Genomic DNA, 57,671 nt, shown 5'->3' on the forward strand with positions numbered 1-57,671 from the left:
TTGTATGTCTCTTAATCTTATAGTCTGAAAGTCATTCACCGCAGTACTTTCAGGCTATCTTGCCCCTGGTGACAGCTTCGCTATATTTACCCCATGTAGGTTGGTTTGTCAATCAAATTGCCCGACTCATCAAATAGTTTTTGAACGTTGCTAAAGTTGAGATCGTAGAAAATAGTCATTAGCCCCAACTCCCGCATCACAGGTAAAAGGTTTTGGATTACCCTTGTACCACCAAAGGGGCCTGCGGAAACGCCGCACAGTCCAACGGCTTTATGAATGTATTCTTTGAGGCAGGTGTCAAGTATGTGCTTGAGTAAACCCGGATAACCGTGGTTATACTCTGGTGCAACGATAATTAATCCATCTGCCCGTTCCATTGTTGCAGAAAATTGAGGGTCTTTGAGTGGTTCACCTGCATCATCATTAGCGATCGCTATATTTCTAATATCGATCAGTTCAGTTTCTAAGCGATCGCGTAGTGCAACCTGCTCAACGATAAATTTAGCAACGTGTTCACTCTGGCGACCTTGGCGAGAAGTACCAAGGATAACTGGAATAAATAGAGATGAGTTTGGCATAGTTTTTTCTCCCTACTGTTCTTGATAGTTCCAAAGTAACCCGCCATCCACAAAGAAAGTGCGTCTCCGGCTCCGCTCCTGTACGCGAAATAGCGGGGCGTTTAGCCCATTCTGACTCCTTTTCATTGACTCAAACTAGCAGCGCCAAAAGTAGCATTAAACTTGCGACACCAGATAGCGGCAGATTTATAATCTGCTAAATTAATGTTTTGAGGAATGGAATACGTTTGAGCGCCACTATATTTTTGTAACGGAGCTAGGATAAAATAATCTCCGTTTTTTAAAGGATATGATGGTGGCTTAGTTGAATTAATTACGTTATCTGAACGATGCAAAATTACTACTAAATCTGGCCCTGATTCAGAAGTCTTAAATGACTCATCAAGCTCTAGAAATGATTTGCCCTCTTTATTAGTAATACGGACTGTTCCTTTAGTTGTATGTTCTCCAGAAACAAAACTGCCTGACTTCATAACAGTTGAATCTGGAGATTGTGCTGATGACTTGGTTTGAGTTGAAGACACGGGAACAGATGCATTTACTGCCGCAGGACTTTGAAGAGACTGCTGATTTGATACTTCTCCGACACAGCTAACTATGACAAGAGAAGACAAACTCAGAAGTAGTAAATATCTTATTTTCATGATTTTAATCCTTCAATTCATTAATTATTTATAGAACTTTTGACTTGAACTTTAAACTTATCTTACTTGAGTAATTAGGCTAATAATTATGGATATCTAAGGATTAATAGCTAGAAGGATGATATTTTGTTGAGATAGTTCTTATAGAATTCTCAGCAAATTTTAAAGTTTATGTTTGTAAGTAATTAAGTGTAAATAGAATACATCGGTTTGTCAGATAATCAAGATATACCTTGAGGTGGCCAAGTGTGTTGTTGAAAGGATAAAGTAGCCGCCCTGGAAAAGCACTCAGTGCTTATTTTACCATTACTATACTTCCCTAGCGATCGCATTCAAATTTCTCAAGCAAGTAAATTTATTTATTTTTATTATATTTTATATTTTTATATGATATTAGTTGGAGCATTAGCATTATTTATGATATTATCTATCGTCATTAAATTATTCAATATTTTCAAATAATGAACTATGGTAAAACACAGAAATAAAAAACATTTATTTATTTTTCATAGGTTTATTTTCATAGTGGTAATGTTATTTATACTCATCACCACTATGACAGTTAGTTACTCTCAAGAAAAAAATCCTCCTGTTAATCAGACTCCAGAAGCTATTAATAAAGAAGCTATTAATAAGATAGATGGCGCTCCTGTAGTTTTAGGAGATCAAACATTATTTGTCATTAAAGCAAGTGTTGGGTCGTTTTCAGCCGAAGATCGATCGCAGGCGGTGACAAACAGAATTGAAATAATGGCTAAAGACCTAACAATTCCAGTTAATTCTTTAAAAATTGCCGACGAGCCAAGTACAACAAATATTTTATCTGGTGATAAAATCATATTTACAATTACAGATGGTGATGCCAAAGCAGCAGGTAAAACAACACAAGAACTTGCTAATCAATATATTCAAGAAATTAGCAATAATATCACTAAATATAGACAAGATCGTAGTTTAACAAATATTCTATTTGGAGTTCTTTACACAGTTATTGCTACCGTTGTCCTCTTGATAGTTTTCAAGGTTTCAAATCAAATATTTAATAAGATATTTAATTGGGTTAGTAATTGGCAAGGAAGAAGCATACCTGCTGTACGCATTCAAAATGTTGAGATTTTACCTGCATCACGAATCACCTATATTTTAAATAATATTATTAAGGCAATTCGCCTGGTGTTAGTGTTGGGAATCCTCTCTATCTATGTTCCATTAGTATTGAGTTTCTTCCCTCAGACTAGAAAAATTAGTACAAATTTGTTGAATTATTTATTCTTATCTTTAGAAGCTGGGATAGAGGGATCAGTTGCTTATTTACCTAAACTTATTTACTTAACAATAATTATTTTTTGTGCGTATTATCTGATTAAATTTATTCGACCCATTTTTAGAGAATTAGGTAACGGGAATTTATCGTTACCTGGATTTTATCCAGAATGGGCAGAACCAACTTTTAAACTAGCGTTATTTTTAATCATTGCTTTGGCATTAGTAGTGGCTTTGCCTTTTTTACCTGGATTTGGTTCGCCAGCATTTCAGGGAATTTCGGTTTTCTTGGGTGTTCTATTGTCACTTGGTTCATCGGCAGCTGTAGCTAACATTGTTGCCGGAGTTATTCTCATTTATACTCGCGCTTTTCGGATTGGCGATCGCATCAAGATTAATGATGCAACTGGTGATATTGTCGAAAAAACCTTGTTTGTCACACGGCTTCGCACTGTCAAAAATGTAATCATTACTATCCCGAACGGGACGGTGCTAACCAGCCAAATTATTAACTATAGCGCTCTTGCAGAAGACCCCAACTATTATTTAGTCCTACATACTACCGTAACTCTTGGCTATGATGTACCGTGGCGAAAAGTTCATCAGGTGCTAACTGATGCAGCGTTAGCAACACCACGTATTCTCAAAGAACCTACCCCATTTATCTTACAAACAAGTTTGGATGATTTTTATGTGAGTTATGAAATCAACGCCTATACAAATCAGTCTAGCTTAATGGCGAGAATTTACTCAGAACTGCATCAAAATATCCAGGATAAATGCAACGAAGCAGATATTGAAATTCTTTCTCCTCATTATTCAGCAATTCGAGATGGAAATCAAATCACCATTCCCGAAAATTACTTACCCAAAGACTACAAAGCACCGGGATTTCGCCTTTCTTCCCTCGATCATCCATCAAATGGCAAAGACTCTTCGGATCAGTAATAATACTAATTTAAGGGATGGAGATATATCATGCGAATATTGACTTTGCTAGCATTATTGATTGCGATCGCAGCTGTGACTTTCGCACTGCAAAACTCAGCCCCAGTAGCAGTACAATTTTTAGGGTGGCGATCGCTAGATGCCTCAATGGCGCTCATACTTCTGATTACCTTTAGTTTCGGCGTATTATTTGGCTTTGTCGTCTCATTATTTCCAGCCATCAAGGGTATGAGAAAGAGGTCTGAACTGACGCGGAAAATCGAACAACAAACCTCCGATATTGAAGACCTCAATCGTCAACTAACAGAAGCAACCCATCAACTCCAGATGTTGCAATCTGCACAACCACAACATTATTTACCTGAAGACGCATCGTTAAATAATCCTTCAGATGCCTATATTGAATGATATTCATTATACCAATTCTATATGAGGGTGCATAGAACTATAGAATAATGTGATACTAAAAATCAAACGTGGGCTATGTTCTGTGAGTATCTAGCTTGAAAATCAAAAATATCCTAATAGCCTCATAATAACTACATAGTCAATGTCTTACTTAAATGTCTGTGCTGAATCAGCATTTTTACACAACCTTCATATTATTCAATCAATGTATATACAAATACTGAGCTTTGTATATTCTTCATATCCTTCTAGTTTTTAATGTTTACCGAGGACTACATCTACACGATAATCTTATCTGTGCAATAATTACGATCGCTGACTAAAACGACTTCCATTGAGCAATGGGAATGCAAGATGCTAAAAATAGCACCTCGCAAACCGCACCTCTTGGCGATCAAAGAGCGCTAATTCCGATTAAACAACCACAAAATTGTTGTTGCTTAGTGACAATCCAGCAGATAGTTGGGCAAATTTTACCTGAGTAAACCCAGCCGCACTGCCATCTCGGTCAAAGTACAGTCCACCTGTAGCGCTATTATAAATAAATCGCTCTTCATTAGTGATTGCAGATGTTCCGATGGTAAATTGACTATTTTGAAGTGAACCTATTAATAACCCGCCACCAAAACCAGTCTTTGATACTTGAATAAGTTCATTAGTGGCATTGAAGTCATAAAGACTATCGACACCTTCATTGTAACTATTGAAAGCAAAGGTATCAGTACCATTACCTCCATAAAGGCTATCATTACCTTTGCCACCTGTGAGGATATCAGTACCATTACCTCCATAAAGGGTGTTATTACCAGAGGCGCTAGAGGCAGAGATATAATCATTGCCATCACCTCCAGCGAGGAAGTTATCGCCTGTTGAACTGTTAGCACTCAAGGTATCGTTACCTGCACCTCCATCAAGGGTGTTATTCCCTAATGCAATGACGGCGGAGAGCAAATCATTGCCATCACCCCCAAAAAGCAGATTATTACCTGCTGAATACTCAATATGTAAGGTATCGTTACCTGCACCTCCATCAAGGATGTTATTCCCTAATGCACTGACGGCGGAGAACAAATCATTGCCATCACCCCCAAAAAGCAGATTATTACCTGCTGAATACTCAATATATAAGGAATCGTTACCAGCGCCACCGTTGAGGGTGTTATTGCCAGAGGGAATATTAAAGCTGGACTCGTCCTGTGTGCCAGAGGCAGAGAGATAATCATTGCCATTGTCCCCATTCAGTAGGTTATCGCCTGTTGAATAGTCAACATTCAGAGAATCGTTACCAGCACCACCTTTGAGGGTATTATTGCCAGACGAAGGATAAAAAACCGTTCCTGTGTCAAGGTCCCAGTAGCCAGAGGCGGAGAGAACATCATTGCCATCGTCCCCATTGAGTAGGTTATCGCCTGTTGAAAAGTTAGCACGCAAGGTATCGTTCCCAGCGCCACCGTTGAGAGTGTTATTGCCTGATGCATAGCCAGAGAAATTGAATGGTGTGACGTAGCTTCCGAATAATATGCCAGAGGTGGAGAGAATATCATTGCCATCGCCCCCAAAGAGCAAATTATTGCCTGTTAAATCGGAATTAGAATCATCCAATAGAACATCGTCACCAGTACCACCAATGAGAGTATCATTGCCCGCACCACCCCTCAAAAGATCGTTGCCACTCAAGCCATCAATGATATCATTACCCCCCTGACCATTAATTACATCATCTGAGTTTTCAAAGCCGTTAATATTATTGTTCAGGTCGTTAAGAAAGGTGACTGTATTTTTGTTGAAAATAGTGTTTTGGGTGGAGTTAGCATTGAAGACATCAAAGCTGTCGGTGATGCTAGTTTGCCCATAAAATAGGATATTGCCAACCTGGGCTAAATTGTCCAGGTTTTCCAAGGCAAAGTTTTGCAGAACAACTTTGGAACCAAACTCCCCGTCAAAGCTGATTTCTAAGTTGTTAGCATTTTGAGTTAATTGCAAATTCCTCGCAGTTAATTGCTCATCTCTTGTAAATTGCAAGGTATCCACTGAGGCAATCGCCCCTGCTGATGGGTTTGAGCCTTTACCAATGCCATCGAAATCGGTGATTGTAATGATACCATTAGTAATCTCGTAAACAAATTTATCCTTACCGCCGCCACCAGTTGCCAAGGCATCAGCATCATCATTATTATAATTATTAGTGTATGAGAAGAAGGTATCATCACCAGCGCCACCGTTGAGAGTGTCGTAGCCTCCGTTACCATATAGTTTATCGTCACCTGCTAAACCATTAATCAGGTCATTCTCGGTTGTTCCATTGAGGGTATCATTACCATTAGTGCCGTTGATAATTGCCATAATTTTCTACCTACCTAAATCGATTTTTTTAGTAACTTTACAGTTGTCAATTTCCAGTTAGTGCTGTTTTAAGGCACAAATAACTCGTTAAAGTTGAACATTTTCAGCATGTTTTTATCTGATTTAATTTTTTGAGGTCTGCGATCGCCGACACGTGGGTTAGATATAGCTGCGGTTCTGATTTGAGATCGAGCGATCGCAAGGCAATATCTTAAGTATCTGTGCAGTGATGGCGATCGCTTCCCAAAATCAAGAACGCAGACATGAACTAAGTGAGCCAATAATACTTGTAAACCATCCAGCGAGGTGCTCAAAAAAGTACCTCGCCAACCGTACTTAGAATGATAAAACAGTGCTAATAAACGAGTACAAAATTGTTTTCGGTTAATGATAATCCCGCAGATAGTTGGGCAAATTTTACCTGAGTCGAACCACTTGCACTGCCATCTTGGTCAAAGAACAGTCCACCTGTGGTGGAGTCATAGATAAATCGTTGAGCGCTAGTGGTTGCAGATGATCCGATAGTAAACTGACTTTTCAGAAGTGAAAATGTTGCGTCATAAAAATTACCTGATACCTGAATAAATTCATTAGCAACGTTGAAGTCATCAACACGAGTAAGTCCTTCACCGTAAATATTGAAAGCAAAGGTATCATTACCGTCCCCACCTGTCAGGATGTCATTGCCACCAGTGCCCCCGGAGAGCGTATCGTTGCCATTGTTGCCTACAATGTTGTCATCGTAGGCTGTACCTGAGATATTTAATCGCTCGATATTCTGGTAACTAACCTGATTCGTACCTGCGGTAATTGAGCCAATGTTAGTAATGGCATTGAAAGTTGTTGTGATTCCTGCGGTAGCATCCCTAAAATCTACGGAGAGCAAATCGTCACCTATTCCCCCATCGATCGTATCATTGCCACTAGCGCCCCCAGAGAGCGTATCATTGCTACTGTTCCCAGCAATGTTGTCATCGTAGGCTGTACCTAAGATATTTAATCGTTCGATATTCTTGTAGCTAACCTGATTCGTGCCTGCGGTAATTGAACCAATGTTAGTAGTAGGATTGAATGTCGAAGTGATTCCTGCGGTAGCATCACTAAAATCTACAGACAACAAATCGTCACCTATTCCTCCATCGATTGTATCATTGCCGCCATTGCCTGTAGAGAGCGTATCATTGCCACTGTTGCCTACAATGTTGTCATTGTAGGCTGTACCTGTGATATTGAATCGTTCGATATTCTTGTAGCTAACCTGATTCGTGCCCGCCGTAATTAAGCCAATATTAGTAGCAGCATTGAAAGTTGTTGTGATTCCTCCTGTAGCATTCCTGTAATCGACGGACAAGAAATCGTCACCTGTACCCCCATCTACCGTTTGATTCACGGGGAAACTAAATGTAGGATCGTATGGGGAGGGGGGGGGACTGCCTATATAGAAGGAATCATTGCCATCGCCGCCATAGAGTAAGTTATCGCCTGTTGTATAGGCCGTATTCAAAATATCGTTACCAGCGCCACCATTGAGAGTGTTATCGCCTGACGCACTATAGTAACCCTCATCATAGTAGGAGTCAGAGATGGAAAGATAATCATTGCCATCGCCACCATCTAGGAGATTATTGCCTGTTGCAAAGCGAGCAGTCAAGGAATCATCACCGGTGCCACCATACAGGGTGTTATCGCCTGAGCCAAAGCCGTAGTATTCACCAGAGCCATTCAAGCTATCGTTGCCATCGCCACCAAAGAGCAAATTATCGGCTGATGAATCGAAAACACTCAATAAATCGTTACCGGTGTCACCATAAAGAGTGCTATCGCCTCCGCCAGCACTTAAGATATCGTTACCTGCACCGCCGATAATCGTATCATTGCCGCCGCTGCCGGATAATGTATCATCGCGATAGGTTCCTACTAGATAGTCATTGTATGCTGTACCTGTGATATTTAATCCTTCGATATTCTTGAAGCTAACCTGATTCGTGCCAGCCGTAATCGAGCCAATGTTAGTGGTGGCATTAAAAGTAAAAGTGACTGCTCCGTTAGCATTGCCGTAATTGACGGACAGTAAATCGTCACCTGCTCCCCCATCTACCGTTTCAGCTGTTAAGTTAGAGGAGGAATACCTTGCGACGCTCAAAAAGAACGAGTCATTTCCATCTCCTCCATCGAAGATGTTTGTACCTTGGATTCCATCGGCATAAAAGGAATCAGCCCCATCTCCGCCTGAAAGCGTATTGTTGCCAGTAGAGTAGCTAATATAAAGGGCATCATTCCCTTCATCCCCACTAAGGTTGTTATTCCCAGTAGAATAATAGAGGTTAAGAGTATCAGATCCACTTCCGCCATTGAAAACATTGTTTCCGGTAGAATATACACCATCAAGCTGATCGTTACCAAGACCACCATCTAGAGTGTTGTTGCCTTCGTTCCCATATAGTTGATCGTTACCAGCACCACCAAGCAGAATATCATTGCCTGTACCACCCCGCAGTAAGTCGTTGCCACTTTTGCCATCAATGATGTCATCACCCCCCTGACCATTGATAACATCATTTGAGTTGTCAAAGCCGTTGACATTATTGTTTAGGTCGTTAAGAAAGGTGACTGTATTCTTATTGAAGATAGTGCTTTGGGTGGAGTTGGCATTGAAAACATCAAAGCTATCTGTGATGTTAGTTTGCCCATAAAATAGGATATTGCCGACCTGGGCTAAATTGTCCAGATTTTCCAGGTCAAAATTCTGCAAGACCACTTTGAAACCATATCTCTCGTTAAAAGTGATTTCTGTGTTATCACCATTTTGAGCTAATAGCAGATTTCTCGCAGTTAATTGATCGAAACCTGTAAATTGCAAGGTATCCACTTCGGCAATCACTGCCGATGATGGGTTTGAGCCTTTACCAATGCCACCAAAATCGGCGATCGCAATGGTAGTATTACCACCGAAATTTTCAGGTGCTTGATAAACAAATTTATCCCTGCCGCCGCCGCCAATTATCAGTATGTCATCATTATTAGCAACATTGCTATAGATTGTATCGTCACCAGCGCCACCATTGAGGGTGCTATTACCAAATACGCCGGCAAAAAGAGTATCATTGCCATCGCCTCCAGAAAGCAGGTTATTGCTTGTTGGATCGCCATAACCGTAGTTGTTTATTGAATCAGCACTCAAGTAATCGTCACCAGCGCCACCGTTGAGGATGTTATTCCCTGAATCACCAATGAGAGTGTCATTTCCTGCACCACCAATGAGAGTATCATTGCCCGCACCACCTCTGAGTATGTCGTTGCCACTTTTGCCGTCAATGATGTCATCACCGCCTTGACCATTAATTACATCATCTGAGTTGTCAAAGCCGTTAACATTATTGTTCAGGTCGTTAAGGAAGGTGACTGTATTTTTGTTAAAGATAGTGTTTTGGGTGGAGTTGGCATTGAAAACATCAAAGCTATCTGTGATGTGAGTTTGCCCATTAAACAGGATATTGCCAACCTGGGCTAAATTGTCTAGGTTTTCCAGGGCAAAGTTCTGCAAGACTACTCTGTAATAAGGCGCTCCTTCAAAGCTGATTCCTAAGTCGTTACCATATTGAGTTAATTGCAGATTTTTTGCAGCTAATTGCTCAGAACCTTTGAATTGCAAGGTATCCACTTCGGTAATCGCCGCCGATGATGGGTTTGAGCCTTTACCAATTCCACCGAAATCTGTGATGATGGTATTAGTACCATAACCATTCTCGTTGAGAGTGTAAACAAATTTATCCTTGCCCCCACCACCTGCGATCAAGATATCACCATAAGTATATGAGTCAATATAGAATGTATCGTCACCAGTGCCACCATCTAGGGTGTCGTAGCCTTTGTTACCATTTATAGTATCGTCACCTGCTAAACCATTAATCAGGTCATCATCAGTTGTCCCATTGAGGACATCATTACCATTAGTGCCATTGATAATTGCCATAATTTTCTACCTGCCTAAATCGATTTTTTTAGTAACTTTCAGTTGTCAATTTGCCGTTAGTGCTGTTTTAATGCGAAGATAACCAGATAAGTTTAAACATTTTTGGCATATTTTTATCTCACTCTTGAGGGATAGGAATTTCTTTCAAGCTTCATCCTGTGTACCAATTTGCAAGTAGCACTTATCTAGGTATCTAAGACAATCTCAGTCACGATCGTCCCAATCTTGCTTGCTTTGGCAAACATAGTTAGTTGTTATTGCATTGGTTTCAGCCTTGTGTAGGGTAGGAAGCTTAAAAATGAAAAACACCTAAATAACCTGACAGTAACTATATATAGAATATTTACTTAGATGTCTACAGTTAAAGAAGCATCTTTGCATAATCTTCATATTATTTGCCAATCAATGTATACGTAAATACGTCACTTTGTAAAGTCTTTACATTTTTCTAGGAATTTAATTTGCAAATAACAGCAGACAAAAAGTTGTTATCATCCTATTCTTTTGGAGAAGCAAGCTACGCCCAGTAACGATCGCAAAATTAGACAAGCTTCTAGGGAAGACAACTTCAAAGCTCCTCAAAAGAGTGATAAAAAATACATGTTTGATTTTTTGAGGTCTGCGATCGCCGACACGTGGGTTGGATGTAGCTGCGGTTCTGATTTGAGATCGAGCGATCGCAAGGCAATATCTTAAGTATCTGTGCAATGATGGCGATAGCTTAAATGTGAGGTGCTAAAAATAGCACCTCACATTCTCTGTCTAAAGTGATGGTAGAGCCTTAATTAAGATTAAGCAACCACAAAATTGTTGTTGGTGAGTGATAATCCAACAGATAGTTGGGCAAATTTTACCTGAGTAAAACCACCTGCACTGCCATCTTGGTCAAAGAACAATCCTCCTGTGGTGGAGTCATAGATAAAACGTTGAGCGCTAGTGGTTGCAGATGTGCCGATGGTAAACTGACTATTTTGAAGTGAACCTATTAATAACCCACCACCAAAACCAGCAGCCGATACCTGAATTAGTTCGTTAGTGGCATTAAAGTCATAAAGACGATCGACACCTTCGTTGTAACTCTTAAAAGCAAAGGTATCAGCACCATTCCCTCCATAAAGGCTATCATTACCTTTCCCACCTATGAGGATATCATTGCCATTGCCACCATAAAGAGTGTTATTGCCCAATGCATTACATGCAGAGAGAGTATCATTGCCATTACCCCCAAAGAGGAAATTATTGCCTGTTGAATAATCAACAATCAAATTATCGTCACCAGCGCCACCGTTAAGGGTGTTATTGCCTGACGCTTTGCGATAGATTCCTTCGCCATAGTCGGCGGACTCGTCGTACTCGTAGCCAGAGGCGGAAAGATAATCATTGCCATTGTCTCCATTCAGCAAATTATCGCCTGATGAATAGTCAACATTCAAATTATCGTCACCAGCACCACCGTTAAGGGTGTTATTTCCAGTAGTGTTATAAAAAGATCCTCCGAAGCCGTAACCGTAGCTAGAACCAGAGAGAGAATCATTGCCATCGCCACCAGAGAGTAGATTAGCGCCTCGTGAATCGTTAACATTCAAGTAATCGTTACCAGCGCCACCATTGAGGGTATTATGACCTGATGTGTTATCAAACCTGTAGCCCTCGAAATCAGAGGCAAAAAGAGAATCATTGCCATCGCCACCAGAGAGCAGATTATTGCCTGTTGAAATGTTAGCGCTCAAGTAATCGTCACCAGTACCACCCTTGAGAGTATTATTACCATCAGCAAGATTAACAGAGAGGCGATCGTTGCCATCGCCACCAGAAAGTAAGTTATCGCCTTTTGAAAAGACAGCACTCAAGGTATCGTTACCAGCACCGCCCTTGAGGACGTTATTACCAGACACATCAGGGCCGTAGTAGTCACCAGAGACGGAGAGATAATCATTGCCATTACCACCATCCAGTAGGTTATCGCCTGGTGAACCGTCAGCACTCAAGGTATCGTTACCAGCACCACCCTTGAGAGTGTTATTACCAGAAACCGCATTGCCCTCGTAGTCACCTAATGCTGAGAGAGTATCATTACCATCGCCACCAGAAAGCAGGTTATTGCCTGGTGAAGAGTCAACATTCAAGTAATCGTCACCAGTACCACCGTTGAGGGTATCATTGCCCGCACCACCGCGCAGCCAGTCATTACCAGTGCCACCGTCGAGGGAGTCATTGCCCGTATCCCCAATCAGGGTATCATTACCAGCACCACCAATAAGAGTATCATTACCACTACCACCTCGCAGTAAGTCATTACCACTCTTGCCGTCGATGCGGTCATTACCCCCCTGACCATTAACGACATCATCTGAGTTATCTAAACCCGTAATGTTGTTGGAGAGGTTATTGAGAAAGGTGACTGTATTTTTGATGCCCAGAATGGTTTCAGTAGAGTTGGCATCTAAGACGTTAAAACTGTCGGTGATACTAGTTTGCCCATCAAACAGGATATTGCCAACGGCAGGTCTTGTTTTAGAGGCTTTCAGGTTCTCCAGGTTTTCTAATTTGAAGTTTTTTAGGATCGTTTTAGTATCAGCTACTCCATCAAAGGTGATTTCTAGATTGTTGCCATTCTGGGTAAGCAACAGATTTCGAGCAGTGAAACCAGCACCCTGGAATTTAAGCGTATCAACTTTGGCAATGATTGCTGCTGTGGGGTTTGTTCCTTTACCTACGCCACCAAAATCAGTGATAGTATCAGTGCCATCACCTAAGTTGTAAATAAATTTATCTTTGCCGCCACCACCAGTCAGAATGTCGTTACCCTTTTTAGCTGTAATGATATCGTTGCCTGCTTTACCATTAATCGTATCAGCGTCGTTACTGCCCAGTAGAATATCATTACCGTTGGTTCCAATGATATTTGTCATAATATTTACCTTCCTTAATCAAATTTTTCAGTAACTTTAAAGTTATCTACCCTAAGCTAGTACTGTTTTAGAACACAAGAACTCGCCGAAAGTTGACACTTTCGGCATATTTTTATGTCACCCTTGAGGGACAGTAATTTTATCGAAAATACAAGTAGCACGCACCTATCTAAGTATCACGCACTATACAAATTAATGACTGTGTGGATTGACTGAAATAGTTAAATTTCAGACTTTTGACAATCGTCCTTGATTAAATAGCGTAGGTGCAGCCCAACCTAGTAATCACTAAAAAAGCATCACAAAACCAAGCTGAAATGCCCGAAAAACATACCTCATACTTTAATTTTTTGTCAATGCGTAAATCCTAGCGTCTTGAGAATAGGGAACAGTTAACTCTTGATAGAGAAGGTAATTTTCATGCCCTTGTTGTGGGCTATTGCCTGTGGGTGTCTAGCTTAAAAATAGGGGACATTTAAATAACCTGATATTAACTTAATACTGAATATTTACTTAGATGTCTATAGTTAAAAACTATCTTTGCATACTCTTTACATTATATGCCGAAATATGTAGGTAAGCCACGGAAAAAAAGCAAAGTATGTAAAGATAAATAAATCGGAACAATGCATCTATCGAGATAACTAAAATACAGGTGCTTGTTTAAGGGGTTTTTTGACTCGCCATTAGGATAAAACTCTATCAAACCTAACAAGTGCGAATGCACCACAGAAAGTCAAGTTACAAATAAGTTTGAGTGGAGGCTTTGGAAACAGGAAGGACTAAAAAAAATCGGCGCTTACCAAAATTACCAATGCAGACATGATCCGACTTAGCCAAGAACACTTGCAGACCATCCGCACACATGCCGAAAGCACCTATCCAGATGAGTGTTGCGGTATAATTTTGGGCTATCTGGCTAGTGAGAGTAAAATTGTGGTCGAAGTCATGCCAATAGAAAATGCCTGGAATACAGAAGGTGCGGCTAAGTTTCTAGGGGAAAGCACAGCAGAAAGTAAAAGACATCGCTTATATGCTTGGCAAGGATACTCGTATATAATAGTTACCGTCCAAAACCGTAAAGCTGGAGAACTCCGAAACTGGAGCCTTGACGATCGTCATCAGTTCCAAGCAGAGGCAATTGAAAATATAAAATCTGACTTAGTTTAAAGACAGTCACTCGTAGCGGTTTTCACCGCTACCACCCATGAAAATTCATATTCCCGACTTCTTAATCTCTATATGAGATCCAGTTTTTCGATAGGATTAATATTCCGCTCTCCCAGATCGTAACTGCTATGCTCAACCCTAATCTGGACGAAATCCAGTTAACCAAAGATGATTACGAACGCTACTCTCGACACCTGATTTTGCCGGAAGTAGGACTAGAAGGACAGAAGCGCCTGAAAGCTGCCAGTGTCCAGTGTATAGGTACAGGTGGACTAGGTTCACCACTACTTTTATATTTGGCGGCGGCGGGTATTGGACGCATCGGGATTGTCGATTTCGATATTGTCGATACTTCCAATCTGCAACGCCAAGTCATCCACGGGACATCTTGGGTGGGTAAACCCAAAATTGAATCGGCAAAAAACCGCATTCACGAGATTAACCCCTATTGTCAGGTTGATTTATACGAAACTCGCCTGACTTCCGAAAACGCCCTAGAAATCCTGCAACCTTACGATATTGTGGTAGATGGTACTGATAACTTCCCCACTAGATATCTAGTTAACGACGCTTGCGTATTGCTGAATAAACCCAACGTCTACGGTTCTATTTTACGCTTTGAAGGGCAAGCTACTGTATTTAACTACCAAGGTGGGCCAAATTATCGGGACCTTTTCCCAGAACCACCACCACCAGGAATGGTTCCCTCTTGTGCAGAAGGTGGCGTATTAGGGATTTTGCCAGGAATTATTGGTTTAATCCAAGCAACGGAAACAGTCAAAATTATTCTGGGACAAGGTAATACCCTAAGTGGACGATTGCTGTTATACAACGCCTTAGATATGAAATTTCGGGAGTTGAAACTGCGTCCTAACCCGATTCGCCCAGTGATTGAAAAACTGATAGACTACGAAGAATTCTGCGGAATTCCACAAGCTAAGGCAGAGGAGGCAAAACAGCAGATGGAAAGTCAAGAAATGACTGTTAAGGATTTGAAAGAGTTGCTGGATAGCGGTGCGAAGGATTTTGTCCTGCTGGATGTCCGCAACCCCAATGAGTACGACATTGCCAAGATTCCTGGTTCGGTGTTGGTACCCTTACCAGACATTGAAAATGGCAATGGCGTTGCGAAGGTGAAGGAAATATTAAACGGCCACCGCTTAATTGCTCATTGTAAAATGGGCGGGCGATCGGCAAAAGCCCTTGCCATTCTCAAGGAAGCCGGAATTGTTGGGACAAATGTCAAAGGCGGAATTACCGCTTGGAGTCGAGAAATCGATCCTTCAGTTCCAGAGTATTAAAAACTTGCGACTTTCCTGATAGCGGTTCTCGGTTAAGTAGGTACTGAACCCCACCCCTAACCCCCCTCCCCGCAAGCGAGGAGGGGGCTATGATGTACCTTGGATGATTAGGAAACGCGATAACTCTCTTTAAAGAAACCGTATTTGTTTTGGGTTGAGGAAGAAACAACCAATGCCCAATTCCCCATTTTTTATGACTACCTCAAAATCTCATTTCAATATTTTATGGGTGCAAGTTTGGGTGTTGGCAGTAGTGCAGGGAGCAATTACTCTCACCTGGTTAATTTATAATATATATTTGCCACAACTTTTGACTCAGTTTGGTTTTCCTGCGTCACTAGCAGTTGGCTTGGTGATACTCGAAAATGCCTTGGGTGCGGTGCTGGAACCCTTGATGGGTGGACTTTCAGATCGAGCTAGACGCTGGGTAGGGACTCGGTTTCCCTTTCTGTCAGTAGGTATGATTCTGGCATCGGCTTTGTTCATTGCCATACCATGCGTTGTGAGCTTAATTCCGCCTACTACCGTGATGCGATCGCTCTTACCTATAGTATTGGTAGCCTGGGCATTAGCAATGACAGTATTTCGTTCTCCAGCGATGTGCCTTTTGGGAATGTATTCTACACCAGCCCAGTTACCTTTAGCAGTAAGTGTTGTCACTTTAGCAGGTGGTGTGATTGGAGCTTTTAAACCAATAAGCTATAAGTTTATTCTGAGCTTAGGGCCAGTTTATACCTTTGCGATCGGTTCTTTCGTTATGCTGGGGGCGGCGGCTGTGTTGCGGTTAGTCAATCCTCCAGAAGCAGTAGTGGATAGACACCAAGCAGAAATTGTAAAGTTACCTTTACAGAAATTGGCTTTGATTTTAGGAACTGGTTTTGGTGTAGCGTGGGGTATCCGATTTCTGATGGATGTTTTGGGGAAAGTACTAAAAACCCAACTGAATACTGATAATATTGATGTGCTTATGGTGTGGATCGGATTAGCGATCGCAATTGCAAGTATCCCTGCTGGGATCTTCGCCGTCAAAATTGGTAATCGTCAAGCAATGCTTTGTGGTATCGGTGCGATCGTTCCCTCATTACTGATAATGATATCTGTGGGCGTACAAATTCCGATAATTCTATTAATCGTTGCTGGCTTTAGTTTAATTGTCAACGGGGCAATTCCTTTTGCTTTAGGATTAGTACCCCAGCAGTGGGCGGGATTAGGAATTGGGACGTATTTTGGTGGGTTTGCTTTAGCAATGAGTTTGTTTGGTATTATATTTACCCAACCGCAAGCAATAACACCTTTTATCGGTGCGATTGGGGGTGCATTGGCGTTTTTGTTCGCTGGTGTTTGCATTGTCGTGAGTGACTTTTTTGAAACGGATAAGCGGCTTCGCCTTCCCGAAGAGTAGGAAGTTGAGATTAGATTTTTTATGCGCCTATTCACAGCAACTTGTCTGGTGTAATTGGTAGGTCACGAATCCGTTTACCTGTAGCATGATAAACTGCATTAGATATAGCTGCTGCTACCCCAACAATTGGAAGTTCCCCTAGGCTTTTCGTCCCTAGAGCATTTACATAAGGATCGGGTTCCTCAACAAATTCCACTTCCATATTTGGGATATCTGCATGAACCGGAATCAGGTAATCGGAAAGGTTAGCACCAACTATTCTTCCCTGATTTGTATCCATTACAGTTTTCTCCAGCAACGCCATACTGATTCCCCATGTAATCCCACCCAAAACCTGACTCCGTGCTGTCTTGAAGTTGAGAATTCGCCCTGCATCATAAACGCCTACACAACGTCTGACTTTGATTTCCCCCAACAATTCATCGACAGCTACTTCCACAAAGATTGCACCAAATGAGTGTTTGGCGTATTGTTTACTCTCTGGGCTAGGTGAGGTTTCTTCTGTGACTTGTAAACTCTCTAATTGGTTACGGTGCAGAATCTCGGTGTAACTGTCTTGTTTGGAAGGATCGTGTTTTAAAAATATTTGCCCTGACTCGACGGTAATATCTTCTGCTTGAGATCCATAAAGTAGAGAATTTGGATCTCCGATCGCAATTTGGATTATTTTATCGCGGATTGCGATCGCTGCTTTTTGCACCGCCGGGGAAACACTAGCAACTGTAATTGAATTACCCGTAATCGGCGCTTTGGGAAAATTGCTATCACCTAGTTCAAACTGCACTGGTAAACCTAATACCTCAGAGGCTACCTGCGACATCACTGTATAAGTACCTGTACCGATATCTTGGGTTCCACTTTGCACCCGCACGTCTCCACTGGCAAAAATTTCTACCTTGACTGATGCAGTTCCAATGTTGGTGGGAAATGTCGCACTAGCCATTCCCCAACCAATCAGGAAATAACCATCCCGCATAGAACGGGGAACTGGGTTGCGTTGTAACCAAGAAAAAACTTCTGCCCCTTTCTGGTAACATTCTTTTAGATATTTACTTGACCAAGGTAATCCTTTGTGGGGATCGATATCTGCATGATTTTTTAATCTTAGTTCAATCGGGTCAATATTTAAGGCATCCGCTAGTTCATCCATTGCTGACTCTAGGGCAAACATTCCCGTGGCTTCTCCTGGGCCACGCATAAAGGTTGGGGTGCCGGCATTGATGCGGGCTAAACGATATTTAATTTCCAGATTTGGACAGGCGTACATCATTGTTGTTGCTGTCCCAACTGGTTCTACAAAGTCATCAAATAGCGATGTTAAGGATGTGCCAATGTGATTAATAACGGTTAGTTTACCTTCCTTGGTTGCACCTAGCGTTAGCTGCTGCTGAGTTGGGGATCGGTAGCCGCAAGCAGTGTACATTTGCGATCGCGTTAGCACAACTTTCACTGGGCGTTTTACTTGACGAGATCCGATCGCAGCTAAAATAGTGTGCGATCGCAACAACGCCTTACAACCAAATCCTCCGCCTAAATATTTGGAAATGACGCGGACATTTTCTTGAGGAATATTCAGAACAGATGCGATCGCTTTTTGGGTTGCTGAAATGCCTTGAGTAGTTTCATACAGCGTCAAATTATCCCCTTCCCAGATGGCGATCGTTGCAGAAGGTTCAAGGGGATTATGATGTTCCATTGGCGTGGTATAAATTTGCTCTACCAGAACATCTGCTTGAGCTTTCCCAGATTCAAGATTCCCTCTGGTGATTTTACCTGGCATCATGCCAAAAAATATTGATTCGGGTTCAAATATCTCGGCGTGTGCCACTGTGACTGTCGCCGGGGTTTCTTCGTAGATAATTTTAACTAGGGAGGCGGCAGTTTCGGCTTGTTCTAAAGTTTGAGCTATTACAATCCCTAGATGTTGACCATCGTAGTAAATATTATCGTCTTTTTCGGTTGGCTGAGGTTGTGGAGGCGAAAAGAAGGGGATTTTTACCAGAGATGGAGTTTGTTGGTAAGTAATGATATCTACCACACCAGAAACGGCGGCGGCGGCGGATGTGTCTATTTGGATAATTTTACCGCTTGCGATCGCGCTTTGAAAAATCACTCCATAAGTTAAATTCTCTATGGGAACATCGGCTGTATAGGGTGCTTCTCCGGTAACTTTGAGTTTGCCATCAACGCGATCGAGTGGTTTACCGATAATTTTATTCATAATTTTTCTGTCACAACTGAAAGCGCACGTAACAAAGCGCGTTTGACTAATTCAATTTTGAATTCATTGTGGGTTTGCGGTTTCGCTTCTTTAACGGCTGCTTCTCCTGCGGCTGTAAACGTAGCTTGGTTAATTACTTTGCCTTTGAGAAATTCCTCAGCATCCCTTGCCCGCCAAGGTTTTGGTGCTACCCCACCAAAAGCGATGCGTGCTGATTTAATCGTGTCTTGTTCTACCTCTACGGCAACAGCGATAGAAACGAGAGCAAATTCGTAGGAAGCCCGATCCCTAACTTTTAAATAATAGGACTTATATGCAGAATTTGGAATTTCAATGGCAACAATTAACTCTCCGGGCTGTAATAGAGTTTCTTTTTCTGGTGTCTCACCTGGTAAGAGATAAAAATCGTGAATTGAAATGCGACGGGCTTTTTCTACACCTTGGATGCAAATCATCGCATCTAATGCCGTCAGCGCCACAGCTAAATCGGAAGGATGAACGGCAATACAATGTTCGCTCGCCCCGAAAATAGCGTGCATTCGGTTGTAGCCTGTAATTGCGGCACAACCTAAACCGGGAGTGCGTTTATTACAAGGAAAAACCGGATCGCGAAAGTAGCCACAACGGACTCTTTGTAGTAAATTACCGCCCACTGTTGCCATATTTCGCAGTTGGGGTGAAGCACTTTGTAACAAAGCTTGGCTAATTACTGGATAGCACTCCTGAATTTTGGGATGAAAAGCCACATCACTCATTCGAGAGATTGCACCAATGCGGATTCCATGAGTTTGAGATTCAATATCTGCTAGGGGCAAACTATTAATATCAATTAATATATTCGCTGCTTGAACCCCATCCTTCATCAATCCTAGTAAATCTGTACCCCCAGCGATAAATGCAGCCGTTTTGTCTTGTTCAACTGTTGCGATCGCTGCATCTTGGGAAGTAACTTTAGCATAACTAAATGGCTGCATCTTCCATTTCCTCTAGTACATCTCGAATCGCCGCAATAATATTTGGGTATGCTCCACAACGGCAAAGGTTTCCACTCATCTTTTCTCGAATTTCTGCCTCAGATTTTGGCAATTCTTCTAATATCATCCCTACGGCTGATACAATTTGTCCCGATGTACAGTACCCACATTGAAAAGCATCATGGGTAATAAAGGCTGTTTGCATGGGGTGGAGTTTTCCATCTTGGGCTAATCCCTCAATTGTGGTAATTTCAGCATTGATGTGCATTACTGCTAAAGTCATACAGGAGTTAATTCGCCGACCATTAACTAGAATAGTACATGCACCACATTCACCGCGATCGCAAGCTTTTTTAGTGCCCATCAAACCCAGCTTTTCCCGGAGTGCATCGAGTAAAGTGACACGAGGCTCTAGCTTTAGCGAATAGGAGATATTATTGATATTCAGCGATAAGTCTACTTCCTCTGAACCGAATATTTTCAATTCTTGGCTAAGAGAGTTTGAAGTTATTGGAGCTAAGGAATTTTCTTTCATATTTAGTGAACAGACTAATATTTATGTTTATTATAGAAATCATAATTTGATTATTGAAAAAATATAAGTATATGAATACAAACCCAACTCAGAAATTATCCAAACCCATAGTGGAAAAAGTTGCAATTATCGGTGCTGGCCCAGGTGGATTGGCTACTGCTATAGCACTGAGAAGCCAAGGCATAGACGTTCAAGTGTACGAAAAAGCCCAAGAATTTCGTCCGGCTGGAACTGGACTAGGACTAGCTCCAAATGGCTTGAGTTCTCTAGATGCGATCGCACCGGGAATTGTCGAAACCCTCAAAGGTTCAGGCTGTGAGGTTCACCACACAGTTTTAAAGAATATTCAGGGAGAAACAATCCGGGCTAACGCAACCAAATACTTAGAGCAATATGGACAGCCATTATTGACTATTTGGTGGTATCGTCTACAGCAAGTCTTAGCGTCTAGATTGCCATCTGACATCATTCACCTCAATCATCATTGTATCGGCTTTGAGCAAGATAAAAACAGTGTGGAAATTCATTTTGATGGTGAAAAATCGATAAATGCAGATTTGCTGATTGGCGCTGATGGCGTTAACTCTGTAATTAGAGAAACTTTATTTGGTGAGGGTAAGCCTAATTATATTGGTAGTATGTGTTGGCGTGCCGTCATCAAGTATCACCACGAGCTATTTAATGACTATGAATTAGTTTTTGTCAAAGGCAATCAACAGTTTATGTACCTTCTGAATGTGGGCGGCGGCTATACCAGTTGGATTAGTCGGAAGTTCTCGCCTGAGTACTCTCTTTCCCACAGCGCCGATGAAGTTAAATCTCGCATTCTCCATGAATTAGCTGATTGGGATGAATCTTTTCAGGTGGTGGTACAAGCGACACCAGCCGAGCAAATTTGGGAAGGGCCGATTTGCGATCGCCCACCGTTAACTCACTGGAGTCAAGGTAGAGTTACACTCTTAGGCGATGCTGCTCATCCAATGGCACCTGCTATGGGACAGGGAGCCAATACCACTTTTGAAGATGCTTATGAACTGCAAGAGTGTTTTTCTCAATCAGCTAATTTTCAAGAAGCTTTAACTAGCTACGAACAGCGTCGCATTGAACGCACAAAAATTATCCAAGCTCGTAGTGCTTTGGGTGAGATGCGCTACTTCGATGCCAACACCGTAGCATCTAATGGGCAACAGGAGCGGCAAGTGAGCCTTAATGATGATTTTCATAAATGGTTGTATGATTACAAGCCATCTGTAATAAGATAATCGGCTTAGTATCTATTTAATTTCCTGAAAACTTTCAATTGTCAGAAAGATTTCTTCATCAGCTATTTGACTGTCGTAATCGATATCAATTTTGGTTGGATAGCCGAGCTTAGGACTATATCCTAGATTCAGGCTGAATGCATTCCGGTTGATAGCATCTTGAATCACATTAAAAAGCTTAGGAATTGTTTTATATTTTTCAAAATATTGCGGATTCACTGGTTGACCTGTAGCTACAGAAGTGATTGAAGTGGTTTGACCATTACGGACTTCAATCACAACTGGCCCTCTAGCATCTGGTATACAAAAGCAACCGTTACTAAATGTATAGCGATAGTTAGAGATTTTTGCCTGATTCCATAAATGCCGATTAAATTTTGATCGTCTTAAATTCAAGTTATTATTCGCTGGAGATTTTACTGTCTCTACGGAAGTTTGAGAGATTGCTGGGAAATTCAGACCTACAGATAGCAACAGTGCTGCACTGATAATGATAGGTAGACGCATATTAATCTATTTGTAAAAGCCCTATTGCAATAATTATATTTATTTTTCCAGAAAAGTCCAGACTCCTTCATCCCAATCTGACTCTGTTGGAGGTGATTGTAACCAATGCTGACAACGCAACAGATGCAACATAGCAGCTTTGTCCTGGTTGTCTGCTGCTAAAACTAGGGCAAATTCAGCCCTAGCACGGTTAAAATCGCGTTTGAGGTAATACTCACGCCCTTTGTGATAATGCTCAATGACTTGCAATTTTTCGCTTTCAATCGGGTTGGAACGCAAACCCAGTAATTCATATATGGCTACTGGCTCATTTCTGCCTTTGACACGAATGTAATCTAGTTCCCTAGCCCAAATATTATCTTGACATGGTTTAAAAGTGTTATGGCTAATAATGATGTCGCAACCATATTGTTTGCTGACACTTTCTAATCGAGAGCCAAGATTAACGCCATCGCCAATGGCGGTAAATTCCATCCGCTTACTAGAGCCGATATTCCCACTAATCACGGTATCAGAATTAATGCCAATGCCGATCTTGATTCCAGGTTTATTTTCTGCATAGCGATGTTGATTAAATTCATGTAGGCGAACGCGCATCTCTAAGGATGTTTGCACTGCCATCCAAGCGTGTTCTTGTAATGGTAGGGGAGAACCAAACACAGCCATGATGGCATCGCCAATGTATTTGTCAAGAGTGCCTTTATGTTTAAAGACTGCCTCCACCATTGATTCAAAATATTCATTGAGCATACTCACCACTTCTTCTGCTTCCAAGCTTTCTGTCAAAGTGGTGTAGCCGCGAATATCGGAAAATAAAATCGAAACTTCTTTGCGATCGCCTCCAAGTTTAGCATCATCTAATTTCAGCAATTCTTCGGCTAATTCCTGGGTCATGTAGCGGTACATCGTACTCTTGAGCCGCTTTTCATCACTGATGTCTTCCATGACCACCAGCGCCCCCCGGACTTGCTCGTGGTCGCTGGCATCAGCAATTGTGTTAATAGATAAATTAATACTATGTTGTTGTGTACCAGTTGTTATAAGTGTGCGATCGGGGTAATACTGCTGGCGGCCTTTTAAGTCAACTGCATGTAAAGCATCTTGATACCACTTGCTAAAGTCGCCTTCTTTGATGCCGATCGCATCAGTAACTAATTTTCCTTCTAAACGATCTTCTAGCTCCATTCCTAGCATCCGCTTGGCGCTTTCATTGGCGGCGATAATTAAACCGGTTTTATCAGTGGAAACCACTCCATTGGAAAGACTACGCAGAATATCCCGTTGCATTTGTTCTTGTTGCTTGACTGTGGCAAACAACTGGGCATTATGCAGCGCTACTCCCGCTTGAATATTAAAAGCTTCCATGAACTCTTCATCATTGCGGTCAAAGCTAGCTTGGAAGCAGTCGGGAGCTTTGGGCCAATCAACTGGATTATAAGGGGGAAAATCACCAGATTTCTTTTTATTTACAAGCTGGGTAACGCCAATTAGTTGTTCATCACCGTTAAATACTGGCATACAAAGCAAGCTACAGGTGCGATAGCCATTTTCCTCGTCGAATTTTTTGGATGTCTCCGAGTCAGGATGATCGTGCAAGTCAAAGGCTATATTCAGTTTTTTGCCAGAAGCCGCGACTAGACCAGCGAAACCTATACCTACGGGGACTCGCAACTCTTTTGTTGAACCATCATCCTGAGTGATTTTCGTCCACAATTCATGGCGATCGCGGTCTATTAACCATAGGGTACTGCGATCGGCATTCATCAGTTCCTTGGCTTCATCCATCACCCGCTTCAGGGTATCTTCTAAGTCGAGACTGCTTTGAGAGAGGGACTTGATCGCCTTCATTAGCGCCGCCACTGCTCTTTGTTTTTGGGTGGCGACATAAAAAGAGCGCGAAGATTCTAAAATCAGGCGAATCGAAGGGGCAAATTCTTGAAATAATTGTTCGTCAGCAGAGAGAAAACCTTTGGTATCAATGCGCTCTGCAAGTGGAGCATCGTGATTATTCCCAGATTTTAATTTATTCAGTAATTGTACTACTGCAACTAATTGCCCATGTTCATTTAAAAGTGGCAAAGCCAGCATGGTATAAGTGCGGTAGCCAGTTCTTTTCTCTTGTTCTTGGGCAAAACGCGATCGCGGATCGTTATAAAAATCAAAGGGAATATTGATAACTTGTTTGAAAGTAGCGACTTCCCCACCAATGCCTTTATCGGCGGGGATGCGAATTTCTAAAGACCGATTGCCCTCTGCCGCCGCGACAATTGACCAGAGTTCTTGTTTCTCTTCATCTAACAAAAATATTGTCGTCCGGTCTGCCCCCAGTAATTCTCCAGTTTTTAAGGTAATCGAATGCAACATTTCTTGCAGAATGGTTTCAAATCCCTGAGAATCCAGCATTGACAGGGTTTGATGGACAATCTGTAATTTTTGCTCGACATCCTGAACAACCTGCTTAAAAGTATCCTGAGTTAGGGGAGCAAGAAAGGTAGAAAAAGTTCCTTTTCTTGTGACAAGAGCGCCCACAGGAGGAGAATTTGCTTGTAATTCGAGGTTTTCTTGGTTGTGAACACCAATAATCAAATCGGTGGTTTCCCCATAACTTTCTTGATACACTGACATAACTGGTATTTTATATAGCAGGATGAGATCTTAGATTTAAGAATGAGATGAAATTTATGTTAGTTGTGCTAAAAGCAACAATAGCTTTGATATTATCCATAGTTTAATCGCTTGTTTAGCTAGCGTCATCCTGTGAATAAGGGTGGGAGTTGATTACCAACAACCATGTCTTGACGAAAACCCGTTTATACTGACGGATATAGATGATGAATAGAGGGTCAGACCCCTTCTCCTGCAAAGACGCTGCGCGAAGGGGGAATTCAAAATTCAAAATGACGCTCTCTACGAGACACTAAAAGCGAACGCAGACTCGCTAACAAAATTACAATCCCCATAAATAAATTTAGGGGCTTGTATCCTTTGAGTTTTCGGTCAACAGCCTAGATGGAGCCGCTGACTAAAAACTTTTAATTAACGATCCGATCGCTTTTAGCAATTCTTCTAGATCTATAGGTTGGGAAATATGCTGTTGAAATCCGACTGCGATCGCTTGCTGATAATCCATATCTCCAGCATAAGCAGTTAAAGCTTTCATGGCTGAGGCTACAGCTGTCAGAATGGAGGGTTAGATGAAAGGTAAAATTTCTCGCATATCTGCATCATCATCGACCACGAGAATATTTAAGCCAGACAAGGCTTCCGAGATAATCCGAGCTTACTTGTATTTTAGATACATTTCTTTGAGCGGATGAAATTTAGATAATATCAGATTCGGATAATCACTTCTGCTGACTCACAAACCAAAAATAAGCTAAAATTCAAGCAGAGTAAGCATTTCCCGCTCATAAATCCCTCATGCTTGATAACCTGCAAACCCAAATTTACCAACTAGAACAATTTGCCAACAGCCTTGTTTCTAACCAACTGACACACCTTAGCGTGGTGAGCGTTGGTATCATCTTTGCGGCTGGTTTGCTCACCAGTCTTACACCCTGTATGCTTTCCATGCTGCCAATTACTATTGGTTATATCGGCGGTTATGAAGCTAAAAACCGCCTCCAAGCAGCTGCCCAATCAACTTGGTTTGCTTTAGGATTAGCAACTACATTAGCAGGATTAGGTATTTTAGCAGGGTTGGTAGGAAAAGTCTATGGTCAAGTGGGAATCGGTTTGCCGATTATCGTCAGCATTATCGCCATTCTCATGGGGCTGAACTTACTAGAAGCATTACCTCTGCAATTTCCATCTTTGGGCGAAACTAATTGGATTTCGCCAGATTTGCCAGCAGGATTGCGTTCTTATTTGCTGGGTCTGACTTTTGGCTTAGTCGCATCCCCTTGTAGCACGCCTGTTTTAGCTAGCTTGCTGAGTTGGATTGCCAGTACACAAGACTTAATTTTAGGCGCTATTTTGCTACTTTCTTACACAGCTGGTTATGTAGCACCATTAATTTTAGCGGGTACTTTTACAGCTTCAATTAAAAAATTACTAGAATTGCGTCGCTGGTCTGGTTGGATTAACCCAGTTAGCGGGGCGCTGTTGGTAGGATTCGGTGTATTTTCCTTAATTTCTCGGATTCCCCTCGGCAGTTTTTAAGATCAATAATTTGTTAGCTTTTACACCTAATGACTATAGAAAATTCAGCGTCCAAAGAATTAAAATGGTGGGCAATACCAGGCAAGTTCTTACGGCAAGAGCTTTTGCCCGTACTGACTAACTTACGATTAGCGATCGCACTCCTGCTATTGATTGCAATCTTTAGCTCCACTGGTACTGTAATTGAGCAAGGTCAGTCACCTGCATTTTACCAAAGCAATTACCCAGAACATCCCGCTTTATTTGGTTTCCTAACTTGGAAGGTAATTCAGGTAGTTGGGTTAGACCATGTATATCGTACCTGGTGGTTTCTGGCATTACTCATCTTATTTGGCACGAGTTTAACTGCTTGTTCATTTACCCGTCAGTTACCAGCCTTAAAAGCTGCCCAGCGCTGGAAATATTACGAAGAACCACGACAATTTCAAAAATTAGCTTTAAGTGCCGAACTAGATAATGGTTCGCTGAATTCTCTCAGCGAAATATTACAGAAACGCCGCTATAAAATTTTTCCAGATCCAGAAAAAGAAAATCTCCTCTATGCCCGCAAGGGAATAGTCGGACGCATCGGGCCAATTATTGTTCATATTGGCATCGTCGCTATTCTGCTAGGGGGAATTTGGGGGGCGATGACTGGGTTTCTGGCACAGGAAATGGTTGCTAGTGGCGATACATTTCAAGTGACAAATATTGTAGATGCTGGGCCTTTAGCTGCCCAAGTCTCAAAAGATTGGTCTGTGCGAGTAAATCGTTTTTGGATTGACTACACTCCATCTGGCGGCATCGATCAATTTTATTCCGATATGTCTGTCTTAAATAAGCAGGGAGAGGAAATCGATCGCAAGAAGATTTTTGTCAACGAGCCTCTGCGCTATCATGGCATAACTTTCTACCAAACTGATTGGGGAATCGCAGGTGTTCGCGTCCAATTTAACAACAGCCCGATTTTTCAGCTACCGATGGCGCTATTGAACACCAAGGGACAAGGGCGGATTTGGGGAACATGGGTTCCGACTAAACCGGATTTGAGTGAGGGTGTCTCTTTGTTAGCCAAAGACTTGCAAGGGATGGTATTAATTTACGATCCTACTGGTAAACTCGTTGATACTGTCCGCGCCGGAATGTCAACCGAAGTCAATGGTGTGAAGTTGAAAATTCTGGATGTCATTGGTAGCACTGGCTTACAAATTAAAGCCGATCCAGGCATACCAATTGTTTACACAGGGTTTGGCTTACTCATGCTGGGTGTGGTGATGAGTTATTTTTCTCATTCACAAATATGGGCATTGCAAAAAGGCGATCGCTTGTATGTGGGTGGCAAAACTAATCGCGCCCAAGTTGCTTTTGAACAAGAGGTTTTAGAGGTTTTAGATCGGCTGAGTTCACAGCCAAAAGTTGAGGATAAAGAGGCGGCGATTGAAGTTTAAATGTATAAGTGCTTCCCCTTCCCGCAGGGTGGGGGCACATACATGATAACTTTGCCTATGCATTTCAAAGTTATTTTCCTCGTTTTACATAATGATTATGCCCACACGGGTACAGATGGGAAAATTATTAAACATTGGAACTAAAGATTTATATATCTGCTCAACTTCAATCTAAACGGCAGGTTTGCCTTCTACCCGCGATCGCTATCTTGTTGAGTATTGCTTCTTGCACTGCTGGGAATAAAAACATCAAGCATGTTTCCCTGGTTGGTGCTGGAGCAAGTTTTCCTGCACCTTTGTACGAACGCTGGCTTGCAGATTACAACCAGCAAAATCCTAATGTGCAAATTAACTATCAAGCTATAGGAAGTAGCGCTGGGGTGCAACAGCTTATTGAAGGGACTGTGGACTTTGCAGCTAGTGATGTGGGAATTACAAATGAACAAGCAGCTAAGATAAAAAAGGGAGTGATTGCTTTACCCATGACTGCTGGTTCCATAGTACTGGCTTACAACCTCGCGCCCACCTCCCAGCCACCTCAAGTCAATTTGCCAAATGGTTTAAAGCTATCACGCCAAGTTTACGTAGATATCTTTCTCGGAAAAATTACGAATTGGAATAATCCGAGAATAGCTGTAGCTAATCCAGGGGTAAATTTGCCTAATCTACCGATTCAGGTTGTACACCGTACTGATGGTAGTGGGACAACAAGTGTATTGACGCAACATTTTAGTGCTATAAGTCCAGAATGGAAAAGCCAGGTTGCAGCCGGTAAAGCTGTAGCATGGCCAGTGGGAATTGGTGGAAAGGGTAACGAAGGTGTTACCGCCTTAATTCAACAGATACCAGGAGCTATTGGCTATGTAGAATACATTTACGCCAAACAAAATAAACTCCCTATGGCTGCTTTGGAAAATAAATTTGGTAATTATATTACGCCGACACCAGAATCTGTAGCTCAAACCTTGGAGTCAGTGAAATTACCCGCCGATAACTTGATTGCTTTTATCAACGATCCTACAGGTTCCCAGTCTTATCCCATCGTCACTTACAGCTGGCTTTTGACTTATCAGCAGTATCCAAACCGAGTCAAAGGTAAAGCGCTAAAAAAATTTATTGATTGGGCTTTGATTGAGGGGCAAAAATCCAGTTTGGAACTCGGATATATTCCTTTATCTCAAAAAGTTGTGCTTCAAGTGCAATCTGCTGCAAATAAAATTGCAGAATAACTAAGTAAAAAACCTTCGTAGAGAGGACTAAAGTCCTCACTACAAAACCTAAGTTTTCATTATGGGTACTTATGATGACGCACTTCAACCACAGTATGTACATTGCCACGAGGTGTAAAATCTGCTTTCACAGTAGCTTCTAAGGGGTCACAAGCAGCCACAAAATCATCCAAAATTTGATTGGCAGATTCTTCGTGAGAAATATAGCGATCGCGGTAACTGTTAATGTAAAGCTTAAGCGCCTTCAATTCCACTACCCGTTCATCAGGTATATATGTAAGGTAAATTGTCGCAAAGTCAGGATAGCCGGAAAACGGACATTTACAAGTAAATTCTGGCAAAGTAATGTTAATGTCATATCGCCTCCCCACACGCGGATTAGGAAAGGTAATTAGTTTACCTTCCGCAATATCGCGTTCGCCATACTTCATTTCTTGGCTTGCCTGGGATAAACTTTCAGAGAATTTATCAGTTGTCATTTGTCATTGGTTATTTTACTTATTTTTACGTCCTTTTAGGAATTTTGTAGCTTCCTAACTCCTAACTCCCTTTCAATACTCTTCCTTCTCCCAATCTGGACAATTCTCATCTTCACAACCGTTGGGATGCATGGCACAAACTAACAAATTACCACCATAAACTTGACCGTGATAGTGAGTACAACCAATACAGGCAGGATTTTTTTCGGCTGTAGGTTCAACTGAATAAGGAAAACCTGGATCTACATCTGCTACCATGTCTTCCAATTCCCAGTAAGCCTCCAACATGGGTTCAGCTAAATCCTGTAAATACTGATCGACTTCAGTAACAATGTTAGGGACTTGCTCAGTGATTTCTTCCGTTAGCTCAAAAAAAGCGTCTACCATTTCACTCATTCCCAGGAAGAAACGCTCTACTTCATCAGCCACTGTTTCAACGATTTCTGTTAAATCCTTTTGCCACTGTTCCATACACTTGACACCTTTGCAGGCTATAAACAGGACGGTTTGTGTTATCTGAGTGGAAGCACTAGAATACACACTAGGCAATGTATCTTATCAATTTTCTATATAAAGTGCCATCTAAAAGTGCCACTTATTACCGACCGTCTCGATCAAGGAATAATTTCTATTGATCGCGTTGCAATCGTTTTAACTCGTTTTGCAGGTCTAGAACTTCTTGGCGCAATTTATCCACATTCTGATCGCTCGATCCCTCTTTCACCGTTGGTTCTTCATCTTCCTCTAAAATTTCAATCCGGCGAGGTTCAGAAGGGGGTGTTTTCTCGGAGGTTTCACCAGATGGTTGGGCCTGTTGAGCTTGCTTCATCATTTCTTCAACGAAGCGGCGGGCTTCTTCTGTGTTCATTTCGCCCTTTGCAACCATTTCATCTGCCAGTTTTTGGACTTGCGATCGCACTTGGGCTAATTTTCCCCCTGCTTTCTCACCTGCGTAAGAAGCTAATCCAACACCGAGGTAAAAAGCTTTTTGAACAATATCTCCAAAACCAGCCATTGTTGCTGACCGCTCCTAAAAATAGGGCGACCCGGAGACTACGCCTATCACAAGCCTCCCGTGTTGCTGCTACCTTCCGGTTCTGACAAGATTTGGGTGTTGCGATCGCATAGATCCAGGTCTTCTAAAAGCATAACATGAAAAATCAGTAAGTGTGTGTTATTCCAAAACAATTCGCCATTCGTAAAGCTGATAGTTGACGCAGCCGTGTTTTACTAACGGGTCATCAGCTACAATTGCTTCTGCTTCCTCCTTTGAGGCTGCCTCAAACAACAACATCCCGCCTCTTTGCTCTACCCAATAGCCTGTTTGCGCTTTGTGTCCTTTCGCAATCAAGTCTTGAATGTAGGCTTTGTGGGCAGGTACATATTGGTCAAAGGTAGGTTTATCGACTTTGCCTTCTTCAATTTTGACAAACCACGGCATCAGCTTCTTAACTCCATTTGCAGTAGACATTCTGCTTTAGTTATGACTGTTTTTGAGTAGCATTTGAGTAGCAATTTAATCAAAAATCTGGGCGCTCTGCCTCAACTACGTTCGGGTGGCGGTAAACTACGCGAATTCTCAACCTGACACTGATGGGGGCTGCGGTATTAACACTGATTTGGCGACAAATACCGTCGGTAGGTGAACTAACCCTTGCTTCAAAACAAGCTCCCAAAACCAACCAGTATTACTGATGTGGCAGAGGATGAAGATTATGACGATCTAGTTTGTTTTGAGTATGAAGTTCGCCGTTCTTCTGAGATAACGCATCAGATACTAGAGGGGTAACGGCTTGATAATTTTGACCAACAAGAAAATCTGGTCGAGGATTTATAACCGATAAAGGAATATTCTCAATGCTGTTATAAGTAATAATCACAGTAGAACGCCCAAAAGGTGAGATATTATTTGTTGAGGCATGAACAATATTACTATCAAAAAATAGAACTGAACCTGCCGCAGCTTTTACAGAAGTAATTCCATACTTTGATACTAAACTAGTAATTGTTTTCTGATTCAAAGAATACTTTAAATTAACACTAAAGCTGGATATCCATGTAGGACTCTCACCAGAATTATGAGAAGTTGTGCTTTCTCCTATAGGATTATGCTCCAAAACATCGATCATCTCTTCTTTATGTGAACCAGGAATAATAAATAGCGGCCCATTAAATTCATTCATATCATCTAATAAGCACATAGCATTGACCACTTGTGGTCTTGGCATCCCATCCTCCTTACGCCAATAAATATAGTCTTGATGCCATTTCCAAAGGTCGCCGCTAAATGCTGCTTTAAGATTAATTTTGAACTGATATATATATACTTGACTCCCAACTATTTGCATAGCTGGTTCAACGATAAATGGATGACGTGTTAGAGAATGAAAAACATCATTATTAGTATGGGAGCCGTGAAGCGATCGCACAGTCTTACCATCTTTCTCAAGGATTTTTTTGGGTGAATCCTCCACAGACAAAGCGGATAATTCTGCTTTCATAATTCCAACTTCGGCGCGAGAAAAGTATTCTGGTAATAAAATAAATCCTTGACTTTTATAGATTATTAATTGCTCTGTTGTTAAATACATACTAAAATCTTGTCTCTATGAATAATTAAAATCTAAACCTTTTAAAGCATAGAGTCATTGCAAAAAACACTTAAAAAACAATATTTTATTGATGAGTTAGACTACTCCATATTTGTGGAATTATTCATGACTAATTTAAGTATTTCTAGTTAGGATGTAGCGCAACTATTTAGTAAATTTATCTGCTATATAGGAATCATATTTGATTTTTGAACAAAACTAGGTATTGTAGGGTGTGTTAGCGACAGCGTAACGCACGATCATCAAGGGTCTGGTGCGTTACGCTGTCGCTAACACACCCTTGTATCTTTTCATAAATTAAATACTAGTCCTATAGCCCTCCTACTGAGTTTGTGAATATCGCAAACGCAAAACTAAGTGCCTAAAATCACAGCCAGATGCTTGTTCATTCAACCTCTAAGGATTCGCTATATACTCTTTATTTTCAAAAATCCATTACTTAGAAAGTAAGCTAAATATTTACTGAGTAATTCAATATCCATTGATGGACAGGAAAGGGAAATATCAGCAATTGCCTCTAGTGTATTGCGACAATCTAAATCAGGGGTATTTTGGTATAGTTGCCATGCAGTCAGCCCTTGATGCACTTGTTCAGTTAACATCGGGATAAGAGGAAACAAAGAATTTTCCTGAGAGGATCGAGCTTGATTGATTAACTCATCTGTCCATTGAGGATAAGGTACTTTTTTAACTGGATATCCACAAGCTGATATCAACTCAAATAATCTAGTTAAATCGATATTTTGCGAAGCTAAAGGCACTAAATGAAATGCTTTACCCAGAGATTGCTTATTTTTAGATATTTGAACAATAGTTTTACTAGCATAATCTACTGTAATTAAATCTTGTTTTTGATTGACTAAATCTGGAAAACTACCTACTTGTATACAACCCTCGATCAATCTAGACATGTAATCATCTGTATTAGTTACGCCAGTATCTGAATGACCCATTAAAAATCCCGATCTAATGACTGTTACAGGGATACCTCTTGATTTAGCAATCCAAACAAGTTTTTCAGCTACCCATTTACTTTGAATATAACCAATGTCTTGATAAAGATAAGTTTCACTAGGATCGATCTCATCGTCCTCATAAAGGACATTCAACCCATTAAAACAAGCAATTGTGCTAAAAACAGCAATTGTTGAGATGTAATGTACTGGCTTGAGTTGAGCATGACATGCCAATCTCAGAACTTCTTGAGTGCCTAAAACATTTGCCGCCTTCATTAGAGAATATGGTTTAGCAAAGCCAACTTCAGCACCACTGTGATAAATGACATCAATCTGCTCTGCTAGCCTTCCAAATTGCTCTAAAGACAGTCCTAGACGAGGCCGATCTAAATTTCCTGGGATGGCAATAATTCTTGAGCTTTGACTTGCGTCCCATATTAAATATTTTTCTAGGTTTTTCTGTAACCTTCTAAAACCTTCACTTTCGTTATTAGCACGCACAAGGCAATATATCTTAGCCTCAGTTTGCTGCAACAATTCATGTAGTAAGAAAGCACCCAGAAAGCCCGTAGCACCTGTTAAGAAAATATGCTTTGGCTGACTGATGTCCTTAACAAGCACTCCTTGAGGATAGATGTTTGGATCGAGTCCGGCTTCAGCTTTGAAACTAATAACAGTATTGAGAGCAGCATTTCCTCCGTGATGTAATTTCTCAACTATCTGGCACAGTCCTTCTATAGTCTGTTGCTCAAAAATACATCTTACAGGCATCTGGACTTGAAAAGTTTCTCGCACATATATCATTAACTGTGCTGCTAATAGAGAATTACCGCCAAGTTCAAAGAAGTTATCTTGAATACCCACCCGATCAATGCCAAGTATCTTAATCCAGATACCGACCATTTTTTGCTCAGTAATAGTCCGAGGTGTAATTAATGCAAATTCTATAATTGTTCTGGATCGATCGGGAGCAGGTAATGCTCGACGATCTAGTTTGCCACTGGGTGTTAGTGGCAACTTCTCTAAGGAAACAAAAGCTGTAGGTATCATATATTCTGGTAGCTTTTGTTTGAGAAAGTGGTGGAGTTCTAATGTAAGTTGGCTATCATTCTCATATTGTTGAGTTTGCACCACATAAGCTACTAAACGCTTTTGTCCAGGTACATCTTCCCGATCTATGACAACACTTGTCTTGACGGATGGATGTTGTGCTAGTAAAGCTTCAATTTCTCCTAACTCGATTCGGAAGCCGCGAATCTTCACTTGATGATCGATACGACTGAGATACTCAATATTGCCATCTGGTAGATAACGTGCCAAATCCCCTGTTTTATATAATTTTGAATTATTAAAGGGGTTGGGAATAAACCGAGCATCTGTAAGATCCAAGCGGTTGAGATAACCACGTGCTATACCAATACCGCCAATGTAAAGTTCTCCAGGTACACCTACAGGAACAGGTTGTAACTGAGAGTCTAATAGATAAATTTGACTGTTAGCAATGGGTCGTCCAATGGGTGGCAAAACTGACCAATTTATGGGTGAATTGGCGAGGGTAAACGCAGTTACAACATGAGTTTCAGATGGCCCATAGTGGTTGTGGAGAGTGCAGTTAGGCAATTTGTGAAATAAATGTGCGATCGCATCTGTAATGCGTAACTGTTCCCCAGCCGTAATCACTTCGCGTAAACTCCAGGGTACTATGCCTTCTATCCTTGCTATTTCGGCTAATTGTTGCAAAGCGACATAGGGTAGAAACAATCGCTCAATCCCTACTTGATTTAGAAATTGCAGTAGGTGTGTGGGTTCACGACGCATTGATTCCGAAATCAATACCAATGTCCCGCCTATAGTCAGGGTGGCAAAGATTTCTTGGAAGGAAACATCAAAGCTAATCGGTGTATATTGCAGTGTTTTGCTGCCAAAGCCAACTGTAGAAGTTTGCGATTGCCAATAAATTAAGTTGACTAAGGGACGGTGCGGCATCGCTACACCTTTTGGTTTACCAGTAGAACCGGAGGTGTAGATGACATAAGCTAAATTGTCAGGATGGATATTAATATCCAGGTTATCTTGGGCTTGGGTAGCAATATTCTCCCAGTCTCTATCCAAACAGACAATACTAGCTTGATGTTCGGGAAGCTGCTCTAACAAATGTTGCTGGGTTAATAGCACTGTTACTTGAGAGTCTGTCAGCATTAAGGATAAACGCTGCTGTGGATAGGCGGTATCTAGAGGTACATAAGCTCCACCAGCTTTGAGAATCGCTAATAAAGCTACGATCGTTTCTAGCGATCGCTCTACACAAATCCCTACCAATACATCTGACTGTACACCTAAAGTTTGTAAATAACGCGCCAATTGATTGGCTCTGGCATTCAAGTCGTGATAAGTTATTTGTTGGTCTGCAAAAATTGCTGCTACAGAGTCAGGCTCACGCTTTACTTGCGCTTCAAATAGTTGGTGAATGCAACTTTGTTCCGGGTAATCTGCTTGAGTTTGATTCCATTCCACTAACAATTGTTGGCGCTCAGTAGCTGTTATTAGGGGTAAATCTGCAACTTTCCGATCGGGATGAGCAACAATACCTGCCACTAAAGTCTGAAAATGTTCTCCGATGCGAGAGATGGTAGCAGCGTCAAATAAATCGGTGCTGTACTCAAACCAACCACTAATCCCATCTGGTGTCTCAAATAGTTCTAGGAACAGATCGAACTTGGCTGTGCCATTGTGTTCTAAACGATGGTTAACGATCAAACCAGAAAGTTCTATAGCTGGTATGGGGACATTTTGCAGAGCAAAGCCGATTTGGAACAGGGGATGGCGGCTTAAATCCCGTTCTGGTTCTAGTTCTTCTACCAGTTTCTCAAAAGGTAGGTCTTGATGAGCATAAGCTTCTAAGGTCACTTCTCGCACTTGCTTGAGCAACTGGCGGAACGTGGGAGAGTCCGAAAAATCACTGCGTAGTACTAAGGTGTTAACAAAGAATCCAATTAAATCCTCAATTTCATGATAGTGACGGTTAGCAATTACGGAACCAACTTGGATATCTTCGCTACTCGTGTAACGGAATAGCAATGTTTGGAACGCTGCTAAGAGGGTCATAAATAAAGTTACTCCCTCCTCTTGGCTGAAGCGAGTTAATGTCTCGCTGAGAGATTTCGAGAGTGCTAAGGGTTGGCGCGTCCCGCGATAAGTTTGGCTTGCTGGTCGGGGGCGATCGCTTGGTAACTGTAAAATGGGTAGATTGGCTAACTGCTGCTTCCAATAGTCTAGTTGCTCTGATAATACTTTTCCTTGCAACCATTGCCGTTGCCAAAGAGCAAAGTCTGCATACTGAATCGTTTGCTCAGTTAGAGGAGAAGTTTGACCGTTGGCGAAGGCTTGATATAGCAGTCTCAGTTCTCGGAAAAATGTCCCGACAGACCAACCATCAAAAACAATATGGTGAATGTTCAACAGCAGTACATATTCTTCTGCACCTAACTGCAACATGGTGGTTCGTACTAACGGCCCGCGATCGAGGTTAAAGGGTCGTTGGCACTCTGCGATCGTTAATTGCTGGATTTCTGTATCTTTTTGGGAGTCGGACAGCAAACCCAAATCTACTAGATGCAAAGGTACTGTTAGGGTAGGAGCAATAATTTGTACTGGCTGCCCATCTAAGAAAGTAAAGGTGGTGCGTAAAACTTGATGGCGGCGAATAATTTCGTTGATGCTCTGTTCTAAGGCATTCAGATTTAGCTGACCAACCAGGTGAAAAGTTTGCGGTAAGTTGTATAAGGGATTGTTAGGTAAAAACTGTTCCAGAAACCATAATCGCTGCTGGGCAAAGGAAAGGGGCAAGTTTTGGTTACGTGTTACAGGTACAATTGCTTGAGTGTGCCATTGTAGATTTTCCTTGAGTTGTGCCTCGATACTTTCCCCTAAAGTGGCAACAGTAGGTGCATCAAATAACCGCCGTAATGGCAAATCTAACTGATAGGTATCCCGAATCCGAGAAATTACCTGAGTGGCTAGCAGTGAGTGTCCCCCAATCTCAAAAAAGTTATCGTGGACACCGATCTGCTCTAATCTCAAAACTTGCAGCCAAATTTTTGCTAGTACTTCTTCAACAGGGGTACGAGGTGAAACAAAATCTTGCTCCAGATTCCGTCCGGTGCGATCGGGTGCTGGTAATGCCCGACGATCTAATTTGCCATTTGGTGTTAATGGCAATTTATTTAACATCACAAAACTGGAAGGCACCATGTAATCTGGCAGCTTCTCCTTCAGAAATTTACGGAGATTGCCACTGATTGTGCGCTGCAAAATTTTCCATAGATGTTGGGTTTCTAAGATATGCTCTATGCTTTGGTGAAACAGGGCCTTTTCAGTAGGCGTTAGAACCAAGTTAATACCAGCGCGTTTACCCTGATTCCAAGTAACACAGCCATTTAACCATAATTCTTCCGATGTCACTGGCAAGCGTAGGCAAAGACGGACGCGCTTACCTGTTGCCCAACTAAATGACACCCCTGCCAAACAAACACCGCTATTGGAAATATCCTCTGTTTGTAGTTCTACTATCTGGTTGTCATCAGTTTCGACTCGAGAAACACTTTGATAAGGTACTCGCTCTGGAATTAGGTTGGAAACAATATAACCAACTAGGCGTTTGTCCCCTGGCACATCTTCCCGCGCCATGACTGCGGCTTCGCGCACATCAGGATGCTGTAACAGCATTGCTTCGATTTCCCCTAACTCAATGCGGAAGCCGCGAATCTTCACCTGCTGGTCAATCCGACCAAGGTATTCAATATTCCCGTCTGGTAAATAGCAAGCTAAATCACCTGTTTTATACAAGCGATCCGATTTTGCATAAGGATTGGAAATAAAACGTTCGGCAGTCAGATCGGGTCGATTGAGATAACCTCTAGCTAAACTATCGCCACCAATGTATAATTCTCCTGCAACACCGATAGGAACTAGCTTTAACTCTGCATCAAGTAAGTAAAGTTGGGTGTTAGCGATCGCACGACCTATTGAGGGGTAAGTTGGCCATAAATCAGGATTTTTCTCTAATGTCAAAGCCGTTACTACATGGGTTTCTGATGGCCCGTAGTGATTGTGAAATGAGCAGTGTGGCAGCGATTTGAATAATTTGACAATGGCTGGGGTAATTTGCAGTTGTTCCCCTGTGGTGGTAACTTCTTTTAAGCTCGTAAATAATTCCAACTGAGATGCTGCTAGTTCTGCCATTTGTTGTAGGACTACAACAGGCAAGATAACTTTTTCAATCTCTTGGTTGTGAATAAAGTCAGCTAAAGCTGTAGTGTCCCGTCGCAAGTTTTCTGAGATCAGAAACAAAGTGCCTCCCGAACACCAAGCAGCAAACATTTCATGAAAGCTAGCATCGAAGCTTAAAGAGGCAAATTGCAGGGTACGTACACCTGTTAATAGCGAGTTTAGATGCCATTGCAGTAAATTCACTAAAGGACGGTGAGCTAAACAGATACCTTTCGGTTTGCCTGTAGAACCAGAAGTGTAGATGATATAAGCTAAATTTTCGGCTGTGACTTTACTATCAGGATTTTTATGACTGTATTGGCTAATCTTGTCCCAGTCGGTATCTAGACAGATAGCCTGTGAATTATGTGCAGGAAGCTTTGTTAATAGTTGTTGCTGAGTGAGTAATATTGATACTTGAGTATCCTCAATCATGAAAGCTAAACGTTCCTGGGGATAGGCTGGATCTATTGGTACGTAAGCACAACCAGTTTTGAGAACTGCCAAAACTGCGATCGCCATGTCCAGCGTTCTCTCTACACAGATTCCTATCGGCATATCTGGTTTCATGCCTAGCGATTGCAGATAATGCGCTAGCTGATTTGCACGTTGATTTAGCTCTCGGTAGGTGAGTGAAGATTGTTCGTGCTTTTGCGCCTCTTTAAAGACTAATGCGATGGACTCTGGCGATCGCTCTACCTGTGCTTCAAATAATTGATGAACGCATTTATCTAATGCGTAATCTGTACTGGTATCATTCCAAGTTTCTACTAATTCTTGACGCTCATTTTCTAGTAATATATTTAGCTGTTGAAAATACTCGATTCCTTGACTAACTTGATTAGCTATAAACAGTAATCTTTCTAAAGAGTTTAGATAAACAAAATATTTTTCATTGTAAAATAGCTCTATTTCTAAATTATCATTAAAGTCATTAACAATGAGATGTATTTCGTTTTCCGCAAATGAATTATGGATAATTAATTTAGAAGCTTCTTTATGTGTAGGTATGTCAATAATGCTAAAATTATAGAAATTATAAAAAAACTTCAATTTTTCATCTTTTAAATAATTTCTTTGGAATAGAACAGAAATGTTTTGTAACCGATCTAGATTTTTTCGATAATTCTTGATCCAAGAAATATAATTTATAATATTTGAGCTTTTATCTATCCTCTTTTGGGATACAACAACAGGAACTACTTGGTAAAGACAACCTAGAACATTCAGTAACGGCTCATCTCTTTTACCAATAATGTCATAGAATACAAAATCTGCTGGTGTTTGTAAATATTTACTCAAATAAATGCCATAAATAGCTCTAAAAAATGTCGAAACCCTACAATTAATTAATTGGCAATATTTTCTAATTTGTGCTAATTCATCTCCAGTAATTTGTATTTTTCTTGATTTAGCTCTATTTTTTCTCTCTATTGTGGTATAAGGTGCAATAGGAATAACATTACTGAGAGTTTTCAACCAGTACTGCTGAATATCTGGCGTATCAAATCGGATAGCATAATCATCAATAAAATCATGAAAAAAATTACCTTCAAATACTTGAGGATTATTGCCTGTTTTTAAAGCTTGGTAGACTTTTCCTACCCTTTCAAAGAAAATTTTCCCAGAATATCCATCAAAAAGGATATGAGGGGCAGCTAAAATAGCAGTATACTTACCTTGTCGATCTTTGACTAAAATATTTTTAAATAAATTATTTTTTTGCAACTCTAACTTAGTTTTAATTTTTTCTTCGATAACTTGCTCTAAACTCTTAAAATGATGATTCTTTGGATCGATAAATTCAAAATTGATGTCAGCATTTTTGTCTACAAATTGAAAGACTTCGCCTTTATAAAAAACAAATCTAGTTTTCGTAACATCATCTTTTTGACATACTATTTGTATTGCCTGTTCCCAAACAAATCTGTCTACATTTTGTGATAGCTTGACCGACATCCCTAAAGTAAATACATTACTATCAGGATAAAGTATATTATCCAGATATAAATCTCTTTGTGTGGTTGTTAGTCGTGATATTTTTCCAATACTTGAAGGCTCAAAATGCTCATTTAGTATAGTTCCTGTTACCAGAGCCATTAAAACTTCTGAAATTGAGATAGGAGAAACATCTGGAGTTTGATAATTGTTAATCATGATGAATTAATTGAGTAATTTAGAATTATTTTGATGGACTGGGAGTTCAATTAATAATTCAGTTCCTTCTCCTAGTACTGACTGGCAACTTATTTTACCTTCATGCTTTTCCACAATAATTGTGTAGCTAATAGATAATCCTAATCCAGTGCCTTTTCCAATAGGTTTGGTAGTAAAGAAAGGATTAAATATCTGAGAAATTACATCTGATTTCATACCAGAACCGTTGTCAGCAATGCGAATAGCTATTAGGTTATTATCTAATAACTCAGTAGTTATTTTGATATAACTTGAATTAAGTTCAGCCTCCTCCAATGAAGATTGAGCTTTATATTCTTCCAAAGCATCAACAGCATTAGCTAATAAATTCATAAATACTTGATTAAGCTGACTCGGATAACAATCTACTAATGGTAAAGATCCATAGCTTTTAATAATTTGAATCTTAGATTTTAATGATTCAGGTTTGAGTCGATGCTGTAAGATTAACAAAGTACTGTCAATACCTTCATGGATATTGACTTGCTTCATTTCTGCTTCATCCAAACGGGAGAAGTTACGTAAGCTCAGAACTATCTGACGGATGCGATCGGCTCCAACCTTCATTGAAGATAGTAATTTAGGTAAGTCTTGAAGCAAAAAATCTAAATCTATGTCCTCTTGTTCAGCCAGCATTTGAGGAGTCATATTCGGCGCTCCTTGCTGATACATTTTAATGAGATATAATATATCTTCAATGTATTCACTAGCATGAGAAATATTGCCATAAATAAAATTAATTGGGTTATTAATCTCATGAGCTATACCAGCAACTAGTTGACCCAATGCAGACATTTTTTCTCTTTGAATCATCTGCAATTGTGTAGTTTGTAGTTGCTTGAGTGTAAGTTCTAAGCGTTGTGCTTGTTCTTCCAAACGGAAATTTTTATCATGTAATTCCTGTGTTCTCTCTTCAACTTTTAGCTCCAGAGCTTTGCTATAAATCTCTAAGTCCTGTTTAGCCTCTTGCAAATTCTCATTTAGTTTAGATAGATTAGAATATAGCTTGGCATTCTCAATAGAAATAGCTGCTTGAGAGGCAAGAATTTTTAAAACTTCTAACCGTTCAGTAGTAAATGCATTGGTTGTTAAATTATTTTCTAAATACAAAATCCCGATGAGTTTACTTTGATGAATTATTGGCGTGCATAAAATTGATTTACATTTATCTTTAATAATATAAGAATCGTTAACAAATCTTCCTTCACTACTAGCATCACCAATAACGACACTTTCTTTAGTTCTAATAACATAATTTAGTATAGAAATTGGTACATATAGACTGTTTTCTAGAGGCATAGAAGTTTCCAAAAGTATCTTGTTATTATTAACTCCCACGAATGCTTCTATTACCATTTGACCGTTTTTCTCTAAAAGCAAGCAACTGGTTTGTGCTCCAGCATTTTCCATCACAATTTTCATTAACTTGGCTAGCAAATCATCTAGCATAATTTCACTAGAAATAGCTTGCGAAGCTTTAAAAACTGTAGACAAATCAAAAGATGCTAAATTATTTATTTTGCTTGAAGTAGTTACTAAGTTAGCTTTCCAACTAGATGATTCCTGATTTACTACTAATGGGCAATAATTAGGGTATTTTGACTCTAAATCACTTACTTTTGCAATGGCTCCCCAACGCACATAAGCATGATAAGATTCTCTCAGATAGAAGCTCGCCTGCTGATCTCTATCACGGGAAAAGTAAAATTCTGCTGTTAACTCGTTGGCTAGTGCTTCTTCTTGAAAATATCCCTGTTCTTTTGCTCCTTGAATAGCTAGCTCATAATACTCCATCGCTATAAAGGGCTGCCCTAAAATCCGGGCTTTTTCTGCTTCCACTAAATTATATTTATGCTGATAATTGGCAGGAGCATGACCAGCCCATATCCGCATTTTTTCTTGATTGGAATTGATGGAATTTATATATTCTTGTTGAGTGTTAGGTTCAACATTGGGATATAACCTAAGCATAGCTAAAGAATAATAAAAGTTGTGGATGCTAACTGTCACCATCCCCATCACGCTACTTATATACCCCGAAGCTAATTTGGCATTATCAATTGCTTGAGTATAATCTCTAAATAAGTAAAGGAGAATCAATTTAGCAACATGAACAGCAAATAAAGAAGTAACATTATTAGTAGCTTGTAGATATGGCAGCATTGCTACTTCATTAAAACTATCGCCAACTAAATGATATTTATCTGGTGATTTGCCCTGCAAGTTTAATGTCAATTGATGCCAAATTTTAATGTAGTTTATCGGAAAATCTAGTTTAAATTTTTGTAGTAAGTCAATATACGATCCTTGCTGTTGAGCTACTGATTCGAGTTGTTCTCCTGTAAAAAATATATGACCGCAATAGTGGATAGAGCAATAGCCAACATATTCTATATCTCCAATTTCCAACGCGCTCTGAATCCCCTCCTGTAAAGGAGTAATACTTTCCCTAATATGCTCTTTCCAATGAAAGGTGAAACCATAAAATGGCGCATATACTTTACTTTTGAGTTCCTTGGCTTGAAACTGCTCTAATATCTGCCAAGCTATTTGACCAGAGTGATATCCAGCATCAATATTTTCTATATAGCTACACAACACCATACCATAACAAGAATATCCAGCAGCAGCCAAAGCTGAATGACCATGTTCAATGCAGAGATTGACAACAGTCAAGATTATCTGGGGAAAAGTTGTACCTGTTGTGTCAGTAATAAAAGCAGCACCACCAACAGTAACAAGCATTTTTAAAGCCGCCAGTATATAAGGGTCTTTTACAACTGGAAAATTTTCTAAATCTTGAAGCTGAGGTAAATTAGCTACAGTGCTTTGCTGATTTGGTGCTGGTGATAGAGATATACCCAATTTTGCGATCGCTTCTAGTCCAGTATCAATGGCTTTAAGCATCTGATTTTGAGCCATATAAAACTGGACTTGTAATTGATAAGCCTTGACTCGATCGAGCAGATTGCTAGCTTTATCTAGAATAGTTTTAGTGAGAATGGCTGCTCGGTTAAAATTAGTATTTAAATACTCTAATTCTACGCTTTCTAGATGAAGTGCTAGCATCAGGTCGTAATGACTTTCCCAACTTGATGGTGTCAGTAATTCTAGTCCGACTGTTGAATAACTAAGAGCCGCTTCGTATGCTGATGATGCTTTTGCTTTTTGGCTAGTTATCAAATTTAATTGAGCTACCCGATCTTTTTGAGATTGCTCGTGGATAAATTCAGTCCCCAGATTGAGATGATTAACAATATCAAAAATATTCTCTTCAATTTCTTTTGTTTGAAGTGATTCTAGTAACAATTGCCCAATTTTCAGGTGGGTTTGTTTTCTTTGCGATTCTGGAATCAGGGAATAAGCTGCTTGCTGGACGCGATCGTGCAAAAACTTATATGAGACTTTTAATTCCTGAGATTTTAAGGGTGTAGATGTGTTTTCGTCAAAAAGCAGTGCAGCTTTATAGTTATCACTCAGTGGCAGAATTAGGCTTGCTTGAAGTGCTTCCCATAATTCTGATGCGGTTTCTGACTGAGACTTTTCATTGACAATCGCTAGAATATTTATATTAAAACGATTGCCAATACAAGCAGCTAGTTTTAATATTTTTTGTGTATTATGAGGTAACTTTTTAATATTTCTAGCAATTAATTCTAAAGGATCGTAATCTGTAAAACTAATAGTTTTAATTTGGTTAATTTCCCATTCCCATACCCCACTATTAAAATCAAAATTCAATAGCTTCTCTTGGTACATTGTTTGCAGTAGCTGAGTTAAGAAAAAAGGATTACCCTGAGTTTTATTAAAAACAAATTCAGCTAGTATTTTTGTTTTGTCTGTTGTGCTATGAAGTGTATCAAATATTAAATTAGAAACATTACTAATATTTAGAGGACGTAATATAATATTACTTATAGTTGCTCCTGACTTTTGGATTTCATTTAAGCTTTGATTAAAATAATGAGTTGATATGACTTCATTATCTCGATATGCTCCAATCATCAAAAAATATTGGCTATCATCACCCATCAGTATCTCAATCAGTTTGAGAGAGGCTATATCTGCCCATTGTAAATCATCGAAAAATACAACAAGAGGATGTTCTTTCTGAGCAAATACCTGAATAAATTTTTTAAATACTCGATTGAAGCGATTTTGTGATTCAGTTGTACCTAATTGTGCTATAGGTGACTGTTGACCTACAATTTTTTCAATGTCAGGAATAACATCAATAATAACTTGACCATTTTCATCAAATGCTTCTAAAAGCTGCTGTTTCCAAATAACTATTTTTTCGTAGCTCTCTGTTAATAGCTGTTGGGTCAACTCTTGAAATGATTCAATTAGAGCCGCATAAGGAATATTGCGCTTAAACTGATCGAATTTACCAGAAATAAAATATCCCCTTTTTTGGAGGATCGGTTTATGAATTTCATTAACTAAACAAGATTTACCAATACCTGCATAGCCTGAAACTAGTATCATCTCACTTCTTCCAATGCTCACTCGCTCAAAAGCTGACAATAGAGATGTTACTTCTTCCTCGCGTCCATAGAGTTTTTGAGGTATGGTAAATTGGCTAAATTTATCTAATTTGCCAGGAATAAAATTTTCGTTTTTTCGATTATTTAATAATTGTTTTAAACAAAATTCTATATCTGCTTTTAGCCCTAAACCACTTTGATATCTTTCTTCAGGAGTTTTCAATAATAGCTTCATCACTATATTAGATACTGCCTCTGGAATTTCTGAGTTGATATGATGAGGAGGTAGAGGCTGTTTTGCAATGTGAGAGTGAACTATTTCTAAGGGATCGTTACAATTAAATGGTAACTGAGAAGTCAACATTTCATAAAAAGTTATGCCCAAAGAGTAAAAGTCTGTGCGATAGTCAATCGACCTATTCATCCGACCTGTTTGCTCTGGAGACATATAAGCCAGTGTTCCCTTAAGTAAATTAGGATTACTGAGCATTACATTTTCTTTTGATAGGCGTGATGCAATACTGAAGTCAGTAATTTTTACCTGCTTTGACTTAGGGTTAATAATGATGTTTTGTGGCTTAATATCTTTATGAATAATATGTTGAGAATGCAAATCTATAATAATATCTATAAGCTGAATAGCTATTTTTAAACAATCTATTATATTTAATCTATTGTCATCAATAAATTGTTTGAGATTTTGCCCTCCGATATCCTCCAAAACTAAAGCAATACTATTTTGATAATTCTCTAATCCATAAACTTTGATAACCCCTGGTAAATTTAATGATTTAGAAATGTCATATTCGTGTTTGAACTCTGTTACATATTCAAGATTATAATATTCATGTTTAAGACTTTTTAGGATAACCATTCTTTCATTTGCAAATTCCAGCGCTCGATAAACTACAGTATCTAGGCCATCCGAAATCTTTTCTATAATTTTGTATCTGGAGTTAGTAAGCATTGGTTATGATTGTGAAATACTTTTTAGGAGACGATTAACTACAAAAGCCAAGCCCAAGACTGCATTGGCGTGAAGATCGCCAAAACCACCACGACTCAACGGAGCAAAAATATTTTAGCTATACAACTGTATCTTTGGCGCTTACGGTATAGGAGACTTTCATCAGAGGCAGGGCATTTTATTGCTGGTCAGTAGCAACGAACAACATACATTTTTTCCATGCTACTACTACTAAAGCTGCATTGTAACCCGCTAATCTACTATTATTCTTAGGTATGCTTAACTAGCAGGTATGTAATTGCCGCAATAACTATTTTAGTGAGATCCTTCAGCAATTATTGGTGTATTCAGCTAAGGACACAATTTGACAGATGGAGCGAGTTTTTGATTTATCTCTACAACTGTATTAGCTACCGCTCAAAATGCTATTCTGATTGGATATCAACTTAGTTATTATTAAGATATATAAGCTAATCGCCATTTATCTTTCCAGAATGATTAGCTTGTAGTAAGACAATAAATATGCAAGACTGAAGTCGATTATTTTAACTTGTTTACTTTCGCAAATAATTGAAACATAAGTAAGTTTAATCTATATTGGATTTCTTTGGTAAAAGTGATTTATTGAATTACCTAGCGAATATGTCCCTGACTCAATCGAATCAGGAAGAGTAAGCGATCGCAATTACTAAGCACTTCTCAAAGCTACAATGGGGTCAAGTTGAGCCGCACGACGGGCAGGAACAACGCCAAAGAATAAACCAATACCCCCAGAAACACCAACTGCCATAGTAATTGCTACCGGAGAAAGACTCGCTTCTAAAGGAGTCAAAGCTCCCACTAATAGAATGCCACTAACACCAACCGCAGTGCCAACTAAGCCGCCAGCTGCCGAAACTATCACTGCCTCAATGATGAACTGGAGCAAAATATCTTGCTCAGTTGCCCCGATCGCTTTTCTCAATCCGATTTCTTGGGTGCGCTCGGTGACGGAGACGAGCATGATATTCATAATCCCAATGCCGCCGACGAACAATGATATGCCGGCGATCGCTGCTAACATAATTGTCAATGCACCTGTAATTTGACCAACAGTTTGCAAGGCATCCTTTTGAGAGCGAAGAGTAAAGTCATCTTCACCATTAATTTTGTGCCGTAGGCGCAGCAAATTAGTAATTTGAAACTCTGCTGCATCCACACTCTCGGAATCACGAGCGGCTGCAACGAGATAATCTAAAGAAATACCATAGGGAGAATTCTTTCCTACAAGTCGGTTTGCCGAGGTGGTGATTGGTATTAAAGCAGCATTATCATAATCTGCTCCCACGCTGGAACCTTTGGCTGTTAACGTCCCAATCACTTGAAAGCTGGTATTTCCAACTCGCAATTGCTGACCGATCGCATTACTATTACCGAATAGTTTTTCTGCCAAGTCTCCACCTAGCACAACGACTTGATTGTTTCGCTTGATGTCTACCTCAGAGAAAAACCTGCCTTTAGAAGTTTCAAAATCCCGCACCGATAGAAAGCTGGGAGTTGTGCCAATGATATTGACATCGGTGTTTCTGTTGCGGAATATAACTACCTGTCTGGTGTTTAACTCTGGTGAAACTCCCACTACTGTTGGCACTTGAGAAGCGATCGCTTCCGCATCTTGTAACACTAGAGTTTTTGGTACTTCAAAGGAGATCCTCTGAGTTTCTCGATTCCCTGGCAGTACAAATAGCACATTTGGCCCTAATGACTCCAACTGTTTATTAACGTATTTTTGCCCACCTTCGCCAATACCAATCATGGCAATTACTGAGGCATTGCCAATAACTATACCTAACATAGTGAGGGCGCTACGTAGCTTATTTGAAAGCAGGGTTTTCCCCGCCATTTGGACGCTTTCTAAAAAATTCATGTCTTAATAATTACGAATTATTCTGTTTTTCTTTGGCCTTTTCGATTTTGTAGTCTTTGGGTGGATTAACAAAAATGCGATCGCCTTCTTTAACTCCCTCTAAAATTTGAGTTTGGTCTTTGATTTGTGCGCCAACGGTAATTTCGCGGAACTGGGGTTTATTTTTTGCATCTGGTACAAGTACGCCAGTCTTGCCCTTTTCGGTGACAATTGACACCGTTGGTAACACTAAGGCATTATTAACGCGATCGCCTAAAAAAGTCAGATCCACATTTAAGCCAGAACGCAGTTTATCTATGCCAGTATCAAGAGCAACCCGCACCTGAAAGGATGTCACACCTTGTTCCACAACTGCTTCTGGAGCAATCAGGCGCACGTGACCTTTAAAAATGCGATCGGGATAGGCATCAGCGACAATATCCACTTGCTGCCTTTGTTTAATTCTGCCAATATCGGCTTCAGGAACTTGAGCTAATACTTCTAAACCGCGTGCTACAGCGACAATTGAACTGGAAGTTGCCGACGCACTCGCAGAAGCAGAAGTTGTCGGTGTCACAAAGGCTCCTGGTTCGGCATACTTTTGTGTGACAATTCCCGAAAGGGGAGCGCGAATAATTGTATCTTCCAACTGCACTTGCACACCTTTCAATTGAGCTTCAGCGCTGGCAACAGCAGCTTGGCGCTGAACAATTTCCTCAGTTCGAGTGCCATCTTGTAACAGAATAAATGCCGCCCGTGCTTCATTCACAGCAGCTTGACGTTGGTCGATTTCCTCAGTTCGAGTGCCACTTTTAACTAACGACAATCGTTTTTTAATTTCTTCTAAACTGGCTTTAGCACTTTTGTCTTCGCTGATAGCTTGATCGAGTAATTGTTTTTTCTCTGCTCCCTCTTGGTATAAGTATTGGTAACGCTTTACTTGTTCGCTGGTATAGTTTACCTTTGCTTGAGCCGCATCTACTTGAGATTGAGATTGAGCAATCTCTTGAGGACGATTACCAGCCTTAGCAGCCGCTAGCTGCGCTTGAGCTTGTGCTAACCGCGCCTTTCCTTGAGCGATTTCTTGAGGACGGCTACCAGCAAGGGCTTCGGCTAATTGTGCTTGACTTTGGACTAAGTTAGCCCGATACTGACTCCTTTGGGCTTCAACGCTGGCACTATCCATGCGAGCGAGGATTTGCCCTTGTTGAATGCGATCGCCTTGTTCTACGTATAATTGCGATAAAACTCCGGGGTTCTTCGGACTAATATTTACGCTCTGAATCGGCACGACTTTGCCACTAGCTGTAATCAGCAAAGTCACGTTTTGGGCTGTAACTGGCACAGTTAACTGGTCAATATCTTCTTTACTTGTTCCTTGATTCACCAGGGTGTAAGTTGTCACAGTACCCACAACCAAAGCACCGCCTGCTATCACCCCAATTAGCCAGCGTAATGGATACTTGAGTTTGCCAATAACTGGAATTTCTATGTGAGTAGCCATATTATATAGAAGCCTGTAAATACTTTTGTGTAGTAGTACCTTTTAGTTAAAGGGCAAGTGCAGAATACGGAGTTGATACTTTGGGATTAAATTTTTATTACTAAACTAACAACTAGACGCATAATTAGGCTTCATAGTTGCTTAATATTCCTTCATACTAGGCATTAGTATTTGTGTATGTCTTCACCTGAATGGGTGACTTTTGCCACTCACGGGTAAGATAGTTTCGTTTGCTGTCTACCAAAAAACAAAGATCCCCGACTTCTCAAAGAAGTCGGGGATCTTTCATATCGATCGCGAATAATTCAGGATTTAGGAGATGGGGAAAAATATCTACTTGTGTAAAACTACTAAATCAGTGCAAAAATTTTCCGCCACATCTTTCTGTACTTGATTCCTAATCATGGAAACAAATTTGTCAAGATCGAATGGTTTAAGTAAATATTCTTCAAACTCTACATCTGGAATTTGATCGTGAGTACCTGTGGTAGATGTTGAAGTCACAATGATTGGGATATGATTTCCATTGTCTGCTTCCATCGTAGTCAATTTGTTTACTAATGTATAAATACTTTCACCTAAGAACCTGATTTCACAGATGATGATGCTGGGTCTGAACCAACTTAAGATTTCTAAAGCTTCTTTTACTGAACCAGCAGTAATCACATTTGCGCTCAGACCTTGAAGAAAAATGGCGTACAAATCCCTACTATCGCGATCGTTCTCTACAACGAGTACTTGTACACCTTCGAGTATCCTATCTGTCAAGCAAAAGCCATTGATTAAATTCATAACAAGACCTGCGATTAGGACTTTCAGTGCAAAGCAATCTGAAAAATCTGTAGTTTTTAAAGAGGTGAGACAACCAGATAGGTCAAATATAAATTAGCCGGGAACCATTTAATGGTTAAAATTACTAGGTTCTTTTCTTGTACTATGGGCGGGTGTTGTTTGATTTCCTAAATGAGTTGATTAACTACGACACAGTTTAACTGGTTGTAGTCATCCATATAAAATCCTGATAGTGAAAATCCAAATTTTTGAGAGTAGGTTATCAGGTTCGCCTTAGCTCAACTTTATCCAAAATTAAGAATTCATTTTTCTTTATCCGGCAAAACCCCTGGCTTTTTAGCAAATACTGTTTCTCTGTCACAGATTCTCGATGAAGTTGCAAAGGTAAAACTAATATCCTACAAAGGTTTTAGTTTGTGTGTTTGTAGAACCACTCCGCAGGAGTATCACATTGCAAAGTGGATAAAGTCTACCTTAGATATAGTTAATTTCAAAGGCGCTAAATAACCAATCACTTAAATGGTTCTGCTGAGATACTATGAACTTGGCGATGTTTGATTTTGTGAATGAGTTGATTAACTACGATATAAAATGTAATCAAAATCATTTTTGCAATCCAAACCTTTTTTAGGAATTAAGCAAGAGAGCTATTGCCATTCCCTATCTTCAAGTTCCTTTTGAGGTAATAATAAGGTGGCTTCAATTTCCTGCCTGATAGCAGCCGTCACTTCACAATTGCTATGCAAACAATCGAGTAGTAACTGATTGGCATCGTAGTATCGTTGCAGTACTTGCTCTTGTTCGGGGCTAAAGTGCCACTGGTGGTTAATGTTGCGATAATTAATGACCGTCACCTTTAACTGTTCAGCCCAAGCTGAATAGTTTGTCTGCCCCCATAGTTTAAATCGTTCTTGACTTTGACGAGAATTTGGGAATTGGTCAGAGAGTTGTTGCAAGGATTTATAGAGTCCAACATCCAGAACAATGCCCATAATGTTGCTTAGAGAATCTCCACAGGCGTGGATGTGGGCAAAGTCCTGGCTCCCATCAATTGCACACTCCACTAGCAGGTCATCTAATGCCGCATCCAGAAACATTCCCTGGTCGAGGCTGCTAGCTAGAGCAAAGTGAGAAGCTATGTGAGGAGTCCGACTCAAGGCAAGGTAAAATGCTCTAGTTGTCGCCTCTTTTGGTTGGTTTGGAATAGTGCGGGATTTTTGGCTCGCCCAGGTCAAAAACTCTTGTAAATGAGAGTCTTGAGCAACGAGTGCATCAATTTGTTGTTTCATCAACTGTACCAGAGAGTCTGCGCTTCGGAGCATGGTAGCTGTTAACAAGAAAATTTCGTTCCAGTGCGGGTCTGTAATGTGACTAACTAATCCTTCTAGAGCTTGCCCAAACGCCTCTAGGTTATAACTGGCAACGATTTTTCTGGCCGTGAAGTATTCTTGAAACGCCAGATAGGAGAAGGAAAAAATTCCCCGCGCCCGTTCTGCTAGTAGCCCATGTTGAGCCTCGATCGCTTTCAGGGCCGCTTCACTTTCTATTTGCAGTTCTTCAGCATCCATCGGCACCTTAGTCAAATTCTGAATATAGTCACTAATGTATTGCTCAACGGTGCGTTGCTCAAAAAAGTACTGACCTTGCTCAAATGTTGCTGCTGCAATCTGACTCAATAATTTGAGCTTTTGTGGTAATAAAAACCCTCGGTAAACTTGATCCCGTTCAATGCCTCTGGCTTCATCCCATTTGCCCAATAGTAGGTCTAAACCTTGCTTATAAAAGTCAGTTCGCTTAGTCGGAAATTTTTCTTGACCGTGAAATACCCAACAAGCAAGATGCAGAAATAGGGGTGTAACTACAAGTTGGCGAAATTGCCAGTTTTCATCTAAGTCTAACTTCTGAATAAACTTAACCGACTCCGCCTCACCATCTGGAATGTTGGTCTTGGTAAATGTCACAAACCATTTTTGAGCGAAGCTTCGGATTTGTTCTGAGGTAAATGGGGCAATCTCAACATCGGTAAAACCTCGGAGTCTGAGTTTTTGAGATGCTGTTCGACAGGTGGCCACAAATTGATTTTTGTGATATTTATCTGAAAATCTGCGAATTTCGCTTAAGACGGCATTGCTTTGTTGGTTCAGAATTTCATCCATGCCATCAAGCAACACTAACACTCTGCCTGCACTCAGTAAAGTTTCAATTACTGAGGGATCAGAAATTCCCGATGTAAGGAACTCTTGGCTGATGTATTTTAATAGACTGAACTCGTTGGTTACTTTAGATTCTTCAGTAAAATTTCTCAGGGTAATGAAGATTGGCACCTGATTGGCCGCAAATTCACCTTGGTTACATTGAATGGCGAGATGTTGCAAAAAGGTAGTTTTACCTACTCCTGGTTTGCCTAGTACCCTGAGCTTGGAGTATGTTTTAACTGCCTGTGTACCAGGTATTTGTTTTTGGTCAACTTCACCTAAACCGAAACGGTTAAATTCTTTTGGATCGAGGTTTTGCAGTTCAGTAATTTCTAACGACTGAAGACTGGCAATTTCCTCCAAAATATTCACATCAATATATATGTCATCGATCGCAACAGGACGGCTAATATCCAATAACTGCAAAATCCCACACTGGTCTTGAATTTTGTCGAAGCGTTGCGATCGCACTTTTGCGACTAATGTATCAATATCCAGCCCACTGATCTGGCTGTATTCTTCTAGTTCCATGAATTCTGCCGGCGGATTAGTTGCAATCTCCCGCCAATTCAGTGACAACACCGAACAAATTTCCATAAAGGTATTACGCTCAACCGGACGGCCGCTGAAAAACCGCCAAATCGGTTGTCTAGTCTTGAGGTTTACTTCCCCTGCTAGATTGTCTTGAGTCCACCCTTTGAGAGCAAATGCTCTTTTCGCTTCTTGAATCCCGATGAGTGTTGCTTGGAGCGATCGCTTGGCCATAGGACAAAAACCCTGCTCCTCAAATCATGGACTTTAACTTTTATTAATATCTGCAATCTTATAGCTTTCGCTGTGATTCTAGCATTTTATGCGCTTAAAGTTATACAAAATCCCAAAGTCTACTCTCGTCTTTTTATCCTTTTGTGTCGAAATCAAACATTATATATTCATCTTATACATTTCAACCTTTTAGGAAAACATGAATTCAAACATTTGTCTGTAATGCTTAAATACAGTTTGAATGCTTAGTTAGTGGTTACTTGCTATAGGACAACTTTACAATTGCCTTGCGTGAGCATTGCTTTAGTTTTATATATCTTTATATTTATAAAAATATCGGCATAGAAATGACTGATTAATCTCTATTTATTAACTTGTAGTTATTGACTCCATAAGCAATCTAAAAATATGAGTTTCTTATCAATCAACAAAATAGATAACGTTATTGAAATTGCTGAATTAGTTTATGGAAAAATGGAATCTGGGATAACAAATAAACCAGAAATATTCATAGATAAATTATCTAACTACTTAGAGGATTTCAACATTACAGGAAGGTCTTCAGTAAATATATTACACAAATATATTGACGAATTTTCCCAGGAAGAAAAAGCAGAGCTAATAGCTCTGATGTGGCTAGGTCGAGGTATAGCAGATGGACAGTTAGAAGACTTCTTAAATTTGGTTAAACAAGTAGTAGAGCTTATCCCTCAAAATTATGCAACCACTTATATTATCGAAAGACCCCTTTTAGCAAAATATCTGCGGAACGGGCTTCAAAAACTAGATACATGGACTTCTTCTTTCTCATGAAAAATCGTCAGGACATCAGGCTGACACTGCTTGACTAGTGCAATGATGTCTCTGGCTTCTTCTTGATATAAGTCTTTGACATAACTACTTCTAGAAAGTTGTGCTTCTTTTTCACTATCAAAAGGGCCGAAGTAATAAGTACAGCGCGGAACATCTGTGTTAATCTCTACCCACCAAGCAAACTCTGATTGATTAGATTGAAATAAATTCATGAGGGATACCAATAATTAATTGAACTTGATTAAAGACATTTTTGCTAAACTGGCATTTCTTGATAGCAGTGGCTACAACGCCAGTAAGCTACCCCTGAACTCACGTGACGGAGTAAAGTATTTGAACAGCAAAGACAAATATACTTTCCCTTCATAGATTGACTGATTTCTGTAGATATATGATTCTGGCTGAAACCAGTAATCAAATTATTTTGACTCGTAAATAAATGTTTCATTTTCAAAGCCTCAATTGTTAGAAGACTTGTGTGTAAACTTTAGCCTCTTAGGAGAGAGGTTTGATATTTGATGAAAGTTGAGTTCCTTAAAATATATCTAGACAGTAATGAGGTAGAAACTATCTATAGTTACTACCCCAAAGATGTTACTCGCTATCTATATATTTACTGAGGAATCAATAATGATGTGGATGACACGGTTATCATCAGCAGCATGGGGTCTTGAGGCTGTTGATTATAATCTGTATTAATACTATTGAAAGGATCAATTTTAAAACTTGAACCTTCAATCGGCTTTATGGGTATTACCTTACCGGAAACAACGTGATACGTCAGGAGTTCCTGGATTTTATTAATATTGTTGAGCAACGTCTCTACAGTACCAGATGGAAGCTTTGCAAACGCTTGGCTTGTAGATGCAGAGGCGATGAACGAGTCAACGCCTTTGAGAGTATCTATCAGATTGGCAGCCTTGATTGCATCAACTAGGGTGCTAAAAGAATCAGCGTTAACGGCAGTATCAGTAATATTAGCCATTTATTTCACTTGCTTATGTGTAATTTGCTAATTATTTTCAGCATGACATCCTAGTGTTAGAAATCATGTGTTAGTAAGTGGTTGAGTAGCGTATAAATTGTATAATTTGAGCTAATATTTCAGCTAAAAAATTCAATAATTAAAATCCGGCAGAATTTATGAGTTAGGAATCAAAGGAAAAATCTTGTTAGCGACAATCCAAGATTTTTTATCAGGTTTGCAGTGCATTACAGAGTCTGCAACAGACTATACACTATTTTTAATCATTTGCGTCTACCTGTTTATATTCAGTTCGCTCAATTACTTGTAATATAGCGGTTCTCAATTGCATAAAATACAGACCTAACAAGAGCAGCTACAACGGTTGTAGCCTTTTAGGGAAGAGGCTTTGAAGCGAAGGTCAGAGTGTATTACATCCATAGACGCATGGCGGCTACTCTGCGAGTTCTCCAACAGAGTACCCGCAGGGTACAAATTATTTCAGTTTTTCAAAACTACATTGAAGGAATTTAAATATCCAGTAATAGTTTTAGCTAATGTCTTTTGCTGTTTTTTTGTAGTTATCGCCATTACTTGATATAGCCTTCCTTGGGCAATATACATTCTATTTATAGTGATTTTCCCTCCAGAATTGATGTACTCAATTTCTTTACCGGGATGATTATTATAACTACGAATATTTCGCTGACTAATTAAATTGCTTTTCGTAGTCTTTAAAGCCATATCTCTGGCATTATTAAGTACAGCTTGGGGGTCAGTTATTTGACCATAACTATAAGGAAAATCATTGTAAGCAACTATGTATGCTACTTCCTGTTTTGGTGGTTGAGCGGAAAATATTTCTAAGGTAATTTCCCCCATGTAAGTTTTTTGAAGTTGGGTATTTCTGTTGGGGTTTCCCGGCATCAAAATAGTAAAACGTCCATCGGGAGGGGTGTATACCTTCCATCGTGGCTGCACGGTTTTAGAGACTGTTGGTTTGACAACAGCCGCCGGAGGTTTAGGTTGACGCGCTTCCACAAGAATAGAACCACCACAGATAAAGGTGGCGGCGATTAATGGCAACAGATTTTTAACTGTCATAAATTTTACCTTTTGAGATGCCGATCTTACTGATGATGCTAGCTGTTATAACCTAGCAGCACATAAAGCAGCACCTATTAGCCCCACTTCCGGGTTGAGGATAATATACACGGGGATCTCTTCGAGGAGGCGGCGCATCCTGCCTTTTTGGGTGAAGTTTAATAAGAAACCGCTATTTTGGATTAAGGGGAGAATTTTGGGCGCAATCCCACCAGCGATGTATAAGCCACCATAAGGTAGGAGTTTAAGGGCCAGATTGCCAGCTTCTGCACCATAAGCCTCTATAAATAATTGCAAGGTTTGTTCGCAAAGGCGATCGCTACCTTGCAATGCAGCTGTACCAATGGCTGCACCAGCATCGACACTTTTCTCTTCTTGTCCGGCTTCTTGTTCCCAAGTTCTGACGATTTGGGCAATATCTGGTGATTCGGCGGCAAATTTGCGATCGCGCAAAAATTGGTAAATTGCCACAATTCCCATTCCCGAAACCACGCGTTCCACAGAAATGCGCTGGATATCATGCTTACCCAGCAGGTATTTTAACAGTTGAAACTCCATCTCGTTCCGAGGGGCAAAGTCAGCGTGTCCACCTTCTGAAGGAAAAACTTGATAGTCGTTTCCCTGTTTAATTAAAAATCCTTGCCCTAAGCCAGTACCAGCACCAATAATCCCAATGGGGGCTTCGGGTTGAGATTGACCAACTTGTAACGTCAACAAGTCTTTTTCTTGTAAACCTAAAATGCCATAGCCAACGGCGGCGAAGTCGTTAATCAAAGAAATATGCGGAATACCCAACTCTTCTTGTAGGCGTTCGGTATCCAGGAACCAGACTAAATTGGTTAGTTTGGCAGTATTGTTGACAATGGGCCCGGCGATCGCAAAACAAGCTTTATCTGGTATAGGTGTATTAGCGTTGACCAAAAACTGCTGCACTATGGGTACTAAATCGGGAAAATCAGCACTGTGGTAACTTTCCTGATAAATAGTATCTGTTGCTGGTGAATCTGATGTTTCAACCAATCGCAAAATAGTTTTCGTACCGCCGATATCTCCTGCTAGTAACAATGTCATAGAACTTATTCGCGAATTAATTACTTTTTTGTAAGATATACCCAACGTAGCAGAAGCCGCGAACGCAAATCTCTATCAGAGGTTTAAGCAAACCGAATAACTTCTTCTATGTGGGTTAAATGGGAAGTATCTCCCTTGAGTTCTAATAACCATTCTGGATCTTCGCGTACCACTTTTACCAACGAACATAAAGAAGCTTTGACTTCTGTTTTGGCAATTTCCCCCACCAGCCCCATTGCTGCCCCCAATACAGATGCACCATGCGCCACTAGCAGGATATCCTCTGGGAAGAACTCAGTAGCTAAACATCTAGCAGTTTGCCCAGAACGTTCTCGCACTTTTTCGTGAGTTTCAG

The 57,671-nt window shown here is 40.3% G+C and carries 36 protein-coding genes, 1 other RNA gene and 3 pseudogenes (1 of these 40 running past the window's edge); 11 read left to right on the forward strand and 29 right to left on the reverse strand.

Going from position 1 to position 57,671, the window contains the following annotated elements; genetic code table 11:
• Positions 1–86: 86 nt before the first annotated feature.
• Together V7K55_RS12690 and V7K55_RS12695 are read right to left on the reverse strand one after the other, a co-directional pair.
• A complete protein-coding gene (locus V7K55_RS12690) occupies positions 87–578 on the reverse strand; it encodes an NADPH-dependent FMN reductase (RefSeq protein WP_334831728.1) in 492 nt (163 codons plus the stop codon).
• 122 nt (positions 579–700) lie between these two features.
• On the reverse strand, positions 701–1,222 hold the full coding sequence (locus V7K55_RS12695; RefSeq protein WP_334831730.1) for a DM13 domain-containing protein: 522 nt from the start codon (positions 1,220–1,222) through the stop codon (positions 701–703).
• A 555-nt stretch (positions 1,223–1,777) separates the two neighbouring features.
• Here V7K55_RS12695 and V7K55_RS12700 point away from each other — a divergent pair.
• Both V7K55_RS12700 and V7K55_RS12705 read left to right on the forward strand, forming a co-directional pair.
• Positions 1,778–3,433: a mechanosensitive ion channel family protein gene (locus tag V7K55_RS12700; protein WP_334831732.1), complete on the forward strand. Its 1,656-nt coding sequence runs from the start codon at positions 1,778–1,780 to the stop codon at positions 3,431–3,433.
• Positions 3,434–3,463: 30 nt separating this feature from the next.
• Positions 3,464–3,841 (forward strand): LapA family protein, encoded by a 378-nt coding sequence (locus V7K55_RS12705; protein WP_334831734.1) that lies wholly within the window; start codon positions 3,464–3,466, stop codon positions 3,839–3,841.
• Positions 3,842–4,255: 414 nt separating this feature from the next.
• Here V7K55_RS12705 and V7K55_RS12710 read toward each other — a convergent pair.
• The 3 genes and pseudogenes from V7K55_RS12710 to V7K55_RS12720 form a co-directional block, all read right to left on the reverse strand.
• A pseudogene (locus tag V7K55_RS12710) lies at positions 4,256–6,184 on the reverse strand (beta strand repeat-containing protein); the annotation flags it as partial.
• Between the two features lie 68 nt (positions 6,185–6,252).
• The gene (locus tag V7K55_RS12715; protein WP_334831738.1) at positions 6,253–6,498 is read right to left on the reverse strand and encodes a hypothetical protein; all 246 of its coding nucleotides are present in this window, start codon (positions 6,496–6,498) and stop codon (positions 6,253–6,255) included.
• Between the two features lie 41 nt (positions 6,499–6,539).
• Entirely contained in the window at positions 6,540–10,157 is a 3,618-nt protein-coding gene (locus tag V7K55_RS12720; RefSeq protein ID WP_334831740.1) for a beta strand repeat-containing protein, read from the reverse strand.
• A gap of 504 nt (positions 10,158–10,661) precedes the next feature.
• On the opposite strand from V7K55_RS12720, the gene V7K55_RS12725 reads away from it, so the two are divergent.
• Positions 10,662–10,853, forward strand: a complete 192-nt coding sequence (locus tag V7K55_RS12725) for a hypothetical protein (protein ID WP_334831742.1) — start codon at positions 10,662–10,664, stop codon at positions 10,851–10,853.
• A 95-nt stretch (positions 10,854–10,948) separates the two neighbouring features.
• On the opposite strand, the pseudogene V7K55_RS12730 reads toward V7K55_RS12725, so the two are convergent.
• Positions 10,949–13,069, reverse strand: a pseudogene (locus tag V7K55_RS12730) (calcium-binding protein); the annotation flags it as partial.
• Positions 13,070–13,891: 822 nt separating this feature from the next.
• Here V7K55_RS12730 and V7K55_RS12735 point away from each other — a divergent pair.
• The 3 genes from V7K55_RS12735 (at position 13,892) to V7K55_RS12745 (ending at position 16,942) form a co-directional block, all read left to right on the forward strand.
• Positions 13,892–14,239, forward strand: coding sequence for a Mov34/MPN/PAD-1 family protein (locus tag V7K55_RS12735; protein WP_334831747.1), 348 nt, complete (start codon positions 13,892–13,894; stop codon positions 14,237–14,239).
• Between the two features lie 128 nt (positions 14,240–14,367).
• Complete coding sequence (gene moeB, locus V7K55_RS12740) at positions 14,368–15,540, forward strand: molybdopterin-synthase adenylyltransferase MoeB (RefSeq protein WP_334831749.1); 1,173 nt, start codon at positions 14,368–14,370, stop codon at positions 15,538–15,540.
• 193 nt (positions 15,541–15,733) lie between these two features.
• On the forward strand, positions 15,734–16,942 hold the full coding sequence (locus V7K55_RS12745) for an MFS transporter (protein WP_334831751.1): 1,209 nt from the start codon (positions 15,734–15,736) through the stop codon (positions 16,940–16,942).
• 31 nt (positions 16,943–16,973) lie between these two features.
• Here the strand turns inward: V7K55_RS12745 and V7K55_RS12750 are convergent, their stop codons facing one another.
• The 3 genes from V7K55_RS12750 to V7K55_RS12760 are packed head-to-tail and all read right to left on the reverse strand — an operon-like array spanning position 16,974 to position 20,672.
• Positions 16,974–19,163 carry a xanthine dehydrogenase family protein molybdopterin-binding subunit gene (locus tag V7K55_RS12750; protein ID WP_334831753.1) on the reverse strand — a complete coding sequence of 730 codons (2,190 nt, stop codon included), beginning with the start codon at positions 19,161–19,163 and terminating at the stop codon, positions 16,974–16,976.
• On the reverse strand, positions 19,160–20,137 hold the full coding sequence (locus tag V7K55_RS12755; RefSeq protein WP_334831755.1) for an FAD binding domain-containing protein: 978 nt from the start codon (positions 20,135–20,137) through the stop codon (positions 19,160–19,162). Before V7K55_RS12755 ends, V7K55_RS12750 begins: the two co-directional genes overlap by 4 nt.
• The gene (locus V7K55_RS12760; RefSeq protein ID WP_094329409.1) at positions 20,124–20,672 is read right to left on the reverse strand and encodes a (2Fe-2S)-binding protein; all 549 of its coding nucleotides are present in this window, start codon (positions 20,670–20,672) and stop codon (positions 20,124–20,126) included. Before V7K55_RS12760 ends, V7K55_RS12755 begins: the two co-directional genes overlap by 14 nt.
• Before the next feature lie 71 nt (positions 20,673–20,743).
• Between V7K55_RS12760 and V7K55_RS12765 the strand changes: the two genes are divergently transcribed.
• Positions 20,744–21,934: an FAD-dependent oxidoreductase gene (locus V7K55_RS12765; RefSeq protein WP_334831757.1), complete on the forward strand. Its 1,191-nt coding sequence runs from the start codon at positions 20,744–20,746 to the stop codon at positions 21,932–21,934.
• 12 nt (positions 21,935–21,946) lie between these two features.
• Here the strand turns inward: V7K55_RS12765 and V7K55_RS12770 are convergent, their stop codons facing one another.
• The 3 genes from V7K55_RS12770 to V7K55_RS12780 all read right to left on the reverse strand — a co-directional run bounded on the left by V7K55_RS12770 (position 21,947) and on the right by V7K55_RS12780 (position 25,601).
• Positions 21,947–22,441, reverse strand: coding sequence for a DUF6174 domain-containing protein (locus V7K55_RS12770; RefSeq protein WP_334831759.1), 495 nt, complete (start codon positions 22,439–22,441; stop codon positions 21,947–21,949).
• A gap of 39 nt (positions 22,442–22,480) precedes the next feature.
• Positions 22,481–25,066, reverse strand: a complete 2,586-nt coding sequence (locus V7K55_RS12775) for a GAF domain-containing protein (protein ID WP_334831761.1) — start codon at positions 25,064–25,066, stop codon at positions 22,481–22,483.
• 397 nt (positions 25,067–25,463) lie between these two features.
• Positions 25,464–25,601 (reverse strand): hypothetical protein, encoded by a 138-nt coding sequence (locus V7K55_RS12780; protein WP_334831763.1) that lies wholly within the window; start codon positions 25,599–25,601, stop codon positions 25,464–25,466.
• A 260-nt stretch (positions 25,602–25,861) separates the two neighbouring features.
• On the opposite strand from V7K55_RS12780, the gene V7K55_RS12785 reads away from it, so the two are divergent.
• The 3 genes from V7K55_RS12785 (at position 25,862) to pstS (ending at position 29,258) form a co-directional block, all read left to right on the forward strand.
• Positions 25,862–26,602 (forward strand): cytochrome c biogenesis protein CcdA, encoded by a 741-nt coding sequence (locus tag V7K55_RS12785; RefSeq protein ID WP_334831765.1) that lies wholly within the window; start codon positions 25,862–25,864, stop codon positions 26,600–26,602.
• A 29-nt stretch (positions 26,603–26,631) separates the two neighbouring features.
• Entirely contained in the window at positions 26,632–28,029 is a 1,398-nt protein-coding gene (locus tag V7K55_RS12790; RefSeq protein WP_334831767.1) for a cytochrome c biogenesis protein, read from the forward strand.
• Between the two features lie 134 nt (positions 28,030–28,163).
• Positions 28,164–29,258: a phosphate ABC transporter substrate-binding protein PstS gene (pstS, locus tag V7K55_RS12795; protein ID WP_334831769.1), complete on the forward strand. Its 1,095-nt coding sequence runs from the start codon at positions 28,164–28,166 to the stop codon at positions 29,256–29,258.
• 59 nt (positions 29,259–29,317) lie between these two features.
• On the opposite strand, the gene queF is transcribed toward pstS, so the two are convergent.
• From queF to V7K55_RS12855, 12 genes are all read right to left on the reverse strand, one after another.
• Positions 29,318–29,737, reverse strand: coding sequence for a preQ(1) synthase (queF, locus tag V7K55_RS12800; RefSeq protein ID WP_334831771.1), 420 nt, complete (start codon positions 29,735–29,737; stop codon positions 29,318–29,320).
• A gap of 72 nt (positions 29,738–29,809) precedes the next feature.
• Positions 29,810–30,208 (reverse strand): hypothetical protein, encoded by a 399-nt coding sequence (locus V7K55_RS12805; protein ID WP_334831773.1) that lies wholly within the window; start codon positions 30,206–30,208, stop codon positions 29,810–29,812.
• 157 nt (positions 30,209–30,365) lie between these two features.
• Entirely contained in the window at positions 30,366–30,752 is a 387-nt protein-coding gene (locus V7K55_RS12810) for a phasin family protein (protein WP_094342385.1), read from the reverse strand.
• Between the two features lie 25 nt (positions 30,753–30,777).
• An RNA gene (gene ffs, locus V7K55_RS12815) (signal recognition particle sRNA small type) lies at positions 30,778–30,874 on the reverse strand.
• Positions 30,875–30,911: 37 nt separating this feature from the next.
• Positions 30,912–31,178 carry a YciI family protein gene (locus V7K55_RS12820; protein WP_334831909.1) on the reverse strand — a complete coding sequence of 89 codons (267 nt, stop codon included), beginning with the start codon at positions 31,176–31,178 and terminating at the stop codon, positions 30,912–30,914.
• Between the two features lie 247 nt (positions 31,179–31,425).
• Entirely contained in the window at positions 31,426–32,328 is a 903-nt protein-coding gene (locus tag V7K55_RS12825; RefSeq protein ID WP_334831775.1) for a phytanoyl-CoA dioxygenase family protein, read from the reverse strand.
• 428 nt (positions 32,329–32,756) lie between these two features.
• Positions 32,757–40,730 carry an amino acid adenylation domain-containing protein gene (locus V7K55_RS12830; protein ID WP_334831777.1) on the reverse strand — a complete coding sequence of 2,658 codons (7,974 nt, stop codon included), beginning with the start codon at positions 40,728–40,730 and terminating at the stop codon, positions 32,757–32,759.
• A 6-nt stretch (positions 40,731–40,736) separates the two neighbouring features.
• Entirely contained in the window at positions 40,737–46,223 is a 5,487-nt protein-coding gene (locus V7K55_RS12835) for an AAA family ATPase (protein WP_334831779.1), read from the reverse strand.
• 688 nt (positions 46,224–46,911) lie between these two features.
• Positions 46,912–48,129 carry an ABC transporter permease gene (locus tag V7K55_RS12840; RefSeq protein ID WP_334831781.1) on the reverse strand — a complete coding sequence of 406 codons (1,218 nt, stop codon included), beginning with the start codon at positions 48,127–48,129 and terminating at the stop codon, positions 46,912–46,914.
• A gap of 10 nt (positions 48,130–48,139) precedes the next feature.
• The gene (locus tag V7K55_RS12845) at positions 48,140–49,612 is read right to left on the reverse strand and encodes an efflux RND transporter periplasmic adaptor subunit (RefSeq protein ID WP_334831783.1); all 1,473 of its coding nucleotides are present in this window, start codon (positions 49,610–49,612) and stop codon (positions 48,140–48,142) included.
• Between the two features lie 333 nt (positions 49,613–49,945).
• On the reverse strand, positions 49,946–50,404 hold the full coding sequence (locus V7K55_RS12850; RefSeq protein ID WP_334831785.1) for a response regulator: 459 nt from the start codon (positions 50,402–50,404) through the stop codon (positions 49,946–49,948).
• A 647-nt stretch (positions 50,405–51,051) separates the two neighbouring features.
• The gene (locus V7K55_RS12855) at positions 51,052–53,364 is read right to left on the reverse strand and encodes an NACHT domain-containing protein (RefSeq protein WP_334831787.1); all 2,313 of its coding nucleotides are present in this window, start codon (positions 53,362–53,364) and stop codon (positions 51,052–51,054) included.
• Positions 53,365–53,772: 408 nt separating this feature from the next.
• Between V7K55_RS12855 and V7K55_RS12860 the strand changes: the two genes are divergently transcribed.
• A complete protein-coding gene (locus V7K55_RS12860; RefSeq protein WP_334831789.1) occupies positions 53,773–54,177 on the forward strand; it encodes a DUF3775 domain-containing protein in 405 nt (134 codons plus the stop codon).
• Here V7K55_RS12860 and V7K55_RS12865 read toward each other — a convergent pair.
• From V7K55_RS12865 to V7K55_RS12885, 5 genes and pseudogenes are all read right to left on the reverse strand, one after another.
• Positions 54,141–54,389 carry a DUF1816 domain-containing protein gene (locus tag V7K55_RS12865; RefSeq protein WP_334831791.1) on the reverse strand — a complete coding sequence of 83 codons (249 nt, stop codon included), beginning with the start codon at positions 54,387–54,389 and terminating at the stop codon, positions 54,141–54,143. The genes V7K55_RS12860 and V7K55_RS12865 overlap by 37 nt on opposite strands.
• Positions 54,390–54,782: 393 nt before the next feature.
• Positions 54,783–55,162: pseudogene (locus V7K55_RS12870) on the reverse strand (fasciclin domain-containing protein).
• 480 nt (positions 55,163–55,642) lie between these two features.
• Positions 55,643–56,245, reverse strand: a complete 603-nt coding sequence (locus V7K55_RS12875; protein ID WP_334831795.1) for a hypothetical protein — start codon at positions 56,243–56,245, stop codon at positions 55,643–55,645.
• 45 nt (positions 56,246–56,290) lie between these two features.
• Positions 56,291–57,316, reverse strand: a complete 1,026-nt coding sequence (locus V7K55_RS12880; RefSeq protein WP_334831797.1) for a glucokinase — start codon at positions 57,314–57,316, stop codon at positions 56,291–56,293.
• 83 nt (positions 57,317–57,399) lie between these two features.
• A protein-coding gene (locus V7K55_RS12885; protein ID WP_334831799.1) for a histidine phosphatase family protein crosses the window boundary here: on the reverse strand, positions 57,400–57,671 show its end. The gene runs 376 nt beyond the window's last position; 272 of the gene's 648 nt are visible here — the last part of the coding sequence; its start codon lies beyond the right edge, outside the window — the gene reads right to left on this strand; its stop codon occupies positions 57,400–57,402.

This window comes from Nostoc sp. (assembly GCF_036919895.1).
Classification (GTDB): Bacteria; Cyanobacteriota; Cyanobacteriia; order Cyanobacteriales; family Nostocaceae; genus Nostoc.

Excerpts from the sequence above, each read along its gene's own strand:
- V7K55_RS12690 (WP_334831728.1), bottom strand. The coding sequence starts at position 578 with ATGCCAAACTCATCTCTATTTATTCCAGTTATCCTTGGTACTTCTCGC.
- V7K55_RS12695 (WP_334831730.1), bottom strand. The coding sequence starts at position 1,222 with ATGAAAATAAGATATTTACTACTTCTGAGTTTGTCTTCTCTTGTCATA.
- V7K55_RS12700 (WP_334831732.1), top strand. The coding sequence starts at position 1,778 with ATGACAGTTAGTTACTCTCAAGAAAAAAATCCTCCTGTTAATCAGACT.
- V7K55_RS12705 (WP_334831734.1), top strand. The coding sequence starts at position 3,464 with ATGCGAATATTGACTTTGCTAGCATTATTGATTGCGATCGCAGCTGTG.
- V7K55_RS12720 (WP_334831740.1), bottom strand. The coding sequence starts at position 10,157 with ATGGCAATTATCAATGGCACTAATGGTAATGATGTCCTCAATGGGACA.
- V7K55_RS12735 (WP_334831747.1), top strand. The coding sequence starts at position 13,892 with ATGATCCGACTTAGCCAAGAACACTTGCAGACCATCCGCACACATGCC.
- moeB (WP_334831749.1), top strand. The coding sequence starts at position 14,368 with ATGCTCAACCCTAATCTGGACGAAATCCAGTTAACCAAAGATGATTAC.
- V7K55_RS12745 (WP_334831751.1), top strand. The coding sequence starts at position 15,734 with ATGACTACCTCAAAATCTCATTTCAATATTTTATGGGTGCAAGTTTGG.
- V7K55_RS12750 (WP_334831753.1), bottom strand. The coding sequence starts at position 19,163 with ATGAATAAAATTATCGGTAAACCACTCGATCGCGTTGATGGCAAACTC.
- V7K55_RS12755 (WP_334831755.1), bottom strand. The coding sequence starts at position 20,137 with ATGCAGCCATTTAGTTATGCTAAAGTTACTTCCCAAGATGCAGCGATC.
- V7K55_RS12760 (WP_094329409.1), bottom strand. The coding sequence starts at position 20,672 with ATGAAAGAAAATTCCTTAGCTCCAATAACTTCAAACTCTCTTAGCCAA.
- V7K55_RS12765 (WP_334831757.1), top strand. The coding sequence starts at position 20,744 with ATGAATACAAACCCAACTCAGAAATTATCCAAACCCATAGTGGAAAAA.
- V7K55_RS12770 (WP_334831759.1), bottom strand. The coding sequence starts at position 22,441 with ATGCGTCTACCTATCATTATCAGTGCAGCACTGTTGCTATCTGTAGGT.
- V7K55_RS12775 (WP_334831761.1), bottom strand. The coding sequence starts at position 25,066 with ATGTCAGTGTATCAAGAAAGTTATGGGGAAACCACCGATTTGATTATT.
- V7K55_RS12780 (WP_334831763.1), bottom strand. The coding sequence starts at position 25,601 with ATGAAAGCTTTAACTGCTTATGCTGGAGATATGGATTATCAGCAAGCG.
- V7K55_RS12785 (WP_334831765.1), top strand. The coding sequence starts at position 25,862 with ATGCTTGATAACCTGCAAACCCAAATTTACCAACTAGAACAATTTGCC.
- V7K55_RS12790 (WP_334831767.1), top strand. The coding sequence starts at position 26,632 with ATGACTATAGAAAATTCAGCGTCCAAAGAATTAAAATGGTGGGCAATA.
- queF (WP_334831771.1), bottom strand. The coding sequence starts at position 29,737 with ATGACAACTGATAAATTCTCTGAAAGTTTATCCCAGGCAAGCCAAGAA.
- V7K55_RS12805 (WP_334831773.1), bottom strand. The coding sequence starts at position 30,208 with ATGGAACAGTGGCAAAAGGATTTAACAGAAATCGTTGAAACAGTGGCT.
- V7K55_RS12810 (WP_094342385.1), bottom strand. The coding sequence starts at position 30,752 with ATGGCTGGTTTTGGAGATATTGTTCAAAAAGCTTTTTACCTCGGTGTT.
- V7K55_RS12820 (WP_334831909.1), bottom strand. The coding sequence starts at position 31,178 with ATGCCGTGGTTTGTCAAAATTGAAGAAGGCAAAGTCGATAAACCTACC.
- V7K55_RS12825 (WP_334831775.1), bottom strand. The coding sequence starts at position 32,328 with ATGTATTTAACAACAGAGCAATTAATAATCTATAAAAGTCAAGGATTT.
- V7K55_RS12830 (WP_334831777.1), bottom strand. The coding sequence starts at position 40,730 with ATGATTAACAATTATCAAACTCCAGATGTTTCTCCTATCTCAATTTCA.
- V7K55_RS12835 (WP_334831779.1), bottom strand. The coding sequence starts at position 46,223 with ATGCTTACTAACTCCAGATACAAAATTATAGAAAAGATTTCGGATGGC.
- V7K55_RS12840 (WP_334831781.1), bottom strand. The coding sequence starts at position 48,129 with ATGAATTTTTTAGAAAGCGTCCAAATGGCGGGGAAAACCCTGCTTTCA.
- V7K55_RS12845 (WP_334831783.1), bottom strand. The coding sequence starts at position 49,612 with ATGGCTACTCACATAGAAATTCCAGTTATTGGCAAACTCAAGTATCCA.
- V7K55_RS12850 (WP_334831785.1), bottom strand. The coding sequence starts at position 50,404 with ATGAATTTAATCAATGGCTTTTGCTTGACAGATAGGATACTCGAAGGT.
- V7K55_RS12855 (WP_334831787.1), bottom strand. The coding sequence starts at position 53,364 with ATGGCCAAGCGATCGCTCCAAGCAACACTCATCGGGATTCAAGAAGCG.
- V7K55_RS12860 (WP_334831789.1), top strand. The coding sequence starts at position 53,773 with ATGAGTTTCTTATCAATCAACAAAATAGATAACGTTATTGAAATTGCT.
- V7K55_RS12865 (WP_334831791.1), bottom strand. The coding sequence starts at position 54,389 with ATGAATTTATTTCAATCTAATCAATCAGAGTTTGCTTGGTGGGTAGAG.
- V7K55_RS12875 (WP_334831795.1), bottom strand. The coding sequence starts at position 56,245 with ATGACAGTTAAAAATCTGTTGCCATTAATCGCCGCCACCTTTATCTGT.
- V7K55_RS12880 (WP_334831797.1), bottom strand. The coding sequence starts at position 57,316 with ATGACATTGTTACTAGCAGGAGATATCGGCGGTACGAAAACTATTTTG.